The sequence below is a fragment of the Agrobacterium sp. rho-13.3 genome, assembly GCF_033957765.2.
In the GTDB taxonomy this organism is placed as follows: Bacteria; Pseudomonadota; Alphaproteobacteria; order Rhizobiales; family Rhizobiaceae; genus Agrobacterium.
Genome location: NZ_CP192774.1, coordinates 114,349 through 171,790 on the forward strand (window position 1 = coordinate 114,349; position 57,442 = coordinate 171,790).

Below are 57,442 nucleotides of genomic sequence, written 5' to 3' on the forward strand. Positions count from 1 at the left end.
GCGCAAAGCGCTCAACTTCTCCAATATGCAGGATGTGATCCGCACCGTGCGCGGCGCGGGATATTCCATGGAAGCGTGATAGCCAACAAGAGGCCACGTGATCATTAGCCTCCCCACCGTCGGGGAGGTGCCGGTAGGGCAAAGGGCGACGGATATTTCAGCGTCCGTATTCGCCGGGATTTACTTGCCCACAGCGCTGAATAAAGCCTTTTCAACCCGCGCTTGTTGACCCTGATATTTCATCAGCAAAAGATTAAATTTGACAATCAATCGCTAAAGCTATATCACTGCGATATCGATATTTTGCTTGCTGAGCTTTGGTTGCCGCGCGATTAGCACCGCGTTTTGAACTAACCCTTCCTTTCAAAAAAATCGCTATACTCGCACACAGGGCGTCAGTTCTGTGATCTATAACTTATGCTTTGAAAGGGTTCATTATGACCACAGGCACAGTAAAATGGTTTAACTCCACTAAGGGCTTCGGCTTCATTCAGCCTGACAACGGCGGCACAGACGCATTCGTACACATCTCCGCTGTAGAGCGTGCAGGTATGCGCGAAATCGTTGAAGGCCAGAAGCTGAGCTACGACCTTGAGCGCGACAACAAGTCGGGCAAAATGTCTGCTTGCAACCTTCAGGCTGCATAATTCGGAATCTGCTTTCCCTTGACCACGGATGTACTGGCACTGTTGAAAGCGTGAAACCAATCGAGGTCAGGCACATTGCCTGGCCTTTTTTTGTGCCGCTTGCCGGCCACCCCCTTGGGTCTCTGCGGACACTCTAGGCGACTGAATATACGCACCGGACTTGTCGAAAATCGTTCCGATTTTCAGGCCGATGCGATAGGAAGGGAATTCCAATGACTGATGCACATAGCAAGTCTCGCAAACAGGCCGAGATTGCGTTCGGCGCAACGCAAACTCAGTTTTTCGCGCGTGGTCATGCGGTTGATGAACTCAACTCCATCACGCAGGCCCGTGAAGAAAAGACCATTCGGCTGCGAGAAGCGCGTCTTGCGAAAGAATTGGAAGACAGCAAGAAGCCACCGGCAATCGCCCCACCAAAACGCGTCAAAAAATCCTGACTTCTGTCGGCGTGACGCATCAACTGGAATAGAGATTTGAGAAACGTTCGAAACATTAGAAACAATGAAGTCTCCGACCGTCGTGGCGCTGCTGCGGAAGCCAAGGCTGCTCTTCTTCAGGCTTTTCGTGCCGCAAAAGAAGCTGCCGAGCCGACCCGTGAAGCCAGACAGGCAGAGCAAGCTGCAATTGCGGAAGCTCGTGAAGCTCGCCGCCTTGAGCGCGAACAGCTGAAAATCGAAGAGCAGAAGCGCATCGAAGCCGAAGCCGCGCAGCGCGAGGCTGAACTCGAAGCCGCTGCCAACGCTGAAGCTGACGCACGCAAACTGGCTGACAAAAACCGCATCGCCCGCGTCCTTGAGGACGAAGCTGCCCGCAAGGCAGAGCGCGATCGCCGTTATGCCAACCGCAAAGCCCGTCAAGGCTAATGCATTGCCCCAAAATCGGCGTCGGTTTTGGGGAATGACAATGCGCAGGTTGAATATGGTATAGCGACCTCTGCGCGTCCGCGAGACGCGCGGCACTCTCGTCTGCTGCGCCACAAAAGATTTAACATGAGCTTGCGTGATCGGAAGCTCATGTCCTGGAGCATTTCCAGCAAAAATTCGAAGCAGTTTTGCGCCCGGATAATGCGTCAAAACAAATAGATAGAGTATTTTCGCGTTTCGGAGAAAGGCGGAAATACTCTAGGCGTGCACGAAAATGCCACCAACCTTCTCCCATTGTCCAATTCAAATCAGCACGACGGACTTGGCAAAGTCATGCGCTTTCGTCTGAAGGATCACAGCGTGCTCCGCGAAAAAATCGCAATAAAAAAGCGGATCAGAAGACCCGCTTTTCCAATCGATAATGTCGCTGGCATCAAGCCCTGCGGCGTTCGCTGACCGGCTGGTAAGCCATCTTGGCGTGGAACTTGCAATAGGGCGATGCTTCAGACGCGTCACAGCCACAGAAGTGGAAGTCGTCCTTCAAAGGGTCGCCAACTGGCCATTTGCACGTGCGCTCTGTCAGTTCCGTCAGCGTCAGGCGAAGCGAGGTTGGCAGTACGGCATTGCTGATGGCTGTCGGACGGTATTCCAAAACCTCTGCCGTGTTGACGTCCGCATCGTCCTGCAACGCGGTTGCGCCTGCTGTGCGGGCAACCGGACGGGCCGTTGCAACGCGGGCAGGATAGTTTGGTGCGCGTGGAGCAGGGGAGGCCGGACGTTTTGCGGCAGGACGTGCCGTTGCAACGGTTCCACCTGCTTTCGCTCTGCCCGGCAGGCTGAGGCGGTGAACCTTGCCGATGACCGCGTTGCGGCTGACGCCACCGAGTTGCGCGGCAATCTGGCTGGCGCTCAGCCCTTCGGACCACAATCTTTTGAGTTTTTCGACTCGTTCGTCTGTCCAGTTCATGCCGCATCTCCGCTCGTCGTACAGGCAGAATCGATCTACGATGCCGCGGAGCGAACCGCGCGCAGAGCATCTGCCAGATTTTAGGTGACTAGTTCCGCCGCTTGCAGTCTAGTAATTGAGAGTTAACCTAATCGTAGGCTGACTCCGTGACAAGAGTCGGGAGAATCATCTGGAATCGATTTCGCGGTTTTCCCCAACTTGCTTCAATCGTGAGTCTGAAAAGCAACAGTTGGTGGTTCAATAAAATCAATCCACCACAGCTTGAGAATGCCGGAAAATGAGGACGTTTGTTGACATCGTTCAATGAAGTGACAATAGTGCCTGCGAACAGAAGACGATACCCCAAGCCGCCGCGAGGCGGCATTTTTGATTTTCGGGCACGGGATAACCGATCAGCCCTATTGATAGCGCGTTTGCGCAAGGAGTGATGCAGCCATGGCTGACAACGCGCCCCACGCTGGGCCCCAAGCCGGACCCCAAACCGGACCATTGTTCGATACGTTTTCCAGAGCCCCTTTGCGTTTCGAGCGCGGCGAGGGCGTGTGGCTCATCACGGAAACCGGCGAACGATATCTGGATTTCGGTGCGGGCGTTGCTGTCACGTCTGTCGGCCACAGCCACCCGCATATGGTCGATGCCATCAAGACGCAGGCCGAAAAAGTCTGGCACCTGTCCAACCTGTATGAAGTTGCGGGGCAGGAAGTGCTGGCCCAACGCCTCACGGACGCCACCTTTGCCGATAAGGTCTTCTTCACCAATTCCGGTGCGGAAGCGCTGGAATGCGCGATCAAAACGGCGCGGCGTTATCATTATACCCACGGCCACCCGGAAAAATTCCGCATCATCACCTTTGAAGGTGCTTTCCATGGGCGCACACTTGCCACCATCGCGGCTGGCGGCCAGGCGAAATATCTGGAAGGTTTCGGCCCCAAGGTCGAAGGGTTCGATCAGGTGCCATTCGGTGATCTGGAAGCCTTGAAAGCAGCGATTACGCCGGAAACAGCAGCATTGCTCATCGAGCCCATTCAGGGTGAGGGCGGTATTCGCCCCGTCGAGCTGGAATTCCTGCGCGCCCTTCGGGCGCTGTGTGAAGAACACGGCCTGCTGCTGATTTTTGACGAGGTCCAGACGGGCGTTGGCCGTACCGGCAAGTTCTTTGCTTATGAATGGTCTGGCGTGGCGCCTGATATCATGGCCGTTGCCAAGGGCATCGGCGGTGGTTTCCCGTTCGGCGCCTGCCTTGCAACAGCGGAAGCCGCGTCCGGCATGACGGCTGGCGTGCATGGCACGACTTATGGCGGCAATCCTCTCGCCATGGCCTGCGGCAATGCGGTTCTGGATATTGTTCTGGCCGATGATTTTCTTCAGCACGTGCGTGATGTCACGCTGATTTTCCGTCAGGGACTGGCCTCGCTGAAGGACCGTTATCCAGACGTCATAGAAGACATTCGCGGCGAAGGTCTTTTGCTCGGTGTGAAGGCCAAGGTACCGTCCACCGATCTGTTGCTGGCCATGCGCGCCGAGCACCTGCTGGGTGTTCCGGCGGGCGACAACGTCATCCGTTTGCTGCCGCCTCTGGTGGTCACAGCGGAAGAGGCACGCGAGGGGCTGGCACGGCTTGAAAAGGCTGCGGAAGCACTCACAACGAAACTGGCGAAAAGCGCCTGAAGCACAATGGGTCGGGCTGGCGTCGTGGACGTCGCCTGCATCGATGGGACAGCATAAAATGGCATCAGCAAAGCATTTTCTCGATCTTTCGGCCGTCGGTTCGGAAGACCTGCGGGTCATTCTGGATGACGCAGCCAAGCGAAAGATCGCCACGAAAAACGGCACGGCGGACAAGCCGCTGGCCGGCAAAATGCTGGCGATGATCTTCGAGAAGCCATCCACCCGCACCCGCGTGTCTTTCGATGTCGGTATGCGCCAGCTGGGCGGCGAAACGCTGTTTCTGTCGGGCACGGAAATGCAGCTTGGCCGCGCCGAAACCATTGGCGATACGGCCAAGGTTCTGTCGCGTTACGTCGATGCCATCATGATCCGCACCACCGATCATTCACGCCTGCTGGAGCTGGCCGAACACGCCACCGTGCCTGTCATCAATGGTCTGACGGATGACACGCATCCCTGCCAGATCATGGCCGATATTCTGACGTTCGAAGAACATCGTGGCCCGGTGAAGGGCAAGACGATTGCTTGGACGGGCGATGGCAACAACGTGCTGCATTCGCTGGTCGAAGGCTCTGCCCGTTTCGGTTATCGCATGAACATGGCCGTGCCGATGGGTTCCGAGCCGCATGACAGGTTCCTGAACTGGGCGCGCAACAATGGCGGCGAAGTCATGCTGTACCATGATGCGGAACGCGCTGTTGACGGTGCCGATTGCATCGTCACCGACACATGGGTTTCCATGAATCAGGAACACAAGGCCCGCGGCCACAACATTTTCCAGCCTTATCAGGTCAATGCTGCCCTGATGCAGAAGGCGAAAGATGATGCGCTCTTCATGCATTGCCTGCCTGCCCACCGCGGCGAAGAGGTGACGGACGAAGTCATCGACGGGCCGCAGTCCGTGGTGTTCGATGAGGCGGAAAACCGCCTCCATGCGCAAAAGGCGATCATCGCATGGTGCATGGGCGTGATCTAATATGACTGATATGCCGGGCGCTTGAATTTCCGGCATGGCTTCCCATCTGTAGCCCAGTTCAATGCTGCCGGTGTTTAAACGGCGGCTTTTCATCAATTGTTCGTCGCAATTTGGTCCCGGACGCGGTTTCGCTTTCCGGGCCTCTGTGCGAGAACGGATATTATGCCTGTCGATCGATGCCCTCCGGCGGTCTCGATTGTCTTGCGCGGGTCGCGCAGGTTACGGGTGGCAAGGAGTTGGAAAATGGCAGACGTAACGGTAGATCTGGACGATCTCGATTTTGCAGGCGATGACAAGGTTGTTCCCTTTCAGGTGGAAGGGCTGGACGTGCGTGGCCGTGCCATTCAGGTCGGTCCGCTTTTGAATGGCATCCTTGAACGCCATGATTATCCGCCCGCTGTTGCCCGTCTCTTGGCAGAGGCGGTCGTTCTGACGGCACTCATCGGCACGTCGCTGAAATTTTCCGGCAAGCTGACCGTTCAGACCAGAGGCGACGGTCCTGTGGATCTGCTGGTCGCGGATTTTACCTCGCCTGAAAATATGCGCGCCTATGCCCGCTTCGATGAAGAGCGTTTGGCGGAGGCGATAACCGCTGGCCAAACCTCGCCAGAGCAATTGCTCGGCAGCGGAATTCTTGCCTTCACCATCGACCAGGGTGAGGGCATGCATCCCTATCAGGGCATCGTGCCTTTGGATGGCTCATCGCTTGAAGAGGTTGCGGGCGTCTATTTCCGCCAGTCGGAACAATTGCCGACCCGGGTGCGCCTCGGCGTCGCAGAGCTTTTCGACCGGGATGAAGACGGCAAGCCACGCCATCGCTGGCGAGCAGGCGGCGTCATTGCCCAGTTTTTGCCGCAGGCACCAGAACGCTTGCGCCAGCTCGATCTGCACGGCGGTGACGGTGACGAAAACACGTTCGATCACGTCCACGACGATGCATGGAACGAAGCCGTAGCCCTGATCGATACGGTCCACACCGACGAGCTGACCGATCCGCATGTGCCCGCCGAAAAACTGTTGTTTCGGCTGTTCCACGAGCAGGGCGTGCGCGTCTTTGAGCCGCAGATCATTCTGGACCGATGCAACTGCTCCCGCGACAAGATCAAGGGCGTCATCTCCGGCTTTTCCGCCGAAGAAATTCAAGAAAGCCAGGAGGACGGCATCATTTCCGTCACCTGTGAGTTCTGCTCGACGACCTATCGTTACCCAGTCGAGGAATTGGTGGTCGCGAACTGAAAATAGAAAAGGCGGGATTTAAACCCGCCTTTTTCAGTTCAGCACCCGCGCCAACCCTGGGCTGTCCAGAGAGAATGCCGGGATGGCGACGATGAACACCTCGCCGGTGTCCGCCTGCATTTCATAATGGCCGAACATGAGTCCGGAGGGCGTGTCCAGCGGGCAACCGGAGGAGTACTCATACGTATCGCCGGGCTTGAGATGCGGCTGTTCGCCAATCACCCCGGGGCCGGAAACCTCGTCCACCTGTCCGTTCTGATCGGTAATGTGCCAATACCGATTGACCAGCGTGATCGCCAGATCGGAGTTGTTGGAGATCACAACTGTGTAGCCCCAGACATAACGATTATCGTCCGGGTCGGACTGCTCTTCAAGATAATAGGGGTCAACAGTGACCTCAATATCTCGTGTCAGGGCACGATACATTCACACAGCCTTAAGTAATTGCTTCATCAGCATTCTACACTACACGCACACGGTATCGTCAAGAAACCGGCAGGCCATATTAGCTTGGCTTAACGCAACAGTCGCGCATTTCGTCTGTTAGGGATAACTTTAATGGTAAATTTCGATCCCGTATGTGTGATCGGAAACCAGGTGAGGAAAACGGCCCGGGCGAAACGCTCCGGGCCGTTTTTGTGGTGTTAGGCAGAAACCTTGTCCAAAGCCGCAGCGAAATCTTCCAGCAGATCATCCGTGTCTTCGATACCGCAGGAAAGGCGCAAGGTGCCGCCGGAAATACCCAGTTCTGCCCGTGCTTCGTCCGTCAGGTTCTTGTGCGTTGTCGTGCCCGGATGGGTAATCAGGCTCTTTGCGTCGCCGAGATTGTTGGAAATCTTCACGACCTCAAGGGCGTTCTGCAACTTGAAAGCCGCTTCTTTGCCACCCTTGAGTTCAAACGCCACGAGCGTTGAGCCGCCGGTCATCTGCTTGGCGATGATATCGGCCTGCGGGTGGTCGGCACGGCCCGGATAGATAACCTTTGCGATCTTGTTCTGGCCCGCAAGGAAATCAGCAATCTTGCCCGCATTTTCCGTCTGCTGGCGCACGCGCAGCGGCAGAGTTTCGATGCCCTTCAGCAGTGTCCATGCGTTGAACGGCGACATGGCAGGGCCGGTGTGGCGGAAATAGTCCTGCAAATGTTCTTCGATCCACTGCTTGTCGGAAAGCACCACGCCACCGAGGCAGCGGCCCTGACCGTCAATGTGCTTCGTTGCCGAATAGACGACGATATGCGCGCCAAGTTCCAGCGGCTTCTGGAAAAGTGGCGTGGCGAACACGTTGTCGACAACGACCTTCGCGCCGATCTGGTTGGCAAGCTTGGCAACGCCTGCAATGTCGATGACCTCAAGCGTCGGGTTCGTCGGGCTTTCGAGGAAAAACAGCTTGGTGTTGGGCTGGATCGCCTTTTCCCAGTTGGCCAGATCGCGGCCGTCGACCAGCGTGCATTCAATGCCGTATTTCGGCGCCAAAGTTTCCACCACCCAACGGCAGGAGCCGAACAAAGCGCGGGCGGCAACGATGTGGTCGCCTGCCTTCAACTGGCATAAAATGGCGGCGCTGACAGCGGCCATGCCCGATGCGGTTGCGCGTGCGTCTTCGGCACCTTCCAGAAGGCACATGCGCTTTTCAAACATGTCGTTGGTGGGGCTGGCGTAACGGGCATAGATGAAGCCCTCCGTCTCGCCCTTGAAGCGCGCCTCGGCAGCTTCGGAACTGTCATAGACGAAACCTTGCGTCAGATAGATCGCTTCGGATGTTTCACCATATGGAGAACGCAGTGTGCCGCCGTGGACGAGTTGGGTTGCGGGGCGCCATTTCTTGCTCATGTTTTCACCTTACAAACAAAAAAACCGGTCGCAAAAGCAGACCGGTTACAAGCACCCGGTCTTTTTAGCTACTTATTTAACGTGGCTGCAAGCCGACCGGCCAAATCACCACGGGATAAGATTGCCTTACTTCCGCTAATAGCTTGCGTCAATGCTTTTCTTTTGGTTTTGTCGCCCCAAAAGGAACGATGAAAACATGACGAGAACAACGGGCATATTGGCGGATGGCGCAATCCGGGGGCTGTTCAGTGCCAGTCAGCTGAAGAGCGAGCGTGCACTGGACGCCGATCAGGTCCAGCCCGCCAGTCTCGATTTGCGGCTGGGCGCAAAAGCCTACCGCGTTCGCGCCAGTTTCATGCCCGGCCCCTCCACCAAAGTCATCGATAAGCTCACCCGTTTCAGCCTGCACGAGATTGATCTGAGCAACGGTGCTGTGCTGGAAACCGGCTGTGTTTACATCGTGCCGCTGATGGAATCTCTGGCGCTGCCAGCGCAGATGTCCGCCTCTGCCAACCCAAAAAGCTCCACCGGTCGTCTCGACATCTTCACCCGCGTCATGACGGACCATGCTCAGGAATTCGACAAGATCGCCGCAGGCTATACCGGCCCGCTCTATCTCGAAATCAGCCCACGCACGTTTCCGGTTGTCGTGCGGCAAGGCTCGCGCCTGTCACAAATCCGTTTCCGCATTGGCCAGTCCGTGCTCAACGATACCGAACTCTTGACGCTTCACGAGACCGAAACGCTGGTCGCCAGCGAAACCCCGAATGTTTCCGGCATCGGCATCGCGCTGTCGATCGACCTTCAGGGTTTCGGGGAGCAGGGCCTGATCGGTTATCGCGGCAAACATCACACGGCGGTTGTTGATGTCGATCAAAAAGCCGCGCACGATATTCTCGATTTCTGGGAGCCGCTGTATTCCAGAGGCCGCGCCGAACTCATTCTCGACCCGGATGAATTCTACATCCTCGTCTCGCGTGAGGCCGTGCATGTTCCGCCGCTTTATGCAGCCGAAATGACTCCGTTCGATCCGCTCGTCGGCGAATTCCGCGTCCACTATGCCGGCTTCTTCGACCCCGGTTTCGGCCACGCCAGCGCCGGCGGCACCGGCAGCCGCGCCGTGCTGGAAGTCAGAAGCCACGAAGTGCCCTTCATTCTGGAACACGGCCAGATCGTCGGGCGTCTGGTTTACGAACACATGCTGACCAAACCCGAAGGCCTCTACGGCACCGGCCTCGGCTCCAACTATCAGGCGCAGGGCCTGAAACTCTCCAAGCACTTCCGCGCCGAGTAATGCGCTTTCGCGATGCTTGACAGCATCGCCGAACTATCAGAGTTTCAAGCCGTGCGGGTGTAGCTCAATGGTAGAGCAGTTGCTTCCCAAGCAAAATACGAGGGTTCGATTCCCTTCACCCGCTCCGTGGATCTTTCCAATAAGATCAATTACGTCCAGTCAGTGCTGACTTTTCAGTGTTTTTGCCTCGTGTCCGCCTAACGAGGTGCAACGGTATCTTGCGCCGTCACAAAATCATCTCGTCACCGGAAAGCAACTACACCCGCCATAGGGAGCGCTACGGTTGCGCGCTCCCAGTGTGATAATTACGCAGGCACATGGCAGACTTGGTCGATACCTACAATTTTGGTCGCGTTCGGACGTTTTCTAGCGATGACGTCACATGAATTGGTCGGCAAAATCTGGAAAACCGTGCCGCATGGATTCATAAAACGTCGCTCCATCACATGCCTTGATTAAGCAATTTGCCTCTGGTTAACCGCATCGGCGAGTTTGCGCGCGCGTTCAAGGCAAGAAGGCTGTTGATCGGCAAAACGCTCTGCGCCGATTTCCATGATGAGCGTTGTATCGGGCAGAAACGTCAATTCGGAGAAAATCTCTTCCCAGGGAATGTCACCCCAACCGATCGGCAGATGCAAATCGCCGATGCCGAGTGCCGTTGCCTCGGCGCGGTGATAGAACTGCTTCATGGTGTAAGGCAGGCCAAAACTGTCATGCACATGCAGATGCCCGGCGACGGGAGCCATGGCACGCAACTCTTCGCGGAAGTCGAGGCCTTTGAAGGTGGCTTCGATGTAAGCGTGGCTGAAATCGATCAACGCGGCCAGATTGTCGTGACCAACGGCCTTGACGGTTTCTGCGACTTCACGCGGTGTCTGGCGGTACTGGCCGGGTTCGGTGGTAAAGATATTTTCTAGGACGATGCGCGTGCCATAGCCCTTGGCGATCTCGGCCATCTCGAACAGAGCTTCACGCTCCATCAGGTCCAGATCCGCACCCGTCACGCCCTGGGTGAGTTGCGCGTGGCCGCAGTGATGAACGAGAACACTAGCACCGAGCCGATCGCAGAGTTCCAGCATCGCCCGGACGACCTTTTTCTGCAAATGCAGATGTTCGCGGTCCATGAAGTTCGAGACGATCTGCCCGTGCAGCGACAGTTTCCGGAAGTCGTATTGTTTGACGATATCCGCCACACGTTGTGTGCGGTCTTCGATGATGCGGCCACCGGATACGATTTCTTCGCCGTAAATGCCGATTTCACAGGCATCCGCACCGGTATCGGCAATGATCTTAAGGGAAGTATCCAATGTGGAAATGTCGCCGGGGCCAGTGGCATTGCAAAAGCCGACAGCAGAAATGATAGAGGTCATGGCAGGGTTTCCTAAGAACCAAAATTAAAGTGGAAAAGAGTTCAGACACCGTGCTCCAAGGTATGTTCGGCTGAAACGTTGGCGTGTTGCGAGGGCATAGCATCCAGTTCAATACGACGACCGGTTTGCTTGTCGAAAAAATGCAGATGCAGCGGCGGGAATTGGAGCGTGATCCGATCGCCGGACCGGACCGGGAAATCCTCGCCGATGGTGGCAGCGAAGATCTGGCCACGGACCTCTGCGTGCACAACCCGGCCGGAGCCCAGTTCTTCGACGAAATCCACGATGGCTGAAATACCATCGCCTTCGTGAGACACGGTGCAATGTTCGGGGCGGATACCGACGATCACCTCTTTGCCCTGCAAGCCGGTCACGGCCTGCGGTGGCAACGGGACAGACCAGTTGCCGAACATGACGGAAGCAGTCTGCGCATCCACACTGCCATCGAAAAGGTTCATGGCAGGTGACCCGATGAAGGAGGCAACGAAGGTGCTTGCGGGACGATTATAGATGTCCAGTGGTTGCCCGACCTGCTCCACGTTGCCCTTGTTCATCACCACCAGCCGGTCTGCCAGCGTCATGGCCTCGACCTGATCGTGGGTGACGAAGACGGAGGTGGCGGAAAGCCGCTGATGCAGCTTGCGAATTTCAGAGCGCATGGTCACGCGCAGCTTTGCATCCAGATTGGACAGGGGTTCGTCGAACAGAAAAACCTCCGGTTCGCGAATGATGGCGCGGCCCATGGCCACACGTTGGCGCTGCCCACCGGAGAGAGCGGCTGGTTTGCGGTCCAGATACTCGGAAAGACCAACGATCTTTGCCGTTTCTTCTATTCTGCGCTGACGCTCTGCCTTTGGCACACCCGCAACCTTCAGCGCATAACCGATATTGGCTGCAACTGTCATATGCGGATAAAGCGCGTAGTTCTGGAAAACCATCGCGCAACCGCGCTCACGCGGCTCCAGCCGGTTGACCACCTTTCCGGCGATGGCAATTTCGCCCGAGGTGATGTCTTCAAGACCCGCAATCATCCGCAACAGTGTGGATTTGCCGCAGCCGGAGGGGCCGAGGATGACGACGAACTCGCCGGTTGGGAAGATCAGGTCGACGCCATGCAGCGTCTGGGTCTTGCCGTAGGATTTTCGTACCTGGCGAATGTCAATCTGTGCCATGAGCGTGAAGCCTTCTATTGGAGTTGCCGATCATTTTTCGGTCGAAACGAGGCCGCGCACGAACCATCGCTGCAACAACCCGACGACCAGAAGCGGCGGCAACATGATGATGAGAGAACCGGCAAGCGTAACGTTCCAGTCCGGCGTGCCGTTCTCGGAGGGTAGGAGGGTCTGGAGCGACATCATCACCGTCTTGTAGGAAGGGTCGGTCACCATCAGAAGTGGCCAGAGATACTGGTTCCACCCATAGACGAACATGATGGTCGTCAGTGCCAGCATGTTGGTGCGCGACAGTGGCAGGATCATATCGAGGAAAAAACGCATCGGTCCCGAACCGTCCATACGCGCGGCTTCCGCGAGCTCGTCCGGCAACGTCATGAAAAACTGGCGGTATAGAAACGTGCCCGTGGCCGTGGCGATGAGCGGTAATGTGAGGCCCGCATAGGAGTTCAGCAGGTTCCACTCGATATTGATGTCGATGCCCGAAACCGCATTGATGATGAGCCGGAAGGGATGGAACATGTCCGCCGCAACCGCATAGGTCGGCACGACGCGCACCTCCAATGGTAGCATCAGCGTTATGAAAACCGTCCAGAAAAACACATGCCGCAACGGTGAACGGAAAAATACGATTGCGAAGGCAGTGAAAGCAGAAAGAGCCACCTTACCGACCGTGACCAGCGAGGCCATGATAAAGCTGTTGAGCATGGCTTTGCCAAGGTTGGCCCGCGTCCATGCCGCCTCAAGGTTCTGGACAATCTGGTTGCCCGGCAGGAAGCTGAAAGGAACGCTGTTGATCTGGTGAAATGACTGGCTGGCACCAGCAATGACGACGATAAACGGGCCAATAAGCAGAAGAAAGCCAATGACCATGATGCCGTAGGTCAAGGCGTCGGCGTAGGGTGTGCGCTGTATCATCGCCGTCTCACTTGTAATGCACACGCCGCTCTATGAAGCGGAACTGGATGAAGGTGAAAACCATGATGAGACCGATCAACATCATGCTCTGGGCTGAGGCGCCGGAGTAGTTGAGACCATGGAAAGCCTCGTCAACAATGCGGAACACCATGACCTCTGTTGCATGGTTGGGTCCGCCCCCGGTGGTATAGTGAACGATACCGAACGTGTCGGAGCCGACAAAGCCCTCCGTCATCATGGTCACGAGCAGGAAGAACAGTGTGGGGGCCAGCAGCGGCACCTGAATGTCGATGGCACGTCGGATAGGACCGGAACCATCCATCGCTGCGGCTTCCGTCAGGCTTCGCGGCACGGATTGCAACCCGGCCAGCAGAAAGATGAAGGTATAGCCCGCCCATTTCCAGATGAAGATGATAATGACCAGCGCCAGCGCATGGCCGCCATATTTGGCCGGGTTCCAGATGTCGGGATACATCGCGTTGAGCGAGGCTGCCAGCCCGCGTTCGGGCGAGAGAATAAAACGGAACGCCATGCCCGCAGCCGGACCGGCAATGGCGAATGGCAGGATATACAGGACGCGGAAAAACCCGGAACCCGGCAATTGCCGATCGACGGCGAGAGCCAGTACAAGGCCGATGAGGATTGCGAAAAACGGACCGACGATCGCAAATATCAGGCTGACCGTCACAGAATTCCAGTACAGCGGATCGGAGAAGGCTTCCTGAAAGTTGGCAAGCCCAACGAATTCGGCAGTGCCACCAAATGGCGGTTCCAGCGTGAACGCCCAGTTTACGACAGCCACCACAGGCCAGTAAAAAAATAGGGCAATCAGAGCGAGCTGCGGCAGTGCGAACAACAAGGGCAGCCATGTACTTTTAAAGACAGCGCGCTTTTCCATAAAACGTCCCGGACAGAATACTCAGAGGGAAGAGCCACCCGGAAATGTCGGATGGCTCTGTCGGGAAAGTGCGATTTTTAGTTCAGTGTCGCGCCGGCATATGTTTTTTCAAAGCGGCGTAGTCCGACATTCGAGCGCTCCACGGCCTTGTCGAGTTCCTGCTGAATATCGGCATTCTGCATGAAAATGGCTTCAAGCGCTGTGGAAAGTTCCTTGCGGATCTGCGTGAAGTTGCCCAGACGAATACCGCGCGTATTGTCGGTCGGCTCTGTCATGGAGAGGCTGGCGATGGCGATTTCGCGCCCCTTGTACGGCGCCTTGTCATAGAAACCGTTCTTCTTCATGCTGTCGAAACCGGTCTTGGTGACAGGGATGTAGCCTGTCACCGTGGACCACCACTCGACCATGTCGGGCTGTGCAATGAAGTTCAGAAATGCGGCCGCACCCTTGTATTCGGCGTCTGGACGACCAGCCATAACCCAAAGCGATGCGCCGCCAACGAGCGACTTGGTGCGCTCTGTGCCCTTGAAAACGGGCAGCATGGCGACATCCCACTTCACGCCTTCAGGCAAGGTCTTGCCAGCCGTACCATGATCGGCAATCGAGCTCATCGCCATCTGGCAGGTCTGTGATGTAAAGGACGGGACGGTATCCATTCCGAGCGTCTTCGTCTTGACGACGAACAGCTTCTCGTCCTGCATTTTCTTGAAGAATTTCAGTTCGTCGACAACCTTGGTCTTGTTGACGGAAACTTCAGCGCCCAATCCCTTGTAGCCATTGCCTTCGGTGGCGAACGGCTGATTGTGGATGGCGGAAAACTGTTCAATCAGCGGCCATGTATCGAAATTGAAAGCCAACGGGCATTCGAAACCCGCAGCTTTAAGCTTCTTTGCGGCCTCTGCAACATCTTCCCAGGTGTCTGGCTTGCCGGTAATGCCTGCCTTTTCAAAAGCGCTGACATTATAATAAAAAACGGCGGTCGAGGAGTTGAAGGGGAACGAGTTCAGCTCGCCTGCGGCAGTTGCGTAGTAATTTGCAATGCCGGGGAAATAATTGTTCCAGTCGATATTGTAGCCATTGTCGGCCATCAGTTTCTTTGCCGGAACAAAAGCCTTGGACAGCATCATGTCCAGCGTGCCTGCATCGTAGATCTGGGTGATGGTTGGCTGCTTTTTCGCACGATATGCGGCGATGGTGTTTTGCAATGTGGTGTCATAACCATTCTGCGACGTGCAGACGATTTCATAATCTGGCTGCGAGGCGTTGAACTTCGCACATGTTTCCTGCACACGCTCACCGAGATCCCCAGAGAGGCCGTACCAGAACTCGAATTTGGTTGTTTCTGCATGGGCTGCCGTGGTGCCGAGCGCGGCAGCAACGGCCAGACCGGCCACGAAAGAGGGCAGAGTGAAAGTTTTCATGATGTGAGCCTCGTTGAGAAGAAACGATGGCTTGATCGGAAAGGACGTTGGGTCCAGCGAGCAAAACCGACCGCTCAGCTAGCAACCCCGCATGACAGTTTGCACACGTTTTCTTGAATATTGGATGACTGCACCGGGTCACTGGCCTGTCCCACCGGAAGCTTTCACCTCCTGATCTCACGCTTGTTCTGCGTGATGCCGCGCGTCATTTTGCCCGATTGCGTCTCGTGGGTCACGCCATCTGCTCACGCAGGGCAATTTCGATCCCGTTGATGTAAACCCTTAACCCCAGCTCGAAATATTCTTCACGGTTCAGAAGAAAATCCCCCGCGAGCGCCCAGCCTATATTGGGGTATTGATCCTTCATGGCCCTCAGAACCTCCTCGACCTCAGCCCCGCCTCTCAAGCTGACATTTCGGCGGTCCTGCTCTTCGTGAAGAGCCATGTCGGTTGCGTGTGAGATCATGCCGATACATGTCATATAGGCGAGGTCACCCTGAAAACCGGACTCCCGCAGAACTGCGATGGATCGGTCGACGACGGCGCAGGCGGCTGGTGTCGTCAGGCCGACTTCACGCACGAATTCGACCGATCCCGGCATTGAAAGCGTAACCTTGCGATAGTTTCTTGCCAGCACACGAAGATGTTCTTGCCAACTGTCCGTCTCTGGCAGCACGATCTTCTGGGAGACGATGTCTGTGCACAGCAAAAGGAGCTCGTCCTTTGATCCGACGTGCCGATAAAGCGCGCTGACGGCAACGTTCAGTCTGCGCGCGATCGTATGCATCGAGATGCCGCGAAAACCGATGTCGAGCGCGGCCTCGACAATCTTTTCGAGGCTGATATTTCCAGGTCGGCCACGCCTTCGTTCAGACGTGGTCTCGTTTTTCTCATTCGCCAAGCGAGGTCCTCATCAATAGAGAAGGGCGCAATAGCACATCGCCTCCATCCCGGTCTCTCGGGCATGTTCTGCAAAATCAGCGTCATGTTGACCAGCGGTAAAAGTGTCAGGACCGCTCTGTGCACAATCTCCCTCTGCGGTAAAAGCCAGGGCTAGTCAAGCGCCGCTGGAGACAGAGCGTTTCCGGGTTCAATAGAACCGTTCTGCCGGGCATATGCGCTGGCAAAACGGTTCTATTGAACCCGGAAAAACGCTAGCGGGTCATCCACCGCGATAGGATGGCCGTGAGACATAGAAAAGCGCCGCATCTCAAATGGGCAGCGGTGTGTCCTGTATCTTGTCCGGCGTGTTGCCGGTCGTTTCGAAAACCGTGGGCTCGCTTGCCTGATATGTCCCGGTCTCGACCCCCAAAAGCCTGAGAACCTGGTCCCGTAGGTCTATGAAGTCCCGGCTCGACCGGTCCCGCCGGGCCGTTTCCGGAATATTGAGGATCGTGGCGATCCGGCCCGGATGGGGCTGCATGACAACGATGCGGTGGCCGAGATGGACGGCTTCATCGACATCATGTGTCACCAGGAGGGCGGTCGTCTTTTCATGCTTCACAATACGCTTGAGTTCGTCCTGCAACTTGAGGCGCGTCAGCGCGTCCAGCGCGCCAAGCGGCTCATCCAGCAGCAAAAAACGCGGACGATTGACGAGCGCGCGGGCGATGGCAACGCGTTGAGCCATGCCACCGGACAGTTGGGAAGGGTAGGCCCGCGCGAATTGCGTCAAGCCCACGAGGTCGAGATGTTCCCGTACCGCGTCGTGTTTTTGGGCGCGTGAAAGAGGACTACGGCGCAGGGCGGCGGCGATGTTCGCTTCGACGGTGAGCCAGGGCAGCAGCCGATGATCCTGAAAAACGATCGATCGGTCGAGACCCGGCCGCTGAACCCGCGCACCATCGACGAGCAGATCGCCCTTATAGTCGAGATCGAGGCCGAGGATCAGACGTAGCAAAGTGGATTTGCCGCAGCCGGATGCACCGACAATCGTGACGAACTCCCCCGATTGGATGGAAAGGTCTATTCCTTCCAGCACCTTCAGCGTGCGCCCGGCGACGGCGAAACTCTTGTCCAGACCACGGATTTCCAGTGCCGGGACTGCCAGCTGAAAAGCGGATGTGTAAGATATCTGGTTCATCGTGTTCGTTTCCTGAGTATCCATGTTTCCAGCCAGAGGGCGGAGCTGTTGTAGAAAAGGCCGATCCCGCCCAGCACGATGATCCCTAGAAACAGCAGGTCCATGTCAAACAACTGGCTCGCTTCGTTCAGGCGTCCGCCGATGCCGGGCGTCACGTTGAGAAACAGCTCAGAACCGAGTGTCGCGAGCCAGGCGTAGATCAATCCGGTATGAAGGCCGGTAAAGATTGCGGGCAAAGCACCGGGCAACGCGACCAGGCGGGCGAAATCGACCCGGCTGAACAGCAGTACATCTGACAGCTCCCGGTAGGCCGCAGGTATCTCCCGCACGCCGCGCCATGTGTTGATCACCATCGGCTGCGAGGTGGCGACCGCGATGAAGGCGATCTTTCCGGCATCTCCGCCGCCAAACCAAACGGAGAGGAGCGGCACCCAGGCGAACAGTGCGATCTGGCGGAATGCCATCAGCGTCGGGCCGACGATCCGCTCTGCGGTGCGCGAAAAGCCGAGCACCAGTCCCAGAAAAAGGCCAGCAGAGGCGCCGATGGCAAAACCGGTCAGGTTTCTGCGCAAGCTCTCGCCGACATCGAACACCAACGTGCCGGCAGTGAGTTCGGCGACCGCACGGCTGGCGACACTCGCCGGCGAGGGCAAGAAACGCGGATCGACCCATCCGAACCGCCACGCTGCCAGCCAGATGAGGAGAACGATGCTGAAGGCTGCACAAGGGCGCCAAGACTGTGTGACGCGTGAAAGGCGACGAAGCGGTAAGGTCTTAGCGTTCATTGGTGGCGTCCGTCTTCCACGGCTGCACGAACCGCTCCAGATATTCCAGAGATAGGTTGAGAAGCAGGCCGACTGCGGCGATGACGATCATGGCAACGATAACGATTTCAAGCTGGAAGAGCTGGCGTCCCCAGACCATCAGATAGCCTAGTCCCTCGAACGAGGCGAGCAGTTCGACAATCACGATGGTCTGCCAGGCGGCGGACAGTCCCTCGCGGATGCCGGTAAACAGCGAGGGCAGGGACGCTGGTAGAACGATGGTCATTACGCGTTGCAGCGGTGTGAAATCGAGAACGCGTCCCAGTTCCAGCAGTTTCGGCGAAACGTTGGTCAGGGCGCGCGTCGTCGCCAGAAGGACCGGTATGAAGGTCGACCATGCGATACTGACATATTTCAGTTCTTCATCGATACCGACAAACAGAACAAGAAGCGGCAACCAAGCGAGGATGTTCACTTGGGCGATGGCAGTGAATACCGGCCAAACGAACGCCCTCAGTCGGGGAAGGAGACCCAATACCGCCCCCATGGTCAGGCCCAAAAGTGCGCCAATGGAAAACCCTGCGGCCACACGCCAAAGGCTGCGAAGCGTATGGTCGACCAGCGATCCGTCGCTCCAGAGTTCGACAAAAGTTGCCCAAACCACATGAGGAGCGGGCAGGATTTGCTGGGGAAGCCAACCGAACCGCGATGAGCTTTCCCAGGCAAGCAGAAGGACAAGCGGCAGCGACAGGGCGTAAGCAAGATCCGTCAGCACAACCCGAACAGTCGTGGATCGTCGTTGCGAGGTCGGATCGGTGGCAACAGTCAATGTCATCTGTCGTCCTTTTGTGAAACAAACCGGTGCGTAGCCGTCGCGGCGCATGTCGGCTCAAGGTCGTTCATTCAGTTGCTCTGCTTTTTGTCGAGATCGCCGGTTGTTGCGATCTTGCCGTCTGCCTTGAAGCTCGACCAATAGGTTTCAAGCTTTAGGTCTTTGAGCGCCTGCTGGAGATATTTTGGCTCAAACCAGCCGTCCACATCGACATCGGTTTTGATCAGCCCGTAGTCTTTTGCGCGCGCAGCCTGCTCCTTGTAGCGGGCGACGACGAAATCATCGATCAATGGGTTCAGCCGGTTTGCCAACGTGTCGCCTTCGATGTCGGCCTCGAATGTCTCCTTGGGGAAACCGGAGAGCGACCAGGCATCGAAGACGTCATTTTTGTTGGCCGGGTCTGAGGATAAGGCCGCAGCCCTGACGAAGGTGTTGACCACGCGCTGCGTGATATCGGGGTGAGCCTGTTCGAAAGCGGTCGTCACCAGATAGGATGAATTTCGCCCCAGCGTCGGATCATCGCCCTTGGTGGTATATACGATCTTCACGTTCCCTTTTTGGGCCAACGCCAGATATTCCGGACCGCCAAACACCGCGTCGACATTACCGGATGTCAGGGCTGGAATTGCTGCGTTCCCATCGAGATTGATGAAGCGGAGATCCTTTTCCTTAAGGCCGTGGGTGGAGAGCACACGATCCGTCGCGAGCTGTAGGTTGGTTCCCTTGAACAGCGCGACCTTCTTGCCCTTCAGATCATCGATGGATTGGATGGAGCTGTCTGCCGGTACGGCCAGATAAAGCGGGTCGTGACGGCCGGTCGCGAAGATGAACTTGTGGTCGAGACCGCGTGAGCGTCCGACGATGGCCGGCAAATCGCCGAGGAGAAAAAAGTCGAGCCGACTGGCGGCAATCGCTTCATTGATGGCTGGACCCGCGCCGCGAAAGAAGGTCCACTCGATCTTGACATCCTTGTCGGTCGCGAATTCATTTTCAATGAACGCGCGGGCACGGGCATAGGCTATCGCATCGCCATACGAATATTGCCGATTGTCGAGGCCCGCACCGGGATAACCGAAGCGGATGGTCACATCCGCAGCAAAGGCCGAGGAACCGATAAGGGCGGCAAGGGCCGCGATCATAAGACGTTTCATGTTGTTTCCCTGATAAGACGTTTAACGTTATTTCCGTATCCGGCGCTCAGGCGACTTTCGCCGAAGGTTTGGCGCCCTTGACATGCGCGATGCTTCTGCGCGCCTCGACGCTGACCGGAATATCGCCATCAACCGATCCTTGCGTCGGATGCCGGAATGGTCTGGTGGATGGAGACTGGATTGTTCATGAAAATATCCCGGTCGTTTTGGACACTTACAGGACGTAAAATATCCAAAGTGACATATGGTAGAATTTAAAATATTGCCTCTAAAGGTCGCGTCTCTATCGAACGAAATATTCATGAGAATTTATAGAGAAAATATTCTAAATCTGCGAGATTTCATGAAAAATATCGGCTATTGAGTCGCTGATTTGTTTAATTACTATTTGAGTTTCTAATTTATAATGATCGAATATGGAAGATATACTTTATATGCCAAGCAACATCCCGTCGTGGAGTTGCTTTTTTTCATTCCATTCCTTGTTCGGTTTGCCGGTCGGCGCATCGCTATCGGGTACAGATATTCTGCCCGGCCACGCTGCAAAGCGGGCTCTGGTCAATCGGACTGATAAACCGGTTTTCCGGCAAAATACGTCGCCAGCACCTTGGTTTCCGCGATGTCTCTGGGATCGATCGAGAATATATCGCGATCGAGGATGATAAAATCTGCTGCTTTGCCGGTCTCAATGGATCCGGTACTCTCACCAAAGCCTATGCTTTCAGCGGCGTTGATCGTGTATAGCGGAAGAGCTTCTTCGAGGGTGATCGACTGCTCCGGCCTGAAAACGCCGGGGTTTGCCCGCCAAGGATCTTCCCGCGTGATGAGCGCCGACAGTCCTGGCCAGGGATTTGGAGAGGGTGCGACCGCTGGCCAATCGGAACCAATGGTCACGGCTGCACCGGAATTGATGATATCTCTGACAGGCCAGCCACGATGGCTACGCTCTTCGCCGAGCAACTGTATACTCCCGTTTAAGATAGGGCCCGGGAACCACATTGGCGGGCAAAGATCAGCCAGTACATTTAAGGACGAGAGCCGCTTGATGTCGTCACTGTCGATATAGGTGAGGTGGGCAATTGAATGCTGCGGTCCATCGAAACCGTTGGCGGCGCGCACCTGTTCTATCGCATCAAGCGTGTGCGTAATGGCTAGATCGCCAATGGCGTGAATCTTGACGGAAATACCCTGCGCATCCAGCGGCAAAATCAGGTTCCGTAATTCTTCGACAGAATAGAACGGTGCGGCAGACTGCGCACGTCCTCCATTGACCGAGCGATAGGGAGCTTTAAATGCAGCGGTCATCGATACCGCAACGCCATCCATGAAATATTTTACAAAATCGACATTCACGTATTGTGATGCATAGTCTTGCCGGCGGTCAATGACAGATGGCCCTGTGCCATCACGTTCAGAGGGTACGGGAGTATGGGTTGAAATGAACGTCGCTACCCGGACGGTCAGTTCTCCACGTCGGTCGGCATCGCGGAAACCCTGCATGGTCTGGGCCGACGTTACCGCATGGGCCAACCCTGTGATCCCGCAGGAATTGAACACATTCCCGGCATGGCGGATAACCGCGTCAACCTCGCCCGCCGACAAGCTGGGCATCGCTTCAAAAATCAAAGAGCTTGCGGTTTCCAGAAGGAGACCAACAGGATCCCCGTTCTCGTCCAGTACGATGCCGCCATGATCTGGGACTTTGGTATTCCTGTCGATCCCTGCCGCGCGCATCGCGGCGGTATTGACGAAAAGGGTGTGAAAGCTGATATCCCGAAGAACGGTTGGCCGGTGGCCCGTTGCTTCATCCAGGCGTTTCAGGGCATCGGGATGCGAGAGTATGGGTAGCAGCTTGCGTCCCTCCCAACCGCCACCCTTCAGCCATTGTCCATCGGGAAGAACGGCAGCCGCTGCGCGCACCCGTTCAATGATTTGGTCGAAATCATCGCGTGGGGAAAGGGCCAGTTCGAACAAAGCTGCACGCGCGCCTTCAAATGCATGGCAATGACCGTCAATCAATCCCGGCAACACGATGCGTCCGGCAAAATCGACAACTTTGGTTGCGTCATCGATAAGGGGTGTCATTTCGGCCAGAGACCCCGTGGCCATAAACTGACCATGTCGGATTGCCAGAGCTTCGACCCAGGGCTTTTTCGGATCAAGGGTGTAGATCCGGGCATTTTGGATCACGAGCTCAGCCGCTACCGGGTGTGACGACATGCAATTTCCTTTTTTTTAAAGAGGTCGAAGCGGTGCCGCGCTGATATCGCGCGCCGCCATCGCCTAAAATATCGCGGTTGTTGTTCTCAAAATTAAGTTCGTTCCGGTGGAGCGGCAGAAAACCCGTGCCCAGCGCCTATCGTCATATTAACAACGCTCTTGTTGCTGGAAGAAGGCGTTTTGGATAGGCTCAACCCGATGGGTGGCTTTCAAAGACACATCCTTAGCCAGCCTCAGTTCAACTGCCGTTTCCTTCCTTTCTGGGTTCGGTGGTATTTAGAGAATGCCGTTCTTGACATCGTCATGTGAATGCTATTCACTAATTTCGTCAAGTCAAAAATGAATTTAAACTATAAATTTAGTGTCCTATTTTTTTAGCGAAGGCGGCGGGGGGACGCGTCTACGACCGAAGAACGATGCGGTTTCATTGTGTATTGGCTCGGATGGATATTATCGGACGTCGCCATCAGCCACAGGCACGCCGCACTGTCCTGGGAGGCTCCGATTTAGCGTGATGGCCGCCTTGGAGCACGAGGGTCTAGCGCCAAGGGCGTGCGCCGCAGATGATGAGGGTATCCAACCGACACAGCTATTCCGTTGCCACCGCAACCACTCGGGTAAACGCGGGCTATGATCAGCTCACCATAAGCGAAGAGGAAAAAATGTCCGTCACAGCCGGTTTTAAACAACGCTGCGTGCGAACTGGAAAAACAATTTGGCGCACGCTCAGGGTTAGACTCGGTCTGGCTATCGGGTGTTCATCGCCCGTTGCCTCCTTCGCCGACCCCGTATTCGACAATCCCCAAAACCGATATGACCCCGGCCCCCCGCGCGATCTTTCGCCAATCGGCGTAAAAAGCCGCTTCGTTGTCTTGGGCAGCGGCCTGCCTCTTCCTTTGCCACATCGCCGTGGACCTGCTTCGGCGGTGCTTGTGAACGACCGGGCATATTTCTTCGATGCCGGGGCGGGAATCTGGGCTGGCATTGCCAACGCGGCCTCTGTTCACGGCGGTGAGGTTTCAAAGGCTTTGGACCGTCAGAGGCTGTCGCCGCTGTTTCTCACCCACCTTCACCCCGATCACACCGTCGGTATACCGGAGTTCCTGTTCCTGAGTTGGTTCCTTGGCCGCGCCACTCCGATTGACATCTATGGTCCGCCGGGGACAGAGCGCCGCGTCGATAAGATCATTGAGGCCTGGCAAGATACGATTGACGCCGAACTCACGTCAGGGCCGTTCCACGCGCCAGAAAATGGCTGGAAAGCCAACGGGATCGATGTGGCGGTTGGGAACCGAGGGGTCGTCTTTAAAGATGAGAACGTCACCGTCGAAGCGTTTTGGCATAAGCACACCAATCTGGACTATAATTACGCCTACCGGGTCACGACTCCGGATCGGGTGATCGTGATTGGCGGCGATGGCGGTGACGATGACAATCTCATCGAGGCCGCAAAAGATGCGGACATTTTTGTAATGGAACTGCAAACGGAAAAAGACCTTGCCAATACCCCCTGGGGAGGCGAGTCCCTCGAAGAAAAGAGGGATTATATCGGGTCTTTCCATATCTTCCCCGACCAACTGGCAAGGGTTGCCAAAGCGGCAAATGTAAAAACGCTGGTCCTCTATCATCTGGGCAATTATTCCCGTCCATTTGACGGTGAAGCTTTGCTGAAAGAGATGAGAAAAGTCTACGACGGCAAAATTTACCAATCCCGTGACGGGGATGTATTCTGACGAAGGCCAGCACTCGCGGGTTCGATTGCGCTGTCGCCGGTGATCGACTTGATGACCGATATCATGTCTTCGTTCGAAACCAGCCGAACGATTGGGATGGTGGCCGTTGAAGCCTTGCGCAGCCCGAGCTGTATGATCGAAGGCTCTAGAGTCGCGATCAACCCCGCCAGTTGACACCGATCAATGTGCGGTTGATCCTGAACGAATTCCGCCTCATGGCCTGCTGCTTGAAGACGCTTAGGCGGCTCGCGTCACAGCTGTGCCTTGAGTGTTGCGTATGCCATTTCGATGGCGTTCAGGTCTGACGAATGGAGCGGTCAGGCCAACCATTGGAAGGATCAGGCAGGGATTTGGCAGCATCAGGCATTCGGTCCCGCGGGAGACGGCCTATATTGGCGCCAGTCAAAGGAGACCTCTATGGATACCAACTCCCCCAACAGCTTCAACGCGACCTCGACCACCGACGACGTGCTCGACGGCATCGACCTTTCGGGCAAGCGCGTTTTTGTCACCGGTGTTTCGGCCGGGCTCGGCGTTGAGACCGCACGCGTGCTCGTCGCCCATGGCGCGCATGTCGTCGGCACCGCACGTGATCTCGACAAGGCGCGCCGTGCCACAAGCGGCGTCAAGGGACCGGGTAAGCTCGATATTTTTGAATGCGACCTCGCCTCTTTGGCCAGTGTGCGCGCTTGTGCCGACGCACTGAATGCGAAGGGCGACACGTTCGATGTGGTCATCGCCAATGCTGGCGTTATGGCTGTGCCTGAGAAGCGCGAGACCGTCGACGGCTTCGAGTTGCAGTTCGGCACGAACCATCTCGGCCATTTCGTGCTGGTCAACCGCATCGCGGCGTTGATCAAGGATGGCGGTCGGCTGGTCAACCTCTCTTCGAGAGGTCACCAGGGTTCGGACGTCAATCTTGACGACCCCGATTTCGAGCGCACCGAATATACCCCGTTCGGCGCCTATGGCCGCTCCAAGACCGCCAACATCCTGTTTGCGGTGGAGTTCGATCGTCGGCATCGGGGCCGCGGCGTGCGCGCCACCGCTTTGCATCCCGGCGTCATACAAACCGAGCTGGCCCGGCATATCAGCGCCGAAGATTTGAACAGGCAGGCCGAGATCGTCAAAGCCTCGATGCCCAAGGGACAGACCTTGACGTCAAAGAGCATCCCGCAGGGCGCTGCGACATCGGTTTGGGCTGGCTTCGTCGCCAGCAAGGACGAGGTGGGTGGGCGCTATTGCGAGGACTGCCATGTCGCCGAGCTTTTCGCGGGCGAGGGCGTCAGCAATGGTGTGAAGGCCTATGCGATCGACCCGGACAATGCGAAAGCGCTCTGGCTAAAGAGCGAGGAAATGGTCGGCGAGACGTTCTGATCGTCTTGCGGACGGCAATCGGGCAGAACGGCGTGGGGTGGTCAAGCTTGTCGGCTGACATCCCGCCCGTCGCTTCTCTGACCAGTCTTCCGCCAGCGAATATTGGCCGTCATTATTGAAGGATGGACATAGTATTCTCAGCGGAATGATGATCTGCGCAATGGCCTTTTATCGCTGAGAAGCCATATTTCATTTCCGCACCACCGGCCTGTGCGGTGTTTTGTTCCACACAAAAGGTTTACAGCGAAGCTCATAGACAGCGCGCCATGCGGCGGCGGAAAGCATGAGCCAATAGAGTGGGGTGGCCAGCCATCGCCTGCCGATGAGGCCGCGTTCGTGCGGGATCATGGCGCGGGTGCCCATCAGCAGGAAAATTGTGTAGCTGGCGAGGATGTTCAGCGTGTCGACCGCAAACAGGGCGAGTTGTGATGGCGGCAACGTGGCTGTTCCGTCCGTCCAGATCGTTTTTCCCATCGCCAGAACATAGACGATAAACAGCGGGTGGGTCAGGGATGACAGCAGCATACCGCCGATCAATAAATGGAAAACAAGATAGGCCCGCCAACCCATTTCTCGTGCAACCCGAATGGGCGAGCGCATCATGACAAGCCAGCTTTGCAGCCAGCCTTTGAACCACCGGGTTCGCTGGTTCATCCACACGGAAATCTCGGTCGGGGCATCCTCCAGGGTCTGATAGCTGATGACATCCGACGAATAGCCGAGCCGGTAAAGCCGCATCCCGAGATCGGCATCCTCCGTCACGTTATAGGGATCCCAGGCGCCGACCTTGCGTAAAATCGAAGCGCGGAAATGGTTGGATGTGCCGCCCAGCGGCAAGGGCATATTCATGCGGGCAAGCATGGGCAACATGCGCCTGAACAGGGCGGAATATTCCAGCGAGAAGGACGAGGTGATCCATGAGACGTTGGCATTGCTGATGATCAGCGGTGCCTGCAAGCAGGCCAGATGGTCAGGCGCGGAGCGAAAGCGCGCATGTGCCTCGCGCAACTGTTTGGGGTGGGGGCGATCCTCAGCGTCGTAAACCGCAATGAATTCACCGCGCGCACCAGCGAGTGTGTAACTCAAAGCCTTCGGTTTTGTTCGTGGCAGGGATGGCGGCACCTCGACGATTTCGACATGAGTTCCGGGATTGAGACGCCGGATCGCTTCAATGGTGGCTGTGTCGTCGGCTTCGCAGACGAGCTTGATATCCAGCAAGGATTTTGGCCAGTCCAGGCGATCAAGCGCGTTGACAAGCTGCTCGACGATCGCCTCTTCCCGGTAAAGCGCAACGAGAATCGTATAGACCGGCAGATTTTCCTCCGGGGCTTGCGCCAGCAAGACCAGCGTTTGACGCGCCGGTTTGGACCGCAGGGGCACCAGCCGGAACAGAACTGCCGCCGTGTAAAGCGACGCGGTCAGGATGTGCAGAAGCTGAAAGGTCAACGGAGGAGAAAGCAGCATCGAGCCGCACAGAATGGTTGCACCGACGCCCAGCACAAAGCCTTGTTTTCCATGCAAGGTGATGCGGGCCGAATGGTGCGGTGTTGCATCGAAAAGCGCGTTTATGGTCTGGCGGGTGCGTCTTTCCGATCCGGCCTCCCACACCGCTTTTCGCAGCGCAGAGGGTGTCGTCACGACCAGATCGGCGCAAATTCCCGGTCTGCTGTCCAATGCGTTTTTCAACCGTTCGATGCTGCTGACATCCGGTACGATGGCGATAAGCGGTTTGCTGTCATCCGGCGACAGGCGAACCATTCTGGTGTCCAGAAGCTGGACATCCAACGAAGGTGTATCCACCACGATGGTCGCGTTGAGTTCCGGCACGAAGGCCAGCCGCAGAAACCTTGCAAAAGCGCCGAAATAGGCATCTTCCGTGACCAGTCCGCTGGCCAGCAATTCGGCTTCGAACGTCGAGCCGTTGCGTGATGCGTGCGCGGTAAAACTATCGATATAGGGCTTTCCCAAGCCAAGTGTTTTGAGAAAAGCGACATCATTGCCTTCCGCCGGATTGCTGCTGAGGAACGCGAATGGATCATCTTCCAGAGGATTGAACGCAACAATTTCGTCCTGCACAAGCATCGCGTTTTGCGATTCTTGTGTATACTCGTCAAAACGCGACATACACATACTCATTCACCAAAACGGTGATACCACATCAATGCCCTGCGCCGGATCATACACATGCGCCCTCTAGTTGCATCCCTGAAAATAACTAGTATTCTTGCTGCGGTTGCTTTTTTTGCCGCTGTTCCGGTCAGCGCGGATGCCTTGGGGCAGGGTGGTCGTCTGCCAGTGCTGTTCGATGCGCAGGAACGATTGCCCGGCGCAGATTTGTCGACCCTCTCGCGTATCCGCATTGTGATGTCGGTGGATTTTCCGCCGTTCAACTTTACCGATCAGGATGGAAGGCTGGTGGGTTTCCACGTCGATCTTGCCCGCGAGATTTGTGCGCAACTGAAGATCGAAAGCAAATGCCAGGTGCAGGCGCTGCCTTTTGACGAGCTGGAAGCGGCTGTGGAAATGGGCGAGGGCGAGGCGGTCATGTCCGGCGTTGCGTCCAGCGCGGATCTGCGCAAAAGCTTCAGCTTCACCCGGCCTTATCTGCTTTTGCCCGCCCGGTTTGCCGTCAATAAATCGGTCAAGCTGAACGGACAATCGGCGGCCAGTGCGCTTGCCGCCAAAAAGGTGGGTGTTGTCACCAACTCCCGCCACGAAGCCATGCTCAAGGCATTTTTCCCCGCAGTCGCGGTCAACGGTTTCGGTGGTTATGAGCCGATGTACGAAGCGCTGAAAACCGGCAAAATCGATGCCGTCTTTGCCGATGGGCTGCGCTTGCCGTTCTGGGTCGCGGGCACGGCATCAGCCAATTGCTGCGTCATGTTCGACGGTCCTTACATGTCGGACAAATTTTTAGGCGAGGGGCTGTCGATCATGACGGTCGACCCGGAAAACAAGCTGGTTCCGGCCTTCGATCAGGCGCTGGCAGCGCTGTCCCGCAACGGGCGGCTGGAGGAAATCTACCGCCGTTATTTCCCGTATGGATTGTTCTAGAACACGCTACTGGCTGGCCCAGATAATCCGGGCCACCCATTCCACATCGGCCAGATCGAAGCTGCGATTGGGGTGTTCGGGGTTGAGCGAAAAAAGCTCGATGGTTTTTGCCGTCTGCCGCGCCAGCACCTTGGCCATCACTTCGCCCTCACGGCTTTTGACCACCACGCGGTCGCCGCGCCGCACCTGTGCGCCGGGTTCCACAATCAGTACATCACCGTCGCGGTACAGCGGCATCATGCTGTCGCCCTGGACTTCCAGCGCGTAGCAACCCGCCTTGTGGCCGGGCGAGGCGGGAAAATCCACCACATCCCAGCCTTGGCCAGCCGGAAAGCCGCCATCGTCGAAGAAACCGCCAGAGCCAGCCTGCGCAAAACCGAGCAGGGGAATGCCGCCTGTCTGGGGCGGGAAATTGCCTTCGGGCAGGCCACTCTTGCCGGCATGGCTCAAAGCGTAACCGAAGAACTGGTCGATTGTCGCGCCGGTTGCCTCCAGCACTTTGGAAATGGATTCCGTTGAAGGCCAGCGCTGGCGCCCATCCGGCCCCAGCCGCTTGGATTTGTTGAACGAGGTCGGATCCAGGCCCGCTTTCCGCGCCAAGCCGGACGGCGTCAGCTGGTTGCGGTCGGCAAGCGTGTCGATTGCACTCCAGATATTATCATGTGAAAGCATGGTTGCGCGCCCGGGTGGAGCTGCGTCGTCACGCGGCTCTTCAATACCTGCTTTAAATTAGACAAACAGATGAAAGGAGTAAAGCGAAAAAGGAATAAAATCCTTGCTCCTCTGCGCTTTACGCCACCAGCGCCGACATGTTGATTTTGGAAAGCTGAATGACCGCCTGCGTGCGGCTGTCCACTTTCAGCTTCAGCAGGATTGCCGAGACATGTGCCTTGATCGTGGCTTCGGAAACACTCAGCTCATAGGCAATCTGCTTGTTGAGCAGACCTTCCCCCAACATGCCCAGCACGCGGCTTTGCTGCGGCGTCAGCGTGCGCAAACGGTTGATGAGGTCAGCCATGTTAGGGTCGTGATCCTGCCCGCTCTGACAGGATGCGGGTATCCACACGTCACCTTCCAGCACGGCGCGCATTCCGGCGCGAATATCCTCGATGCCCGAGGATTTGGAGATGAAACCGGATGCGCCGAGTTCTATGGCCCGGCGCATGGTGGCGGGATCATCCGTGGCGGACACGATGACGATAGGCAGGCTGGAAAACTCGGCCCTCAGTGCCATCAGCCCGGAAAAACCGCTGACACCCGGCATGGCAAGGTCCAGCAGCATCAAATCCGCATCCGGTTGATTTTCAACGGCTTTCCGCGCCGCGTCGAAATCGCCCGCCTCGATGATCGTGTTGTCGCCGTCCAGCCCGGTCACCGCCTGGCGCAATGCGCCACGGAACAGCGGATGGTCATCTGCAATGATAATCGTAAGTTGTGACATGCCGCGCCCCCTCCCAAGAGCATTTCATGTAAAACTTATCTTTGGCGCAGTTTCACCCGGCGTCAAGCCTTCACATTTCGGCGGATACGCAAAAATCTGTGTGCAGTAATGGACAATCGATGCCATTTGCGGCAAACCGCCCAAAGTGTAAGGAGACGCCGCATGAGTGAAACGCCCCCAACCAGTTCCAAAACGCTCATTTACAAGATCGTGCCGAACGCCCTGTGGCGAGAGGCAAAGGAAGCGGGTGTTTTCAAGGGCGCAGCCATCGACCTTACGGATGGTTATATCCATTTCTCCACCGCCGCCCAGGCAAAGGAAACCGCGCAAAAACACTTTGCCGGTCAGGATGATCTTCTGCTGCTGGCCGTTGATGGCGCGGCCTTGGGTGATAAGCTCGTTTTTGAAACCTCACGCGGCGGCGCCCTGTTTCCGCATCTGTACGCAGACCTGCCGTTGAGCGCCGTTTTGTGGGAAACGCCGCTGACGCTTGATGATGATGGTGCCCACCAGTTTCCGGAGATTGCATGATGAGCGGAATTTTTTCCTCGATTGGCCGTCGCGGCCTGTTTCTGATCGATCCGGAAGTGGCGCACGGCATGTCGATCACCGCGCTGCGCAGTGGCTTTATGCCCACCTGCCATGTGCCGCATGACCCACGCTTGCAGCAAACCGTGGCGGGCCTCGTGTTCCCCAATCCACTCGGCATGGCAGCGGGTTATGACAAGAATGCGGAAGTGCCGGGACAGCTTTTGAAACTCGGCTTCGGTTTTACCGAAATCGGCACGGTCACGCCGCTTGCACAATCGGGCAACCCAAAGCCGCGCATTTTCCGCCTTGTGGAAAACGAAGCCGTCATCAACCGCCTCGGTTTCAACAATGAAGGCCATGCGGCAGCACTCGCCCGGCTTATCGCCGCTGGCCTGCGCGGCCTCGTCGGCGTCAATATCGGTGCGAACAAGGACAGCGCAGACCGCATCGGGGATTATGTGAAAGGCATCGAAACCTTCGCCTCGGTCGCCTCCTATTTCACCGCCAATATTTCCTCGCCCAACACACCGGGCCTGCGCGATTTGCAGGCGCGGGAAAGCCTGTCTGCACTTCTCAAAGCCGTGCTGGAAAAACGCGATGCCGAAGCGCAAAAGCTCAACCGCCCCATTCCGGTTTTCCTGAAAATCGCGCCTGATCTGACCGAAGAAGGGCTGGACGATATCGCCGCCGAAGCCCTGTCGCACGATCTCGATGGTCTGATCGTCTCCAACACCACGCTCTCGCGTGATGGCCTGCGCCCCGGCCAGAACAATGGCGAGATGGGCGGCCTTTCCGGCAAACCGCTGTTTGATCTGTCCACCACGGTTCTTGCCAAAATGCGCAAACGCGTCGGCCCGAACCTGCCCATCATCGGCGTTGGCGGCGTATCCTCTGCCGAAACCGCGCTGGCAAAAATCCGCGCAGGGGCCGATCTCGTGCAGCTTTATTCCTGCATGGTCTATGAAGGTCCAGGCCTGCCGGGCACAATCGTGCGCGGGCTTTCGAGCCTCATGGCACGGGATGGCGTGGCGAATATTCGCGAGTTGCGCGATAGCGCGGTGGAAAAGTGGGCGGAGCGGACGATTTAAGACGCGGCCTTTCCCTCTACACTTCCGTCATGCCGGGCTTGACCCGGTATCCAGCGGTGCCGCGTCTGCGGCAGGAAAGAGTCTTTAGCGATCAAGGACTTGATCGCACTGGACCCCGGATCAAGTCCGGGGTGACGGAGTGTCACGCACACAACACCATCGCCCAATAAGGCCGGTTCTTCGCGCTCGCATCATACGCCACGGCAACACCAAGCCCACCATAATTGCCCAGCATGTTCTCCAGATGGTGCGGAGAGCCGATCCAGGCTTTCACCACACGCTCGACCGTATCCTGTCCGGCGGCCACGTTCTCGGCGGCAGGCAGCGGCACGTTGCCGTCTTTCATGCGAATGAGAAAGCTGTCCGTCAGGCCAATCAGATGCGCCATCTTCTGGGCCTTCACCATACGGCTGGCCTGATAGATTGCCGCCTGTTGCGCAGCACTATTGGCAGACAGGGTGGATAGACCTTTGGAGCGGCGAAGCTCGTTGACCATGGGAAGCGAAGCGGCCGTTTCGTCGCGCGCACCGGAGGCAACGCCCTTGTTGGTGGGCATGGAAACGCAGGCGGAAAGCGCCGTGCCTGCGGAAACCAGCACGAAACCGCGACGTGAAAGCGTGAATAAAGACTGTTCGGTCATATCAGCGACGATAGCTCAGAAGGCGGAGAATAATGAAAACGGGAATAACGATGATCGCACCCGCCAACAGATAATCGCCAATGCTGCCCAGCGCACGGAAGCCCGAATACCACAGGTCCAGCACGAAATTACGAACACCATAAATGATGCCCCACGGCGTCAGGCCGAAAACTGCCATCACAAAACCGACGATCAGCGATACGACAAGCAACTTTACGATCGTGCGCGCCACGCTGTCACCCAGCACCTTATCAACCTCACCAGCCATCGGCATTATCTCCTTGTTCAATGCCAGACATATGAAGCACACGTCTTCTATGCAAGCTTTTCAGCCTCGCCATGAAATAGGACTTGAGTTTTTTTGTGGCCTGATAAAAGAGAGCCAACCTCTTTTCAGGAAACCGCGCATGGCCACCAACCAGTTTTCTTCCGGCGATGTCATTGCAGACCGCCGTGCCGATTATGCGCGTATGTTGGCGGAAAGCGGCGATCACGCCGCCGCCGCAGAGCTGATCGAGCAGGCGCTGGAGCTCGCTCCCCATTGGGCGGCAGGCTGGTCTCGGCTGGGGGAATACAGCGAAAAAGCGGGTCAGACGGCAAACGCCATCGCGGCTTACGAGAAAGTGGCAGAGCTGGACGCGGAAGGTATTTTCGCCGCACCCCTCAAACTCGCCGTGCTGGGTGCCGCCAAAACCCCGGAACAGCCACCAAGCCGTTATGTCGAAGGCCTGTTCGATGATTATGCAGACCGTTTCGAAACCTCGCTGGTGGAAAAGCTGGATTACAGCGTGCCGCAAAAGCTGGCCGCGCTGATTGAAACGGCAAAACCCGCCAACGACAAATTCCGCTGCATCGTCGATATCGGCTGCGGCACCGGCTTGCTGGGTTCAGAGGTGCACGCATGGGCGCAGCGTCTGGAAGGTTTTGATATTTCCACCAACATGCTGGCGAAGGCTGAGGGCAAGGGCATTTATGATCACCTCGCTCAAGCCGATCTTTCGCTGGAGGCTGACGCTTCGGGCCTGTTCAACGCGGACCTGCCGCATCACCGTGCCGATCTGGTCGCCGCAGCCGATGTGATGATGTATCTGGGCAGTCTGGAAACGGTCATGCCGCTGGTTCTGGGGCTGCTGGCACCGGGTGGCACCTTCGCGTTTTCGGTGGAAGATGCGGGCGATGAGGCCGGCTTCGTTTTGATGCCATCGCTGCGATACGCCCATTCGGAAACCTATGTTCGCACCCTTCTGACATCCTTTGGCTTGGAAACCCTGGAAACCCAGAAAACCACCATTCGCAAGGATGCCGGAAAACCCCTGTCCGGCATTCTGTTTCTTGCCGGAAAACCGGCCTGATCTTTTCGTTTCTTGCCTTTTTATCGATAGGTCAGCCTTGCTTACTTATCGATATTGAAATGCCTTCTGTTGCAGCGCAAAATAGACCCCGTCGAGCCGACTTGAGGCACGGCACTTTCAACGATATTGGGTCAATCTCTTCGGGGTCGCGGCATGGCATTCACAAGAAGCGTCTATGGCATGTGGAGTGCCGATCCGGCAAAACACGCGCCGCTGGAAGATATTCAGGGCATCGTCACCGGCAGCATCGTCTCGGCGCTCGGTTTTTACCTGCTGGCCAAGGTGGGTTTGCTCACCGGCGGCACGGCGGGCGTGGCGTTTCTTCTGCACTACGCCTTTGGCATCAGCTTCGGCCTGCTGTTTTTTCTCGTCAATCTGCCGTTTTATTACCTGTCCTTCCGTCGTTTGGGGCTGGCTTTCTCGCTCAAGACCTTCATCGCCATCGGCCTTGTTTCGGTGCTGACGGAGCTGGAAACCCGCTGGATGGTGATAGAAAGCATCAATCCACTCTGGGCGTCGCTGCTTGGCGGGCTGCTGCTGGGTTACGGGCTTCTGGCATTGTATCGCCACCGCGCCAGCCTTGGCGGCATCGGCATTCTGGCCATCTATATTCAGGATCGTTTCGGCATCCGCGCCGGTCTCATCCAGCTTGCCTTCGACAGCTGCGTCATGATCGCCGCTTTCGCCGTCATCAACCCGGAAACGGTGATCTATTCGATTGTCGGTGCTTTCGTGCTGAACATCTTCCTCACCATAAACCACCGCTCGGATCGCTATATCGTCGTGCGATGATCTCTTGAATTTTCGCCCGTTGCAGCGCAAAGACAAGGCAATAGGGGATTTGGGGAACGATCATGAGCGACGTTGCAGGGCGCAAGCTGCCGAAACTGTGGGCATCGACGCCATCACGCCATTCCGTGCTGGAAGATGCGCAGGGCGTGGTTGCGGGCAGCATGTTGATTTCGCTGGGTATCACGCTGTTTTCCTCTGCCGGTCTTTTGACCGGCGGCACGCCCGGCCTTTCCTTCCTCGTGCATTACTCCACGGATTTGAGTTTCGGCCTCATTTTCTTTCTCATAAACCTGCCGTTCTATTATCTGGCATTCCGCCGTTTCGGCCTCGCCTTCACCGTTAAAACCTTCTGCGCCATTGCGCTGACGGCAACGCTGTCCGAATACATGCCGCAGCTCTTCGCCTTCCAGAGCATCAACCCCATCGCCGCGGCCATGTTCGGCGGCTTGACCGTGGCCGCTGGCATGTTGGCCCTGTTTCGTCACCGCGCCAGCCTTGGCGGCTTCGGCATTCTGGCGCTTTATTTGCAGGACAGGTTGGGCTGGCGCGCAGGCTTCGTGCAACTGGGCTTTGATGGTATGGTGCTCATCGGCTCCTTCTTCATCGCAACGCCTCCCGTCATCGTCTGCTCCATCCTCGGCGCGCTCATCATGAACCTCACGCTTGCGATCAATCACCGCAACGATCGTTATATCGCGATCTGATCTGGCACAATGTTCCGTCATCCCGGACGTGATCCGGGATCCAGTCAGCCCAAGTCCTTGGGCTGAAAGGACTTTTCTCGACGCGCAAACGCGCGTCGGCTGGATTCCGGCTCAAGGCCGGAATACGGAGGAGAGGTCGCACTTACCTCTTATACCACCCTTCTTTTTCGAAAGATTTTCACTACCTTAGAGGTGTGAAACATACAGAGCCTCCCATTACCGGCACCCAGGTCGGCACTCTGCCCCTTCCATTCCAGAGATGGTTTGCTGAAAAAGGGTGGAGCCCGCGCGCCCATCAGCTGGAGCTTTCGGCCCGCGCCAGCGGCGGTGAAAACATGCTGCTGATTGCACCGACCGGGGCAGGCAAAACGCTCGGCGGTTTCATGGCCTCACTTACAGACCTTGCGCAGCGCGGCAAGGTGCCACCCGGCTCCGCCTTCGTCGGCGTACACACGCTCTACATCTCGCCGCTCAAAGCTCTGGCCGTGGATATCGAGCGCAATCTCATGAAGCCGGTGACCGATATGGGCCTGCCGATTTCCGTGGAGACCCGCACGGGAGACACGCCGCAAAACAAACGCCAGCGCCAGAAGCTGAAACCGCCGGATATTCTGCTGACCACGCCGGAGCAGGTCTCGCTTCTGCTGGCCAACAAGGAAGCCGAACGCTTCTTCAAAGACCTGAAATATGTGGTGCTGGATGAGTTGCACTCGCTCGTCACATCCAAACGCGGCCATCTGTTATCCTTAGCGCTGGCCCGCATTCGCAAACACGCCCCCGCCATGCGCACCATCGGCCTGTCCGCCACGGTGGCTGATCCCATGGATTTGCAGCGCTACCTCGCGCCACAGATGGAGGGCGAACCGCCCGCGGGTCTCATCACCGTGGATGGCGGGGCAAAGCCTGATATCGCAATTCTGGAAACGGAAGAGCGTATTCCATGGTCCGGCCATTCGGCGCGCTACGCCATGCAGGATCTCTACCCGGCGCTGAAACAGCACAAAACGACGCTGATCTTCGTCAACACCCGCTCCCAGGCCGAACGCATCTTTCAGGAACTCTGGACCATCAACGACGACAATCTGCCGATTGCCCTGCATCACGGTTCGCTGGATGCGGGCCAGCGCCGCCGCGTCGAAGCGGCCATGGCGGACAACAAATTGCGTGCCGTCGTCGCCACCTCCACGCTCGATCTCGGTATCGACTGGGGCGATGTCGATCTGGTCGTGCATGTCGGTGCGCCAAAAGGCGCAAGTCGTCTGGCCCAGCGCATTGGCCGGGCCAATCACCGCATGGATGAACCGTCAAAAGCCATCCTCGTGCCCGCCAACCGCTTCGAGGTCATGGAGTGCCGCGCCGCGCTGGATGCGAATTATGTCGGCGCGCAGGACACTCCGCCGATCGCCGAAGGCGCTTTGGATGTTCTGGCCCAACACGTCCTGGGCATGGCCTGCGCCGAACCCTTCGATGCCGATGAGCTTTACCGTGAAGTCACCAGCGCCTCGCCCTATGCGAACCTTCCGCGCCAGACGTTTGACCGCGTGGTGGATTTCACCGCCACCGGCGGTTACGCGTTGCGCACCTATGAACGTTACGCCCGTATCCGCCAGATGGCAGACGGTCGCTGGCGCGTGTCCAACCCGCAGGTGGCGCAACAATACCGCCTCAACCTCGGCACCATCGTCGAAGCGGCGGAACTCAACGTCCGCATGGTCAAGCGCAACGCCAAAGGCACGGTGGGTCGTGGCGGCATGTCCTTGGGCAAGGTGGAGGAGCATTTCCTCGAACAATTGGTCCAAGGCGATACATTCCTCTTCGCCGGTAAAGTGCTGCGCTTCGAAGGCATCCGTGAGAACGAATGCCTCGTCAGCCAGGCCTTTTCCATGGACCCGAAAATCCCGTCCTATGCGGGCGGCAAGTTCCCGCTCTCCACCTATCTGGCCGACCAGGTTCGCTCCATGCTGGCCGATCCGGCCCGCTGGAACGCGCTGCCGGATCAGGTGCGCGATTGGCTGGCCATCCAGAAAGAAAAGTCGATCATCCCCAAACGCGATGAGTTGCTGGTCGAGACATTCCCGTTCCGCAAACGTTTCTTCATGGTCATGTACCCGTTCGAAGGGCGGCTGGCGCACCAGACGCTCGGCATGTTGCTGACCCGTCGTTTGGAGCGGGCAGGGGCAAAACCCATGGGTTTCGTCGCCACGGATTATTCGCTGGCCATCTGGGCCATCGAGGATATCGGCCTGCGTCTGCAATCGGGCCGCCTGTCCCTTTCAGACCTTCTGGATGAGGACATGCTGGGCGATGATCTGGAAGCGTGGCTGGACGAATCTTTCATGCTGAAACGCACCTTTCGCAATTGCGCTGTCATCGCCGGCCTCATAGAGCGCCGCCATCCGGGTAAGGAAAAATCCGGGCGGCAGGTCACGGTGTCGGCTGATCTTATTTATGACGTCCTTCGCAGCCATGAGCCGGACCATATTCTGCTGGAAGCCACCCGCCGCGATGCGGCATCGGGACTTTTGGACATTGGCCGTCTTGGCGATATGCTAAGGCGAATCAAGGGTCACACCACCCATTGCGCGCTGGAACATGTCTCGCCGCTGGCCGTGCCGGTCATGCTGGAAATCGGCCGCGAAACGGTGGTGGGTCAAGCGCAGGATGATGTGCTGGCCGAAGCCGCCGATGAGCTGATCGCCGATGCGATGTCGTGATAAAGAAAGAAAATGCAAACGTGTTGAGCCGTCTTGCCTTGAGCGACAAATTTTCAAACGGCTTTGAATGCCTCGGCTCGGAAACCGTCATAAACGGTGTCGCGGGCTGGTGTGATCCGTTGGGCGGGCTTTATCTGCCCGATCTGTCCCTGCTCGTCGTGTCGGACTTACATCTGGAAAAAGGCGCTGCCTTCGCCCGGCGCGGGCACCTGTTGCCACCTTATGACACGATAGCCACGCTCAAAATCCTCTCCTCCCTCATCACCCGCTACGACCCCAAAATCGTCGTCAGCCTCGGCGATAATTTCCATGATCGGGTCGGCTCCAAACACCTGTCATTGCCCTTGCGCGATATCATCAAGGAGATGGCTGCGGGCCGCGAATGGATATGGATCAACGGCAACCACGATCCGGACGGAACCGTCGATCTGCCGGGCTCGTCCACGGATGAGATGTTTTACGGCAAGCTCATCTTCCGGCATGAGCCAAAAACCGGTGCCGCCCCCGGCGAGATCGCCGGACACCTCCACCCCGCCGCCACGGTGCGCCGCCGCGAAAAAACCGTCCGCCGTCCCTGCTTCGCCACAGATGGCACCCGCCTGTTGATGCCCGCCTTCGGCGTGTTAAGCGGCGGTCTGGATTTGCGCCACAAGGCCATGCACGGCCTGTTTGATCACGCCGCACTCGTAGCGCATATGATGGGGCGGGATCGGATTTACTCGGTACGGTTCACCAATCTGCTGGGGTGAGCTTGTTTGGAGAGGATATTCCACACTCCGTCATCCTCGGGCTTGCCACGGCCCAGTGCCGCCAACCTCTCCTCCGTCACCCCGGACCTGATCCGGGGTCCAGTCGCCTTGCGTCTGCAAGGCGAGAGAACCCTCTCCGTGCGTTCCGTCGGCAAAGGGTCTCTCGCCGCGCAGACGCGCGGCACTGGATCCCGGATCGGGTCCGGGATGACGGAGGTTGGAGTGGTCGCCGGAGTGAAATGGATAGCTAATATGATAAATTATTTAATGAAATCAATATTTTATAATAATAACCACCGAAGTAATAATAAATTTTCGCACTTTTCTCCACACGCCCAAAACTGCGCGCACAATGGTGCTGTTCCGCCCTCGGATACACCGCAAGGCGTTGCGGCGAGGCGGGATCGGTGCTGGTGGTGAAGGGGTTACGCAAACCTTCACCGCCGGGGCCGGACAGCAAATCCCCCCGGCGGCAACGGGAGGAGGATGACGCCGGTTGCGGACCGGCTGGCGTTGTCTTCCCGATGCCCGACAGGCTTAACCGCCGCCGGGTGTACCGACAGCTCATCGTCTTGTGGTCGAACGCGACCATCGGGATGGAAGCGAAAGTCAGGCGGTACACAGGAACACGCTGCATCTGCCCCGCACCGTAGCGATACGGCGCGGACGGATCGCGAGGACGATCCGCAGCCGTTGGTGCAGCGGGACGTCTTTGCGAAAAACGGATCGATCCTCCCGCCCCTTGATTATCGGCGCGGGAGCAAATCGAAGGCAGATGGGGCCGAACTGGCAGGCGGTGTTCTGGAAACAGGATATTGCCACCCGGATGGGAAGGGTTGGACCTTGATCATGTCCGACCGGTTCTCCGGCAAGGTTTCCCCTTCGCCCTCCGGGATTGCCAGCCATGGCAAGTGGATTGCTGTCCGGCAACAACAGCCGAGCGGGGCGCTGAGAGGTGCCATTCTTGAACTACCCCAACGAGGCAACTTTCTGCGCCCCGTCCGACATACCATGGCCGATCAGGCGGTGGACACTGAATGAAGATCACACCACGAGCAGATGCTGCCGCGTGAACGGCGAAGCTTGGGTACGAGTTGGCCGGGATTTTTGAGGATTGGATTTGCGGTTGAGTGCGTTGCCGGATGCTTCGAGGGCGCTGCGCGCCACCTCAGCGTGAGGTTGGTGGGTGTGGCGAGGATTGCAACGGTGACAGGCAGAGCTAACGGCGGGGAGTGCAACGTAACGGCAACGGGTGCGACAGTAGTAACCCTCATCCTGAGGCGGGAGCGAAGCGACCCTCGAAGGACGGGGGTTACGGGCAGAGTGGGCAGCCGGATGCTTCGAGGCTTTGCCCTTCGGACAAAGCGCCTCAGCATGAGGGCGGAGGGTGTGGCGAGGAGTGCAACGGTGACAGGCGGAGCAAGTGGCAACAAGTGCAACAGAATCGGGCAGAGTGCCACTCACCCCAACCCCTGCCGCCATCCGCTCACAACCTAATCCCGCCGGAACAAGATGCTAGCACCCCAACCCGTCACCACTGCCAGCAGCACACAAAGAAAGCCATAAACAACCGGGGTCTGATGCGCGGCATCGGTGATGGCCTGTTCCATGCCGGTTTTCACCACGCGCAGACGGAGTTCCTTCTGCGCAATCGGCGTCCCGCTTTTGAACAGATAGGCGCGGGCCGTGTGCACGCCGTTCGGCACATTGGCGGGCAGGCGCAGCGTGGCCCAGAACAGGCCGGTCCGCTCCAGCCGCACGCCGGTCGTGTCGTTGCGATAGATGCCGCTCGACAGTTTCAGGCGGCGATAGGCGTCCTGGAAATCATAGACATTGTCAGGCACGCCGGAAAATACGGCACTTTTCAGGGGCAGATGCTCCACCCCGAGACCCATGGCTTTCAAGGTGCCGGGTGTGGCGATATCGTCGATGTTGCGGGTGCTGGCCATGGAGTAGGATTCCGGCAGCGGCGCAAAGGTAATCGCGCTCGTGTTGATCCAGATGCCCGCCACCCGGCTTTTTTTGCGCACGGTGGAATAATCGTTAGGCCCTTCCAGCGTCACCACAATATCATACTGCCCGATGGCCAGCAGCAATTGGTCGGCGTTGTTCAGCGCCCCGAACATGGTGAAATCCGCGCCGCGAAAATCAGACGCGATGGAGATTTCCGTGGTGGATGCGCCGATCTCGATGTTTTCCTGCAAGGCGCGGGGCTTGCCCGAGGCGTCGGGCGAGATGGCCAGCGGTGGCGTTTGCGCGAAGGCTGTACCGCACAAGACGCTCAAAACGGTTGCGAACAGAGCTGCGCGGATCAATAGCCCAGCCCCCCCACCGCAACGGAGAACAGGTCTTCCGGTCGCACCACCAGCGCAATCGCCAATCGCACGCCAACCGCCAGAACCAGCAGCGCCAGCAGCGCACGCAATTGTTCACCGCGCAGCTTTTGTCCCACCCGCACGCCATATTGTGCGCCGACGACACCCGCCAGCATCAGAATGAAAGCCAGCACGATATCGACGGAAAAGTTCGTCGCGGCCTGAACGATGGTTGTATAGGCGGTGACGAAAATGATCTGGAACAGCGAGGTGCCGACAACAACGTTGGTCGGAATACGCAGCAGATAAATCATCGCCGGAACCATGATGAAGCCGCCGCCCACACCCATGATGGAGGTCAAAACGCCAATGCCGAAACCCAGCACGATGATGGGAATGACGCTGAGATAAAGCTTCGATTTTTTGAACCGCATTTTCAGCGGCAGGCGGTGCACCCAGTTGTGGTGGCCGGGGCGGCGCAGGGTCACCGTCTCGTTGCGGGCGCTGCGGCGAATGGCCGAAACGCTCTCCTTCAGCATCAAAACGCCCACGGTGGTCAGCAGGACCACATAAAGCAGCGAGATGATCAGGTCGAGCTGGCCGATGCTGCGCAAGAGCGTAAACAGCCACACGCCAAGGGTTGCGCCACACAAACCGCCGATCAGCAGAATGCCCCCCAGCTTCATATCCAGTGTACCGCGCCGGAAATGGGTGATGGAGCCGGAAACGGAGGAGGCAACCACTTGGTTGGCGCCCGTGGCCACGGCCACGACGGGCGGAATGTTGTAAAAAATCAAAAGCGGCGTGATGAGAAAACCGCCACCCACGCCGAACATGCCCGACAGAAAGCCCACAGCCGCGCCCATGCCGAGAATGATGAAAATATTCACCGAAAGTTCTGCGATGGGCAGATAGACAGTCACAGGCGGACCTCGGATATGGTTCCGTGCAAAACGGCAAAAACCGCCGTCAGGCGGGGCTTGCCACGAAGGGGCGATCTCTGTCTGGAAGGCGAAGGCAAAGAGGGCCTTGCGACCTTTCATTGGTCATGCCCTTGGTGGGCATGGCTGTCAATTATTCAACGGCAAATACGTTGATAATTTGGAAAGATGGAAGGAAGACGAGAGGTTTTTCGCCTTTCTCCGAAACGCGAAAAACCTCTCTCCATTTGTTTTAACGCATTATCCGGACGCAAAACCGCTTCGCACTTTTGGCTCGGAAATGCTCCAAATTACTTGTTGCGCGCCAGCAACGCCGTCACCAGCTCGTCGGTAATGCGGCCATCCGGGTTCTGGCCAATGGACTTTTGAAAATCCTTGATGGCTGTCACCGTGTTGCGACCCAGCTTGCCGTCCGGCTCACCCGCTTTGAAGCCATTATTGTTGAGAATGGCCTGAATGTTGCGGATTGCCTTCTGCATGTCCACGGACGACGTCTTGATCTCCTCGCCACCCACCCATTCGGCTGGCGGGTTCACGGAATTCGCCTCATCGTTCAGCGGCGTCACCTTCCAGGCTTCAACCTTGGCCTTGGCGCTGGCAAGCTGCTCGGGCTTCATCGCCTTGGCAACGTCGTCACGCTTCTGGCCAGCATCGGCATCGCCATCCCGCGCTGCAATTGCAAACCACTTGTAGGATTCTTCAAGGCTTTGCGCCACGCCGCTGCCGCGCGCGTAAAGAATGGCAAGATTGAACTGGCTGTCACGGACACCAAGGTTTGACGCCTTGATGAACCAGTCACCAGCGGCTTTGAAATCCGGCGCGCCCGCAGCATCGGAGGCCAGAAGAACGGCCAGATTGTGCATGGCACCCGCATTGCCCTGATCTGCGGCCAGCTGATAATAACGCTTGGCTTCGGTCAGGTTGCGCTCAACGCCGTTCGCCTTTTCATACATGTTGCCAAGGCGATACTGGGCCGGTGCCAGGCCACGGTCAGCCGAAAGCTTGTACCACTTCGCGGCCTCGGCCCGGTCGGCAGCAACGCCGCGACCATCCGTGTAACGTGCGCCGATTTCAAACAGTGCCAGCCTGTCACCCTTGGCTGCGGCTTCACCCAGCGAGGCTGGTGTCATGCCCGCAGGCACAGCAATTGTTTCCGCCGTCCGCAACGTATCCTGCTGGATCACGGCATTCGGGGTCAAAGGTTGCAACTGTTCGGCAACATCGTTGCCGTGAGGAACGGTGGGAAGCCTCAAAGCAGGCGGATCTTGTGGCAAGGGTGCGCCACCGATGGCGCGTGCGTCGATCAAGCGTTCCTGCTTGTCGGCATCCACCTGCATACGGTCGGCGGCGGCCTGTGCCTTCTCGTCGATCGTCAGTTCGGCAGGCTCGGTCACAGCTGGCTGCACGCTGGCCGGTTGTGCATCGGCAGGTGCAGACATCGGCGCAGCTGTCGGTTCGGCTGGCGCTGGTTCAACGGCAATCGCGGCTGGTGTCGTTTCGCTGCCAACCAAGGACTTGATCGCAGGCATCGCCATCATGGCCAGAAGAATGGCGCCGATACCCAAAAGCAGCGGGCGGCGGTAACGGGACAGCGCGGAGCCTTCCTTTTCAGCCGCACCCTTGCGCGGCTGGCGGGCGGCAAAGCTCTTGTCCGGCACGCTTTCCTGCGCGGCAGCCTGTGCAGCGCGGCGGGCGGCGGCAATGAAATCGGCGCGGTTGTCGCTGTCATTCGATCCTGCACGGGCCGCAGCCGTCTGGCTGGCGCGCACCCGCTCCAGAATTTTCTTGATGTCAGGCGCGCCGGAACCCGGCTCCAGCAATTCGTTTTCAACATCCGCCTGCAACGTGTCGACGGGGTCCAGCGCGGGCGCAGGGTCGATCTGCGTGCGTGCGGTCACGTCGGTTTTTGGCGCCTCTTCGGTTTTAGCAGCGCTGGATTTGAAGCGGCGCGTCAGGCCGGAAAGAAGACCACGTTTTTCCTCCACGGGCGCCTTTGCGGCAGCCGGTGGCACCAGTGTCTCGGTCGCGAGTTCATTGTCGAATTCGCGGGCAGCCTCGTTATCGAACAAGGGCTTGGTGCCATTGGCAATCAGGCCTTCATCGGGAAAGGTCGCAGCGGGCATACGCACGCCGTCATATTCTGCCCAGTCGTGGTCGGCATTGGTGGGCGCAGGCTGCAAAGAGGCAGGGCGCGGGGCGCTGCGATTGTCCAGATTGTCGAGACGACCGGCAATCTGCACCAGCGTTTCATGCAGCGCTTCAAAGGTGCGGTGCGTGCGCTCTTCGGTGTTGCGGCTCAACCCTTCCAGCTTGCGCAGATCGTTGGCAAGCTCGGTCAGAATAACCATGTCGGCCGGGCTGGCGGTCTGCGAAAGATTGTTGCGCGTATGCGCTTCCAGAACGGCTTCCGCCGCCTGCCGTGCCGCTTCGATAATATATTCGTCGCTGGACGCCATGTAGTCTTCAATGGCGGACATGCGCTGGTCGAGTTCCGGCGACATGCCATTGGTATCAACGCGGGCAGGCGCCTTTGTTTCATCCAGCTTGGTGGCAATATCGCTGAGGCGATCTTCCAGACGCTTGAAGGCGACATCGTAGGATGCGACCTTGGCAGGCGCAGGCTTCGCCTCGATCTGCTCGATCCGGCGGGCGATTTTTTCCAGACGCTCGGCCATCTTGTCGTTGACGGCACCGGTATCAAGCTCATCGATCTTGCGCGAAATGTCGGTCAGAAACGATGTCAGTTCCGGCTGGCTGGACGGGCGCTGCGAACGCTCCAGCAGCAGCGAAAGCTGGTCCAGACGCTCACCCAGCTTTGCGGCGCTGCGCTCTGCGGACAGTTCTTCGATCCGGCTCGTCAGCGCGTCGAGGCGTGTACCCAATGCCTCGGACGGCTGCTCTTTTCTGGTGGCAGCGTCTGTCAGTACGCCGATTTGCGAGGACAGCGTGTCTAGCCTGTTTTCCAATCGCTCGGTCAACGCGACGTCCAGTGCGGGGGCAGGGCGGTTTCCAGCAGCGGCAATCGCCCGGCTGATTTCGTCCAAACGCTGGTCGAGACCGGAAAAATGCTCGGTCAGTACGCCGTCATTCGGCTGAATGTGTTTGCCCAGATGTTCGACCGCACTGGCAATGGTCAGCAGCTTTTCTTCCAGCGCACGCACCGGCGCGCTGCTGCTCATGGAGCCAAGCTGGGTTTTGATGTCGTCCAGACGGTAGGCGAGGGCGACGATTTCTTCCTGAAGCGGTGCCGTGTCGAAACCGCGCAACGTGTCTTCTACGTTGTCCCAACGGCTTTCCATGCGGTGCATACTGTCTTCACGGGCAACCTGATCCATCAGCACGCGCAGTTCTTCAAACTCGCTGCGCAGTGCCTCGACATCCGGCGATGTGCTGGCGCCCATGCGGTCGATGCTGGCGGCCAGCCGTGCGACGTCTTCGCGAATATCCTCGGCAAAATCCTGATTTTCGGCAAAGGAACGAATGTTGCGCAGTTCGGAACGCACGCCCTGCATTTCGCGGGCAACACCTTCAGAAATCTCGTGTTTCAGCTCTTGGCGCAGGCTGACCAGTGCTTCTGCCACTTCGCGCAGCGCCGCGTCGCCCTGGTTGGCGTTTTGGGTCGGTGCGGGGGCTGCACGCTCAAACCGGGCCGTCGGGCGGGGGCGGGATGCGGGAATGGCAGTGGAGGCGCGGTAATCGCGCTCGGCATAACGGCGTTCGCTTTCACGCTCAGCCACCATGTTGGCGCGCGGCGCTTCCGCCTGCTGGCGTTCCCAACGGGCATCAAGTGCCTGCTGGCGCTGGCGAATTTCGTTGACGGGGTCGAAACGCGGCTTGAGCGACGGTCTGGCTGTGCGGTTTTGAACGGGCGAACGGTCAGCCGACGATGGATCGTCATAAGCGCTGCGTGGAGCTTGTGCGCCAAGCAGATCTTCGATCCGGGCCTCAAGCCCTTCAATGGTGCGGTTAAGCGCATCCAGAGATGATCTGTCGTTATGCTGCTGGGAATTCGATCGCAATCCGTTCATCTTCCTGCTCGCTTCGTTGCCCGGTTGGTTTTCCTGCAAAGCCGCCTGAAAGGCTTGTAGGAGATAGGTCTTTTTTTAAATTCGCCTGACGGGAAACGCTTCGGCTTTCGAAGCAGTCCCCTTGAACTGAACAATTGCCGAAATATGGTAAAGAAATAGTTAATTAGCAGTTACTGTTTTAACCTTTTCTTCATCTAGGTAAACGGAAGTGGCTTTAATTCTAATGACACCAAGTTGACATAAGCTTGTAAGGCGCCGCGAAAATTCTCACCAAAGTCATTTGACGTTTACGCGCACGTCAAATATTGTCGTCTTATGTTTGAGGCCGGAGCAATCCGGTGAACGATGCGGAGGAACATCGGTAATGCCTGTTTACAAGGCCCCTGTTAAAGACACGCTTTTCATTCTCAATGATGTGCTCGGTTTGGAGCGCTACAATAATCTTCCCGGTTTTGAGGATGCCACCCCGGATATGATCGAAGCGATCACCGGCGAGGCGGCAAAGCTGGCGGAAGAACAGCTTTTCCCGCTCAACCTGTCCGGCGATCAGCAGGGCTGCACCCGCGCCGAAGACGGGTCCGTCTCCGTGCCGGAAGGTTTCAAGCAGGCTTATGACGCCTATTGTCAGGGCGGCTGGACCGGCCTTGCGGTGCCCACGGAATATGGCGGGCAGGGGCTTCCCTATACGCTGCACGCGGCCATTGGCGAATATATGTCGTCGGCCAACCTGTCGCTGATGATGTATCCGGGCCTGACCCAAGGCGCGATTGCCGCCATCCTCGTGCATGGATCGGACGCGCAGAAAGAGACCTATCTGCCCAAGATGATCGAAGGAACATGGTCCGGTACCATGAACCTGACCGAGCCGCATTGCGGCACCGACCTTGGCCTGTTGCGCACCAAAGCCGTGCCGCAGGGTGATGGCTCTTATAAAATCACCGGCCAGAAAATTTTCATTTCGGCTGGCGAACATTCCATGACGGACAATATCGTTCATCTGGTTCTCGCCCGCATCGAAGGCGCACCAGAAGGCACCAAGGGCATCTCGCTGTTCATCGTGCCGAAATTCCTCGTCAATGAGGATGGCTCGGTCGGTTCGCGCAACGGTGCGGTCTGCGGTGCCATCGAACACAAGATGGGCATTCACGGCAATTCCACCTGCGTCATGAATTACGATGACGCGACCGGCTATCTCATCGGCGCGGAAAACAAGGGCCTCTCGGCCATGTTCGTGATGATGAACGAAGCCCGCCTTGGCGTTGGCCTGCAAGGCCTGTCGATTGGTGAAATCGCCTATCAGAATGCCGTCGAATATGCCCGCGAGCGTATTCAGGGCCGCTCTCTTTCCGGCGTTAAGGCGCCCGAGAAGAAGGCCGACCCGATCATCGTCCACCCGGACGTGCGCCGCACATTGCTGACCATCCGCGCCTATAATGAAGCCAGCCGCGCCTTCCTGCTCTGGACCGCGCTGCAATCGGACATCGCCCACCGCTCGACGGACGAGAAAGACCGTCAGGCCGCAGACGACCTGCTTGGCCTGGTCACGCCTATTCTCAAGGGCGTGCTGACCGACAAAGGCTTCGACCATGCTGTCATGGCGCAGCAGGTTTTTGGTGGCCACGGTTACATCGAAGAACATGGCATGAGCCAATATGTTCGCGATGCCCGCATCACCATGATTTATGAAGGCGCCAACGGCATTCAGGCGCTTGATCTGGTGGGCCGCAAGCTCGGCCTCAATGGCGGCCGCGCCGTGATGGCACTGTTCAAGGAAATCGGTGATTTCTGCGAGGAAAATCGCGCCGACGAAGCGCTGGTGGTCTACACCAAGGGTCTCAAGAAGGGCTTGAACGACCTGCAAGCCGCAACCATGTGGTTTATGCAGCACGCCATGGCCAAGCCCGACAATGCCGGTGCCGGTTCGACCGACTACATGCACCTCTTCGGCCTCGTCGTTCTGGGTTACATGCACGCCCGCATGGCAAAAGCCGCGCAAGTGGCATTGTCTTCGGGTGGTTCGTCGGATGAGCAATATCTCAAGACCAAGCTCGTCACCGCCAAGTTCTTCATGGAGCGTATTCTGCCAGAAACCGCCCTGCGCAAGACCCGCATCGAGGCCGGCAGCGACACGATGATGGAACTGGCCGCTGAGGCATTTTGAGAATAACGGCATTCACGTGCCGACAGGGAGATGAGACATGACTGACGTTTATATTTACGACCACGTCCGCACCCCACGCGGGCGCGGCAAGAAGGATGGCAGCTTACACGAAGTGCCATCCGTTCGCCTTGCCGCCAAGACGCTGGAAGCCATCCGCGACCGCAACGGGCTTGATACCGCAACCGTCGATGACATCATCATGGGCTGCGTCGATCCTGTCATGGATGCGGGCGCGGTCATCGCCAAGGGTGCTGCTTTTGAGGCCGGTTATTCCAACAAGGCGCCGGGTATGCAGATTTCGCGCTTCTGCGCCTCTGGTCTGGACGCCATCAACTTCGCAGCCGGAAAGGTCGCAGCAGGCTCGGACGAGATCGTCATTGCGGGCGGCGTGGAAAGCATGTCACGTGTTGGCATGGGCATGTCCGGCGGTGCCTGGTACATGGACCCGTCCGTCAGCTTCCCGGCCTTTTTCATGCCGCAGGGCGTGTCCGCCGATCTCATTGCCACCAAATATGGTTTTAGCCGTGATGACGTGGATGCTTACGCCGTGGAAAGCCAGAGGCGGGCCGCCCACGCATGGGAAAACGGCTACTTCAAAAACTCCGTCGTTCCGGTGAAAGACCAGAACGGCATTGTGATCCTCGACCGCGATGAGCATATGCGCCCCGGCACGGATATGCAGGCGCTGGCCTCGCTCAACGCGTCCTTCCAGATGCCCGGCGAGATGGGCGGGTTTGAAGCCGTTGGCATCATGGCCCATCCGGAAGTGGAGCGCATCAACTACGTCCACCACGCGGGCAACTCATCCGGCATCGTCGATGGTGCCGCTGCCGTTCTGGTCGGCTCGAAAGCAGGCGGCGAGAGCATGGGCCTGAAACCCCGCGCCCGCATCCGCTCCTTCGCCAATATCGGCTCCGATCCGGCGCTGATGCTGACCGGCCCCGTGGACGTCACCGAAAAGCTGCTGGCGAAAACCGGCATGTCGATTGCCGATATCGACCTCTTCGAACTCAACGAAGCCTTCGCCGCCGTCGTGCTGCGTTACCTTCAGGCCTTCGACATCAGCCACGACAAGATGAACGTCAACGGCGGCGCGATTGCCATGGGCCACCCGTTGGGTGCCACCGGCGCGATGATCCTCGGCACGGTTCTGGATGAACTCGAACGCCGCGATCTCAACACCGCGCTGGTTACGCTGTGCATCGGTGCAGGCATGGGTACGGCAACGGTTATCGAGCGGGTTTAGTAAACGGCCATGACGAGGGAGATGTACGAACGACCCAAGAATGAAATCGAGCAGCAAATGGCTCGACACAATCTAGAAAAAGACATGGCGCAAGACTACGAGGCATCGACTCGCGTTCTCTCAAAAGACGATGTTCAAGGTCTCAAAGCGCAAAGTCTTGGTTTAATTGTGTTTATCGTTCTCATGTTCGTTTGTTTCGGTCTCGCCGTCTGGCTGTACTGACCTAAAAAGAATTCGGGGAAGAGGAATCCCAATATGAGCACTTACACCAATTTCACCGTCGAAACAGACGCAGACGGCATTGCCCTCGTCACCTGGGATATGCCGGAAAAATCCATGAACGTCTTCACGCAGGATGTGATGGACGAGTTGAACGCCATCATCGATGCCACTGTGGCAGATACTGCCGTGAAGGGCGTGGTTTTCACGTCGGGCAAGTCGTCCTTTTCCGGCGGTGCAGACCTGTCGATGATCAAATCGATGTTCTCCTTCTACACTGATGAGAAGGCAAACAACCCCGATCAGGCAGCACAGAAGCTGTTTGAACTGGTGGGCCGCATGACCGGCCTGTTCCGCAAGCTGGAAACCAACGGCAAGCCTTGGGTATCTGCCATCAACGGCACCTGCATGGGCGGTGCGTTCGAGCTGTCGCTCGCCTGCCATGGCCGCGTGGCGTCCAACGCCAAGAGCGTCAAGATCGCCCTGCCGGAAATCAAGGTCGGTATTTTCCCCGGTGCCGGTGGCACGCAGCGCGTGTCGCGCCTGACCGATGCGCAATCCGCACTCCAGATGATGACAACAGGCCAATCGCTGACGGCCAGCCGCGCCAAGGCCATGAACCTCGTGCACCAGGTGGTAGAGCCGGATCAGCTGATCCCCGCCGCCAAGCAAATGATCAAGGACGGTTTGAAACCCGTCGCGCCATGGGATGAAAAGGGCTTCAAAGCCCCCGGCGGCGGTATCTGGACGCCTGCTGCCGCGCAACTCTGGCCCGCTGCCCCGGCCATTCTGCGCCGCGAAAGCGCGGGCAATTATCCCGCCGCTCTTGCCATTCTCAAATGCGTCTACGAAGGCCTGCAATTGCCTTTCGACACGGCTTTGAAGGTCGAGCAGCGCTATTTCACGGAAATCCTTCGCTCGAAGGAAGCCTTCGCGATGATCCGTTCGCTGTTCATCTCCATGCAGGAACTGGGCAAGGGTGCCCGCCGTCCGGCCGGTCAGCCGAAGAGCGACCTGAAACATGTCGGCGTCGTCGGCGCTGGCTTCATGGGTGCATCCATCGCTTATGTGACCGCCGTTGCCGGCCTCGACGTCACCCTGATTGACCGTGATGACGAAGCCGCCGCCAAGGGTAAGGCCACCTGCGAAGGTCTGGTGAAGGACAGCGTCGGCAAAGGCCGCATGACCCAGGAAGAGGGTGCCGCCATCCTCGCCCGCATCACGCCAAGCGCCGATTACGCCTCGCTCAAAACCGCAAACCTTGTCATCGAAGCGGTGTTCGAAGACCGCGATGTGAAAAAGGCCGTCATCGAGGCCGTGGAGGCGGTGCTTCCCGAGGGCGCGATTTTCGCTTCCAACACCTCCACCCTGCCCATCACCGGCCTTGCGAAAAACGCCAAGCGCCCTGCGGATTTCATCGGCATCCACTTCTTTTCGCCGGTCGAAAAAATGATGCTGACCGAAGTTATTCTCGGCAAGGAAACCGGAGACAAGGCGCTGGCTGTTGCGCTGGATTACGTCGCGAAAATCAAGAAGACGCCTATTGTCGTCAACGACACGCGCGGCTTCTTCGTCAATCGCTGCGTGCTGCGCTACATGGCTGAAAGCTATGACATGCTCATCGAAGGCGTGCCCGCCGCCATGATCGAAAATGCGGCGAAATTCGCTGGTATGCCGGTTGGCCCGCTGGCGCTCAACGATGAAGTCGCTATCGACCTGTCCTACAAAATCCTCAAGGCCACGGTTGCCGATCTTGGCGAAAAGGCTGTCGATCCGCGTCATATGGAGCTGGTCAGAAAGCTGGTGGAAGGCGAGGGTCGTTTTGGCCGCAAAAACGCCAAGGGCTTTTACGATTACCCACCAAAGCCCGCGAAAAAGTCTCTCTGGCCGGGCCTCAAAGACCTCTACACGCAGAAGAAACCAGAAGATGTGGACATGGACGTGCTCAAACAGCGCTTCCTCGTCACCATCGCGCTGGAAGCGGCCCGCACGGTTGAGGAAGGCATCGTGACCGATCCGCGCGAAGCAGATGTCGGCTCCATCCTTGGCTTCGGTTTTGCGCCATACACGGGCGGCGCGCTGTCTTATATCGACGGTATGGGCGTGAAGACCTTCGTGGCACTGGCAGAAAAGCTGTCGGAAACCTACGGTCCACACTTCAAGCCCACGCCACTGCTGAAAGACATGGCCGCCAAGGGCGACACTTTCTATAGCCGGTTTGATCCCTACAAAACTGCCGCCCAGGCCGCTTGAAAGATCAGTTAAACGACAACAGGCCCTTCGGGGCCTGTTTCATGAAAGAAACATGCCAACAAAGCACACCTATGTATTCATGGTCGTTGCTTTCCCAATGCCGGATGGTCGGAGGATTTATTTGCACGGCGTATGTGCGACCGTAAAAATCACGCATAACAAAAACATAAATCCTTGGGTGTCGTTTCACCAAAGCAATCAAAAATCTTTTTTACATCAAATAATTTCGGATCGCCCGTTAACCGTCTCAATATCAATCTTCGTTACTTGACATTATTTAGTATCCTAAGTCTGGTTTTTTATTTTATATCCGCTCTAGAGCACGCCTTGACCCCAAAGGATTTCCCATGAAACGCGTTATTCTCGCCGCTGCCATCGCCCTTGCACCGTTTTTTGCTCAGGCGGAAACACTCAAATTTCCAAGCGACGCGCCTATTGCCTCGGTAAAAATTCCGGATGACTGGGAGCCGAAGGAGACGGTTTCCGGCATCGAAGCCACATCACCGGATGCGGCCATTTATTTCTCGATCGATGTTGCCACCGACAAGAACATGGACAAGGTCATCGACGACGCCATCAAATTCCTCACCGACAACGGTGTAACGATCGATGCGAAGACGAAATCCGATTCCGGCGATGTCGACATCAACGGCATGACATTCGGCAGCATCGAGTTTGACGGCAAGGATGCCGATGGTCCTGTGGAGGTCTCCCTCGGCTTTGCATCCCCGTCTGAAGGCAAAATGCTGGTCGTGACCTACTGGGGTACCAAAGAAACACAGGATGCCCACAACAAGGAACTGGTCGGTATTTTGAAGTCGCTCAAGCCAGCGAAATAACACATCACTTCTGATAGGCTTTTAGCGTACCTCGAAGGCCCGTTTGCCGTGCATGCGGGCCTTTTATCTTGCGTCCAATTCGGCACCGAACTCGTACGTGATCGAAATGACAAGTCGGTCGCAGCAACGATGAAACGAAACACTGCATCCTTTTCCCTCTTCCCGCGTTTTCAAAACATCCGCCATCATCCCGCCCATTCCCGGCGGCAAAACGCGTGTACGAGAGGACAATTGAATGCAGGCATCTGTACGCTCCCACGGCTTCGCCAAACCGTCAGACTTGGAAAACGAACTTTCTGAACTGGAGGATGATGTGAAGAAAACGGTCAAAACACCTGTCGCCCGCGCCAAAGCCGCTGCCACCAAGGCGACGACTGTAAAGGCGCCTGCAAAAACAACCGTGGACCCTGCGTTGCGCAAGGAAGTGGATGATCTTCGCAAGCAGGTCGAGACCATTCGCAAACAGGTGGAGAAGCTGCAAGCAGCCCAAATTCGCAAGCCGCAGTCCCAACCACAGGCACAGCGCCCATCAAAGGCATCAAGCCAGCACGCCGATATGGCAAACTGGCTTCCTGTCATCCGTTCCGTCGCCATCACTTCGCTGGCAGGCCGCATCTTCGCATCCTCGCCCATCATGGCCCTGCTGGTCGCTGCCGTTCCATTCGCGCTGGGGCTTTCTGCTGGGTCGAAGAATTAAGGCATCTCTGAAATCGCCGCGCCGCTGCCATGTACCGCTCTACCCATCTGATGTGGAACACGGGACGCAGCGGCAGCAACCGTCATCTACGCTTGTGTGCGGGATTATTGTGCAAGGAACCAGTTGGGTGACCCGCCCGAAAAATATACCGAAAAACTGGATGATTGCGCAATGATCCGCACCCGATCAACATCGGTTGCGCGCTCTCAAACAACGGTCGGAAAGTCATCCACAGGCAGCGCCAAAAAACTGTCAAAAAAGTTGTCACAGGCGCTTGCCATGTTCGAACAAGATGTTATAACCCCGCTCACTTCCGGGGGAAACAACTTCCCCGGCGCTTGTAAAAGCAAGGGTTCGTCCAGAGCCTGTAGTGCCCGAATAGCTCAGTTGGTAGAGCAGCGGATTGAAAATCCGCGTGTCGGTGGTTCAAATCCGCCTTCGGGCACCATTTTTCCCAAGTCTCATGAAAATCGGTGCAGCTTTGTTTGTCGAACTGATCGTGCGTGGCACGGAAGTTTACCGAACGTCAGAACCATGCCCATTAATCAGCAGGCGACACCACAGGTCGACCCGGAGACGTCGACCTCACTCCAGTGTTCAGAGACTTTGGCGGCTGTTGGGGTCTTGTTCGGCGCGGTCGCGGTAGAGGGCGGCCCGGCCTAGGAGCATGAGGGAGACCGGGGTGGTGACGGTCATGAAGATGCCGATGAAGATTTCGTGGAAGACGGGGCGTTCGCCCGATACCCAGAAATAGATGATCGACGCCATGACGATGCCGCCCGTGCCCCAGCTTGTGCCCAGCGTGGGGGCGTGGAGGCGCTCGTAGAAGCTTTGCAGCTTGGCAAAGCCGATTGTGCCGACCAGCGCAAGAGATGACCCCAGCAGCACGAAGAAGGCGACGAGGATGGCGGCCCAGAGGGGAAATTCGGCGGCGTTGCTCATTCGATAACCTCTCCGCGCATCATGAATTTGGAAAGCGCAACCGTTGAAACGAAGCCTAGAATGGCAATCAACAGTGAGGCCGTGAAATAGATGTCGTTGCCGGTGCGCAGGCCGAAGGTGAGGACCAGCAGCATGGCGTTGACGTAAAGCGTATCGACACCCAGCACGCGGTCTTGCGCGCGCGGGCCGATGGCGATGCGATAGACGGCAATCGCCATGGCGATGGCCAAAAAAAACTGGGCGATTGAAAACGACCAGAAAAGGATAACCGAACTCATTCGAATATCTCCATCAGCATTTTTTCATATCGGTTCTTGATAAGGCGCGTCCAACTGGCTTCGTTCACATTGTCCAGAACGTGAATGAGCAGGGTGCCTTGCGAGGAGTTGTATTCCAGCCATGCACTGCCGGGCGTTGCTGTTAAAATCACGGCCAGAACGGCAAGGCCCATCGGGTCGCGGATATCAAGCGGGATGGTCAGGAAGCCCGACTGGATTTTTCGGTCACGCCGGAACAGGATGATGGAGGCAACGGCGATGTTGGAGCGAATGATGTCGTAAAGCACGATGGCGATGAGCTTTATCAGCAGATGCCAGTTGCGAATGCGCGGCTTTGGCGGTCGCAATGAAGCCATGGCCCAGGAGGCAAATATCGCTACCGCTGTTCCAAGCAGCAGATGTCCGGGCGAAAAGCTGTTGATCGTCATCCAGAAGAGGATGAGCGACACCGTCAGCAGCGGATAGGGCAGGATACGGCCAATCATGGATTTCCCCCCTGTCCATTGTCAGAACGCGGCGCTGACATAACACCCTGAATATAGCTGGCGGGTAGATCAAGGATACGGGCCGTTTCCTGCATGTAGCGCATCACGGGCCCGGCAGCTATTGTCATGGCCAATGTCAACGACAAGAGCAGCAATATTGGCGCGATTTCGATGACGAGAACGCGCGGCACGGTGCCTTCGAGAGAACCCCAGAAGGTGCGAATGCCGGCGCGGGTCATGGAAATCAGCGAGGCAAGGCCGGAGAAAACGATCAGGAAAACGATCCACCATGAGAGGGTGGAAATGCTGTCATTCGCGCCAAGGCCGGAAGGGTTGAGAATGGCCGAGAGCATCGAGAACTTGGCGATGAAGCCAGAGAGGGGCGGTAAGCCGGCCAGCAGAATGCCGCAGGCGGCAAAGCATGTACCAATCACCGCCATCGTGCCGGGCATGGTGACGCCGACCTCATCCTCTTCCTCATCTTCCTCGCCCTCACCATATGCTTCCATCGTCACGGCGAGAACGTTGGCGCCGGCATCCTGGCCGCGCTCCACAAGCTCGATCAGCATGAAAAAGGCGCTGATCGTCAGCGTGGAACTGACGAGGTAATACAATGCGCCCGCGGCGACCGTGGGATTGCCGGTGCCCATGGCGGCAAGAAGTGTTCCGGATGACACGAGGACCGAGAAACCGGCAAGGCGGCCCAGCGCCTGCGAGGCAAGAACGCCTATGGTGCCGAAGACGATGGTGGCGATGCCACCGACCAGAAGTGCATCATGCCCGAAACCGGCAGATTCGCCTGCCGTCTGGCCGAACAGCAGGAAGGTCAAACGTGCGATGACGTAGATACCGACCTTACTCATAATCGCGAAGATGGCGGCAACCGGCGCGGATGCAGCGGTGTAGGCCGAAGGCAGCCAGAAATTCAGCGGCCACATACCTGCCTTGACCAGAAACGCGACGCCCAGCACGGCGGCACCCGTTTCCAGCAACATGCGTTGATCGGGGTTGAGACCTGCGATGCGTTGCGCCAGATCGCCCATGTTGAGCGTGCCGGTGACACCATAGATGAGGCTGACACCGATGAGGAAAAACAGCGCGGCAACGAGGTTGATGGCGATGTAATGCAGTCCTGCCTTCACACGCAGTTGACCGGAGCCATGCAGCAGCAGGCCATAGGACGCAGCGAGCATGACCTCGAAGAACACGAAGAGGTTAAACAGATCGCCCGTCAGAAACGCGCCGTTTACGCCCATCAGCATCAGATGGAACAGCGAGTGAAAATGCGCACCGGATCTGTGCCACTTCGCCAGCGAATAGATGAGCGAGGGTATGGCCAGCAAAGCGACCAGCAGAACCATCAGCCCGGAAAGGCGGTCTGCGACCAGAACGATGCCGAAGGGGGCAGGCCAGTTGCCGAGAAGATAAACGCCGGTGGAAATGACGGCGGCGACTTCCGTGTTGACCGTGGAGTTCACCTCCAGAAACAGCGCTATGGCCACAGCCAGCAGAATGAAGGAGGAAACGACGCTGACAACGGCCTTGGCGGCACGTTTGCGCTCGTCGATGAACAGCAGGATAGCGCCGGTGATCAGCGGCACCAGAATGGGCGCGACGATGAGATGGGATGGGAAGAAATTCATTTCGTTTCCCTCCCGTCAACATGGTCTGTGCCGGTAAGGCCGCGTGCGGCCAGCAGCACGACGAGGAAGAGCGCTGTCGTTGCAAATCCGATAACGATGGCCGTCAAAACCAGAGCCTGTGGCACAGGGTCGGTGAGGGTGGAGGTACTGACCCCATCCAGCAACAATGGCGGTGCATTGGTCTTTATGCCTCCAACGCCGAAAATGAACAGATTGACCGCATAGGACAAAAGCGACAGGCCAATGATGACCTGATAGGTGCGTGGTCGCAGGATCAGCCAGACGCCCGATCCCGTCATCACACCGATGCCGATGGCAAGAATGAGTTCCATTACGCGTCCTCCGCTTTTGCGGCGTCGGGCGTACGTATCTTGTAGTTACGCAGCGATTGGTGCGCCAATGCTATCAGAATAAGAACGGTTGCGCCGACGACGAGCGAAAAGACGCCAAGGTCGAACAGCAGCGCCGACGCTGTCGGCATTTTTCCAATGTAGGGGATTTCCGTATATTGGAAATAGGACGTCAGGAACGGGTAGCCGAAATACCACGATCCCATGCCCGTCGTTGCCGACATCAACAGGCCAAAGCCCATCCAGCGCAGCGGCAGAATGCGGATGCGGTCTTCCGCCCAGCGCGTGCCGCCTGCGAGATATTGCAGCAGGAACGCCACCGCCATGGTGATGCCTGCGGAGAAACCACCGCCCGGCAGATCATGGCCGCGCATGAACAGGAAGATCGAGAAGGTCACGATGACCGGGAACATCCACTGCATGATGACGGATGGCACCAGCAGATAATCGCGCACGGTGTCGCCCTTGGTGCGTTCCGGGCTGTCGGCATCGAAGGCGTTCTGGATGCGCTGTTGTTCTGGCAGGCCGATGCTTTCATGAGCGGGACGGAAACGGCGCAGC

At 57.5% G+C, this 57,442-nt stretch carries 52 protein-coding genes, 2 tRNA genes and 1 riboswitch (2 of these 55 running past the window's edge); of the genes, 26 read left to right on the top strand and 28 right to left on the bottom strand.

The window, feature by feature from the left end; translation table 11 throughout:
• The 4 genes from phoB to RMR16_RS00570 form a co-directional block, all read left to right on the top strand.
• On the top strand, positions 1–79 hold the end of the coding sequence (phoB, locus tag RMR16_RS00555) for a phosphate regulon transcriptional regulator PhoB (protein WP_320201288.1). The gene continues 605 nt to the left of window position 1, outside the view; only the last 79 of its 684 coding nucleotides appear in the window; the start codon falls outside the window, past its left edge; the stop codon is at positions 77–79.
• A 358-nt stretch (positions 80–437) separates the two neighbouring features.
• Positions 438–647 carry a cold-shock protein gene (locus RMR16_RS00560; RefSeq protein ID WP_045229895.1) on the top strand — a complete coding sequence of 70 codons (210 nt, stop codon included), beginning with the start codon at positions 438–440 and terminating at the stop codon, positions 645–647.
• Positions 648–859: 212 nt separating this feature from the next.
• Positions 860–1,084 carry a hypothetical protein gene (locus tag RMR16_RS00565; protein WP_320201289.1) on the top strand — a complete coding sequence of 75 codons (225 nt, stop codon included), beginning with the start codon at positions 860–862 and terminating at the stop codon, positions 1,082–1,084.
• A 36-nt stretch (positions 1,085–1,120) separates the two neighbouring features.
• Positions 1,121–1,510 carry a DUF6481 family protein gene (locus tag RMR16_RS00570; RefSeq protein WP_320201290.1) on the top strand — a complete coding sequence of 130 codons (390 nt, stop codon included), beginning with the start codon at positions 1,121–1,123 and terminating at the stop codon, positions 1,508–1,510.
• Positions 1,511–1,943: 433 nt separating this feature from the next.
• On the opposite strand, the gene RMR16_RS00575 is transcribed toward RMR16_RS00570, so the two are convergent.
• The gene (locus RMR16_RS00575; protein ID WP_320201291.1) at positions 1,944–2,477 is read right to left on the bottom strand and encodes a GcrA family cell cycle regulator; all 534 of its coding nucleotides are present in this window, start codon (positions 2,475–2,477) and stop codon (positions 1,944–1,946) included.
• 435 nt (positions 2,478–2,912) lie between these two features.
• On the opposite strand from RMR16_RS00575, the gene RMR16_RS00580 reads away from it, so the two are divergent.
• The 3 genes from RMR16_RS00580 to RMR16_RS00590 all read left to right on the top strand — a co-directional run bounded on the left by RMR16_RS00580 (position 2,913) and on the right by RMR16_RS00590 (position 6,357).
• On the top strand, positions 2,913–4,145 hold the full coding sequence (locus tag RMR16_RS00580) for an aspartate aminotransferase family protein (RefSeq protein ID WP_320201292.1): 1,233 nt from the start codon (positions 2,913–2,915) through the stop codon (positions 4,143–4,145).
• A gap of 58 nt (positions 4,146–4,203) precedes the next feature.
• Positions 4,204–5,121 (top strand): ornithine carbamoyltransferase, encoded by a 918-nt coding sequence (argF, locus tag RMR16_RS00585; protein ID WP_320201293.1) that lies wholly within the window; start codon positions 4,204–4,206, stop codon positions 5,119–5,121.
• Positions 5,122–5,364: 243 nt separating this feature from the next.
• Complete coding sequence (locus RMR16_RS00590; RefSeq protein ID WP_320201294.1) at positions 5,365–6,357, top strand: Hsp33 family molecular chaperone; 993 nt, start codon at positions 5,365–5,367, stop codon at positions 6,355–6,357.
• 33 nt (positions 6,358–6,390) lie between these two features.
• On the opposite strand, the gene apaG is transcribed toward RMR16_RS00590, so the two are convergent.
• Both apaG and RMR16_RS00600 read right to left on the bottom strand, forming a co-directional pair.
• Positions 6,391–6,783, bottom strand: coding sequence for a Co2+/Mg2+ efflux protein ApaG (gene apaG / locus RMR16_RS00595; protein ID WP_320201295.1), 393 nt, complete (start codon positions 6,781–6,783; stop codon positions 6,391–6,393).
• A 218-nt stretch (positions 6,784–7,001) separates the two neighbouring features.
• Entirely contained in the window at positions 7,002–8,186 is a 1,185-nt protein-coding gene (locus tag RMR16_RS00600; protein ID WP_320201296.1) for an O-succinylhomoserine sulfhydrylase, read from the bottom strand.
• 43 nt (positions 8,187–8,229) lie between these two features.
• Positions 8,230–8,308: riboswitch (SAM riboswitch) on the bottom strand.
• Positions 8,309–8,382: 74 nt separating this feature from the next.
• Here RMR16_RS00600 and RMR16_RS00605 point away from each other — a divergent pair.
• Together RMR16_RS00605 and RMR16_RS00610 are read left to right on the top strand one after the other, a co-directional pair.
• Positions 8,383–9,480: a 2'-deoxycytidine 5'-triphosphate deaminase gene (locus RMR16_RS00605; protein ID WP_320201297.1), complete on the top strand. Its 1,098-nt coding sequence runs from the start codon at positions 8,383–8,385 to the stop codon at positions 9,478–9,480.
• 53 nt (positions 9,481–9,533) lie between these two features.
• Positions 9,534–9,604 (top strand) — tRNA-Gly (locus RMR16_RS00610).
• Positions 9,605–9,935: 331 nt separating this feature from the next.
• On the opposite strand, the gene RMR16_RS00615 is transcribed toward RMR16_RS00610, so the two are convergent.
• The 11 genes from RMR16_RS00615 to RMR16_RS00665 all read right to left on the bottom strand — a co-directional run bounded on the left by RMR16_RS00615 (position 9,936) and on the right by RMR16_RS00665 (position 22,309).
• Positions 9,936–10,850, bottom strand: a complete 915-nt coding sequence (locus RMR16_RS00615) for a sugar phosphate isomerase/epimerase family protein (RefSeq protein WP_320201298.1) — start codon at positions 10,848–10,850, stop codon at positions 9,936–9,938.
• A 41-nt stretch (positions 10,851–10,891) separates the two neighbouring features.
• On the bottom strand, positions 10,892–12,022 hold the full coding sequence (locus RMR16_RS00620) for a sn-glycerol-3-phosphate import ATP-binding protein UgpC (RefSeq protein ID WP_320201299.1): 1,131 nt from the start codon (positions 12,020–12,022) through the stop codon (positions 10,892–10,894).
• 30 nt (positions 12,023–12,052) lie between these two features.
• Positions 12,053–12,940, bottom strand: a complete 888-nt coding sequence (ugpE, locus tag RMR16_RS00625) for a sn-glycerol-3-phosphate ABC transporter permease UgpE (protein WP_320201300.1) — start codon at positions 12,938–12,940, stop codon at positions 12,053–12,055.
• A 7-nt stretch (positions 12,941–12,947) separates the two neighbouring features.
• A complete protein-coding gene (locus RMR16_RS00630) occupies positions 12,948–13,838 on the bottom strand; it encodes a carbohydrate ABC transporter permease (protein ID WP_320201301.1) in 891 nt (296 codons plus the stop codon).
• 77 nt (positions 13,839–13,915) lie between these two features.
• The gene (locus tag RMR16_RS00635; RefSeq protein WP_320201302.1) at positions 13,916–15,259 is read right to left on the bottom strand and encodes an extracellular solute-binding protein; all 1,344 of its coding nucleotides are present in this window, start codon (positions 15,257–15,259) and stop codon (positions 13,916–13,918) included.
• 232 nt (positions 15,260–15,491) lie between these two features.
• On the bottom strand, positions 15,492–16,160 hold the full coding sequence (locus tag RMR16_RS00640) for a TetR/AcrR family transcriptional regulator (RefSeq protein ID WP_320201303.1): 669 nt from the start codon (positions 16,158–16,160) through the stop codon (positions 15,492–15,494).
• A gap of 309 nt (positions 16,161–16,469) precedes the next feature.
• Positions 16,470–17,342 carry an ABC transporter ATP-binding protein gene (locus RMR16_RS00645; protein ID WP_320201304.1) on the bottom strand — a complete coding sequence of 291 codons (873 nt, stop codon included), beginning with the start codon at positions 17,340–17,342 and terminating at the stop codon, positions 16,470–16,472.
• A complete protein-coding gene (locus RMR16_RS00650) occupies positions 17,339–18,127 on the bottom strand; it encodes an ABC transporter permease (protein ID WP_320201305.1) in 789 nt (262 codons plus the stop codon). Before RMR16_RS00650 ends, RMR16_RS00645 begins: the two co-directional genes overlap by 4 nt.
• Positions 18,117–18,941, bottom strand: coding sequence for an ABC transporter permease (locus RMR16_RS00655; protein ID WP_320201306.1), 825 nt, complete (start codon positions 18,939–18,941; stop codon positions 18,117–18,119). Before RMR16_RS00655 ends, RMR16_RS00650 begins: the two co-directional genes overlap by 11 nt.
• A gap of 68 nt (positions 18,942–19,009) precedes the next feature.
• Entirely contained in the window at positions 19,010–20,089 is a 1,080-nt protein-coding gene (locus RMR16_RS00660; RefSeq protein WP_320201307.1) for an ABC transporter substrate-binding protein, read from the bottom strand.
• Positions 20,090–20,647: 558 nt separating this feature from the next.
• Positions 20,648–22,309 (bottom strand): amidohydrolase, encoded by a 1,662-nt coding sequence (locus RMR16_RS00665; RefSeq protein ID WP_320201308.1) that lies wholly within the window; start codon positions 22,307–22,309, stop codon positions 20,648–20,650.
• Between the two features lie 662 nt (positions 22,310–22,971).
• Here RMR16_RS00665 and RMR16_RS00670 point away from each other — a divergent pair.
• On the top strand, positions 22,972–24,042 hold the full coding sequence (locus RMR16_RS00670; RefSeq protein WP_320201309.1) for an MBL fold metallo-hydrolase: 1,071 nt from the start codon (positions 22,972–22,974) through the stop codon (positions 24,040–24,042).
• 417 nt (positions 24,043–24,459) lie between these two features.
• The gene (locus RMR16_RS00675) at positions 24,460–25,419 is read left to right on the top strand and encodes an SDR family NAD(P)-dependent oxidoreductase (protein WP_320201310.1); all 960 of its coding nucleotides are present in this window, start codon (positions 24,460–24,462) and stop codon (positions 25,417–25,419) included.
• Positions 25,420–25,608: 189 nt separating this feature from the next.
• Here the strand turns inward: RMR16_RS00675 and RMR16_RS00680 are convergent, their stop codons facing one another.
• Positions 25,609–27,543 carry a glycosyltransferase family 2 protein gene (locus RMR16_RS00680; RefSeq protein ID WP_320201311.1) on the bottom strand — a complete coding sequence of 645 codons (1,935 nt, stop codon included), beginning with the start codon at positions 27,541–27,543 and terminating at the stop codon, positions 25,609–25,611.
• A 165-nt stretch (positions 27,544–27,708) separates the two neighbouring features.
• On the opposite strand from RMR16_RS00680, the gene RMR16_RS00685 reads away from it, so the two are divergent.
• Positions 27,709–28,473: a transporter substrate-binding domain-containing protein gene (locus RMR16_RS00685; protein WP_320201330.1), complete on the top strand. Its 765-nt coding sequence runs from the start codon at positions 27,709–27,711 to the stop codon at positions 28,471–28,473.
• A gap of 6 nt (positions 28,474–28,479) precedes the next feature.
• On the opposite strand, the gene RMR16_RS00690 is transcribed toward RMR16_RS00685, so the two are convergent.
• On the bottom strand, positions 28,480–29,145 hold the full coding sequence (locus RMR16_RS00690) for a S24 family peptidase (protein ID WP_320201312.1): 666 nt from the start codon (positions 29,143–29,145) through the stop codon (positions 28,480–28,482).
• Positions 29,146–29,263: 118 nt separating this feature from the next.
• Entirely contained in the window at positions 29,264–29,914 is a 651-nt protein-coding gene (locus tag RMR16_RS00695) for a response regulator transcription factor (RefSeq protein ID WP_320201313.1), read from the bottom strand.
• Positions 29,915–30,076: 162 nt separating this feature from the next.
• On the opposite strand from RMR16_RS00695, the gene RMR16_RS00700 reads away from it, so the two are divergent.
• On the top strand, positions 30,077–30,445 hold the full coding sequence (locus tag RMR16_RS00700; protein WP_320201314.1) for a DUF952 domain-containing protein: 369 nt from the start codon (positions 30,077–30,079) through the stop codon (positions 30,443–30,445).
• Positions 30,445–31,533 (top strand): quinone-dependent dihydroorotate dehydrogenase, encoded by a 1,089-nt coding sequence (locus RMR16_RS00705; protein WP_320201315.1) that lies wholly within the window; start codon positions 30,445–30,447, stop codon positions 31,531–31,533. Before RMR16_RS00700 ends, RMR16_RS00705 begins: the two co-directional genes overlap by 1 nt.
• Positions 31,534–31,675: 142 nt before the next feature.
• On the opposite strand, the gene RMR16_RS00710 is transcribed toward RMR16_RS00705, so the two are convergent.
• Together RMR16_RS00710 and RMR16_RS00715 are read right to left on the bottom strand one after the other, a co-directional pair.
• Positions 31,676–32,173, bottom strand: a complete 498-nt coding sequence (locus RMR16_RS00710; protein ID WP_320201316.1) for a CAP domain-containing protein — start codon at positions 32,171–32,173, stop codon at positions 31,676–31,678.
• Position 32,174: 1 nt separating this feature from the next.
• Complete coding sequence (locus RMR16_RS00715) at positions 32,175–32,441, bottom strand: DUF6460 domain-containing protein (RefSeq protein ID WP_320201317.1); 267 nt, start codon at positions 32,439–32,441, stop codon at positions 32,175–32,177.
• Between the two features lie 139 nt (positions 32,442–32,580).
• On the opposite strand from RMR16_RS00715, the gene RMR16_RS00720 reads away from it, so the two are divergent.
• The 6 genes from RMR16_RS00720 to RMR16_RS00745 all read left to right on the top strand — a co-directional run bounded on the left by RMR16_RS00720 (position 32,581) and on the right by RMR16_RS00745 (position 39,525).
• On the top strand, positions 32,581–33,525 hold the full coding sequence (locus tag RMR16_RS00720; protein ID WP_320201318.1) for a class I SAM-dependent DNA methyltransferase: 945 nt from the start codon (positions 32,581–32,583) through the stop codon (positions 33,523–33,525).
• A 180-nt stretch (positions 33,526–33,705) separates the two neighbouring features.
• Positions 33,706–34,317 (top strand): YitT family protein, encoded by a 612-nt coding sequence (locus RMR16_RS00725; protein WP_320201331.1) that lies wholly within the window; start codon positions 33,706–33,708, stop codon positions 34,315–34,317.
• Positions 34,318–34,379: 62 nt separating this feature from the next.
• A complete protein-coding gene (locus RMR16_RS00730) occupies positions 34,380–35,021 on the top strand; it encodes a YitT family protein (protein WP_320201319.1) in 642 nt (213 codons plus the stop codon).
• Positions 35,022–35,215: 194 nt separating this feature from the next.
• Positions 35,216–37,735, top strand: a complete 2,520-nt coding sequence (locus tag RMR16_RS00735) for a ligase-associated DNA damage response DEXH box helicase (RefSeq protein ID WP_320201320.1) — start codon at positions 35,216–35,218, stop codon at positions 37,733–37,735.
• A gap of 20 nt (positions 37,736–37,755) precedes the next feature.
• On the top strand, positions 37,756–38,484 hold the full coding sequence (gene pdeM / locus RMR16_RS00740; protein ID WP_320201332.1) for a ligase-associated DNA damage response endonuclease PdeM: 729 nt from the start codon (positions 37,756–37,758) through the stop codon (positions 38,482–38,484).
• Positions 38,485–38,970: 486 nt separating this feature from the next.
• The gene (locus RMR16_RS00745) at positions 38,971–39,525 is read left to right on the top strand and encodes a hypothetical protein (RefSeq protein ID WP_432353980.1); all 555 of its coding nucleotides are present in this window, start codon (positions 38,971–38,973) and stop codon (positions 39,523–39,525) included.
• 452 nt (positions 39,526–39,977) lie between these two features.
• Here RMR16_RS00745 and RMR16_RS00750 read toward each other — a convergent pair whose 3' ends face one another.
• The 3 genes from RMR16_RS00750 to RMR16_RS00760 all read right to left on the bottom strand — a co-directional run bounded on the left by RMR16_RS00750 (position 39,978) and on the right by RMR16_RS00760 (position 45,768).
• On the bottom strand, positions 39,978–40,799 hold the full coding sequence (locus RMR16_RS00750) for a TIGR02186 family protein (RefSeq protein WP_413786025.1): 822 nt from the start codon (positions 40,797–40,799) through the stop codon (positions 39,978–39,980).
• The gene (locus RMR16_RS00755; protein WP_320200996.1) at positions 40,796–41,722 is read right to left on the bottom strand and encodes a sulfite exporter TauE/SafE family protein; all 927 of its coding nucleotides are present in this window, start codon (positions 41,720–41,722) and stop codon (positions 40,796–40,798) included. The genes RMR16_RS00750 and RMR16_RS00755 overlap by 4 nt, the downstream gene beginning before the upstream one ends.
• 308 nt (positions 41,723–42,030) lie before the next feature.
• Positions 42,031–45,768: a peptidoglycan-binding protein gene (locus tag RMR16_RS00760; protein ID WP_320200980.1), complete on the bottom strand. Its 3,738-nt coding sequence runs from the start codon at positions 45,766–45,768 to the stop codon at positions 42,031–42,033.
• Positions 45,769–46,132: 364 nt separating this feature from the next.
• Here RMR16_RS00760 and RMR16_RS00765 point away from each other — a divergent pair, with 364 nt between their 5' ends.
• From RMR16_RS00765 to RMR16_RS00790, 6 genes are all read left to right on the top strand, one after another.
• Complete coding sequence (locus tag RMR16_RS00765; protein ID WP_320200979.1) at positions 46,133–47,929, top strand: acyl-CoA dehydrogenase C-terminal domain-containing protein; 1,797 nt, start codon at positions 46,133–46,135, stop codon at positions 47,927–47,929.
• 37 nt (positions 47,930–47,966) lie between these two features.
• Positions 47,967–49,175, top strand: coding sequence for an acetyl-CoA C-acetyltransferase (locus RMR16_RS00770; RefSeq protein WP_320200978.1), 1,209 nt, complete (start codon positions 47,967–47,969; stop codon positions 49,173–49,175).
• Positions 49,176–49,430: 255 nt separating this feature from the next.
• Positions 49,431–51,647: an FAD-dependent oxidoreductase gene (locus RMR16_RS00775; RefSeq protein WP_320200976.1), complete on the top strand. Its 2,217-nt coding sequence runs from the start codon at positions 49,431–49,433 to the stop codon at positions 51,645–51,647.
• Positions 51,648–51,994: 347 nt separating this feature from the next.
• Entirely contained in the window at positions 51,995–52,486 is a 492-nt protein-coding gene (locus tag RMR16_RS00780) for a histidine kinase (RefSeq protein WP_320200975.1), read from the top strand.
• A gap of 235 nt (positions 52,487–52,721) precedes the next feature.
• A complete protein-coding gene (locus RMR16_RS00785) occupies positions 52,722–53,183 on the top strand; it encodes a hypothetical protein (protein ID WP_320200974.1) in 462 nt (153 codons plus the stop codon).
• Positions 53,184–53,555: 372 nt separating this feature from the next.
• A tRNA-Phe gene (locus tag RMR16_RS00790) sits at positions 53,556–53,631 on the top strand.
• Between the two features lie 149 nt (positions 53,632–53,780).
• On the opposite strand, the gene mnhG is transcribed toward RMR16_RS00790, so the two are convergent.
• The 6 genes in view from mnhG to RMR16_RS00820 are tightly spaced (each overlapping or abutting the next) and all read right to left on the bottom strand, a layout consistent with a single transcriptional unit that may run on beyond the window.
• Entirely contained in the window at positions 53,781–54,125 is a 345-nt protein-coding gene (gene mnhG / locus RMR16_RS00795) for a monovalent cation/H(+) antiporter subunit G (RefSeq protein WP_320200973.1), read from the bottom strand.
• A complete protein-coding gene (locus tag RMR16_RS00800) occupies positions 54,122–54,403 on the bottom strand; it encodes a K+/H+ antiporter subunit F (RefSeq protein WP_320200972.1) in 282 nt (93 codons plus the stop codon). The genes mnhG and RMR16_RS00800 overlap by 4 nt, the downstream gene beginning before the upstream one ends.
• Positions 54,400–54,888, bottom strand: a complete 489-nt coding sequence (locus RMR16_RS00805; protein ID WP_320200971.1) for a Na+/H+ antiporter subunit E — start codon at positions 54,886–54,888, stop codon at positions 54,400–54,402. The genes RMR16_RS00800 and RMR16_RS00805 overlap by 4 nt, the downstream gene beginning before the upstream one ends.
• Positions 54,885–56,531, bottom strand: a complete 1,647-nt coding sequence (locus RMR16_RS00810; RefSeq protein WP_320200970.1) for a monovalent cation/H+ antiporter subunit D — start codon at positions 56,529–56,531, stop codon at positions 54,885–54,887. Before RMR16_RS00810 ends, RMR16_RS00805 begins: the two co-directional genes overlap by 4 nt.
• Entirely contained in the window at positions 56,528–56,863 is a 336-nt protein-coding gene (locus RMR16_RS00815) for a Na+/H+ antiporter subunit C (RefSeq protein ID WP_320200969.1), read from the bottom strand. Before RMR16_RS00815 ends, RMR16_RS00810 begins: the two co-directional genes overlap by 4 nt.
• Positions 56,863–57,442 carry the final stretch of a monovalent cation/H+ antiporter subunit A gene (locus RMR16_RS00820; protein WP_320200968.1) on the bottom strand. 2,339 nt of this gene lie beyond the right edge of the window, so the window shows 580 of its 2,919 coding nt (coding positions 2,340–2,919); its start codon lies beyond the right edge, outside the window; the stop codon is at positions 56,863–56,865. The genes RMR16_RS00815 and RMR16_RS00820 overlap by 1 nt, the downstream gene beginning before the upstream one ends.

Bases quoted from the DNA above. Each gene is read 5' to 3' on its own strand.
- RMR16_RS00775 (WP_320200976.1), top strand. From the start codon at position 49,431: ATGAGCACTTACACCAATTTCACCGTCGAAACAGACGCAGACGGCATT.
- RMR16_RS00705 (WP_320201315.1), top strand. From the start codon at position 30,445: ATGAGCGGAATTTTTTCCTCGATTGGCCGTCGCGGCCTGTTTCTGATC.
- RMR16_RS00560 (WP_045229895.1), top strand. From the start codon at position 438: ATGACCACAGGCACAGTAAAATGGTTTAACTCCACTAAGGGCTTCGGC.
- RMR16_RS00765 (WP_320200979.1), top strand. From the start codon at position 46,133: ATGCCTGTTTACAAGGCCCCTGTTAAAGACACGCTTTTCATTCTCAAT.
- RMR16_RS00700 (WP_320201314.1), top strand. From the start codon at position 30,077: ATGAGTGAAACGCCCCCAACCAGTTCCAAAACGCTCATTTACAAGATC.
- RMR16_RS00675 (WP_320201310.1), top strand. From the start codon at position 24,460: ATGGATACCAACTCCCCCAACAGCTTCAACGCGACCTCGACCACCGAC.
- RMR16_RS00670 (WP_320201309.1), top strand. From the start codon at position 22,972: ATGTCCGTCACAGCCGGTTTTAAACAACGCTGCGTGCGAACTGGAAAA.
- RMR16_RS00715 (WP_320201317.1), bottom strand. From the start codon at position 32,441: ATGGCTGGTGAGGTTGATAAGGTGCTGGGTGACAGCGTGGCGCGCACG.
- RMR16_RS00710 (WP_320201316.1), bottom strand. From the start codon at position 32,173: ATGACCGAACAGTCTTTATTCACGCTTTCACGTCGCGGTTTCGTGCTG.
- RMR16_RS00770 (WP_320200978.1), top strand. From the start codon at position 47,967: ATGACTGACGTTTATATTTACGACCACGTCCGCACCCCACGCGGGCGC.
- RMR16_RS00565 (WP_320201289.1), top strand. From the start codon at position 860: ATGACTGATGCACATAGCAAGTCTCGCAAACAGGCCGAGATTGCGTTC.
- RMR16_RS00690 (WP_320201312.1), bottom strand. From the start codon at position 29,145: ATGCTTTCACATGATAATATCTGGAGTGCAATCGACACGCTTGCCGAC.
- RMR16_RS00805 (WP_320200971.1), bottom strand. From the start codon at position 54,888: ATGATTGGCCGTATCCTGCCCTATCCGCTGCTGACGGTGTCGCTCATC.
- RMR16_RS00695 (WP_320201313.1), bottom strand. From the start codon at position 29,914: ATGTCACAACTTACGATTATCATTGCAGATGACCATCCGCTGTTCCGT.
- RMR16_RS00590 (WP_320201294.1), top strand. From the start codon at position 5,365: ATGGCAGACGTAACGGTAGATCTGGACGATCTCGATTTTGCAGGCGAT.
- RMR16_RS00660 (WP_320201307.1), bottom strand. From the start codon at position 20,089: ATGAAACGTCTTATGATCGCGGCCCTTGCCGCCCTTATCGGTTCCTCG.
- RMR16_RS00645 (WP_320201304.1), bottom strand. From the start codon at position 17,342: ATGAACCAGATATCTTACACATCCGCTTTTCAGCTGGCAGTCCCGGCA.
- RMR16_RS00725 (WP_320201331.1), top strand. From the start codon at position 33,706: ATGTGGAGTGCCGATCCGGCAAAACACGCGCCGCTGGAAGATATTCAG.
- RMR16_RS00720 (WP_320201318.1), top strand. From the start codon at position 32,581: ATGGCCACCAACCAGTTTTCTTCCGGCGATGTCATTGCAGACCGCCGT.
- RMR16_RS00815 (WP_320200969.1), bottom strand. From the start codon at position 56,863: ATGGAACTCATTCTTGCCATCGGCATCGGTGTGATGACGGGATCGGGC.
- RMR16_RS00785 (WP_320200974.1), top strand. From the start codon at position 52,722: ATGCAGGCATCTGTACGCTCCCACGGCTTCGCCAAACCGTCAGACTTG.
- RMR16_RS00665 (WP_320201308.1), bottom strand. From the start codon at position 22,309: ATGTCGTCACACCCGGTAGCGGCTGAGCTCGTGATCCAAAATGCCCGG.
- RMR16_RS00730 (WP_320201319.1), top strand. From the start codon at position 34,380: ATGAGCGACGTTGCAGGGCGCAAGCTGCCGAAACTGTGGGCATCGACG.
- RMR16_RS00600 (WP_320201296.1), bottom strand. From the start codon at position 8,186: ATGAGCAAGAAATGGCGCCCCGCAACCCAACTCGTCCACGGCGGCACA.
- RMR16_RS00680 (WP_320201311.1), bottom strand. From the start codon at position 27,543: ATGTCGCGTTTTGACGAGTATACACAAGAATCGCAAAACGCGATGCTT.
- RMR16_RS00605 (WP_320201297.1), top strand. From the start codon at position 8,383: ATGACGAGAACAACGGGCATATTGGCGGATGGCGCAATCCGGGGGCTG.
- ugpE (WP_320201300.1), bottom strand. From the start codon at position 12,940: ATGATACAGCGCACACCCTACGCCGACGCCTTGACCTACGGCATCATG.
- RMR16_RS00760 (WP_320200980.1), bottom strand. From the start codon at position 45,768: ATGAACGGATTGCGATCGAATTCCCAGCAGCATAACGACAGATCATCT.
- RMR16_RS00810 (WP_320200970.1), bottom strand. From the start codon at position 56,531: ATGAATTTCTTCCCATCCCATCTCATCGTCGCGCCCATTCTGGTGCCG.
- argF (WP_320201293.1), top strand. From the start codon at position 4,204: ATGGCATCAGCAAAGCATTTTCTCGATCTTTCGGCCGTCGGTTCGGAA.
- RMR16_RS00630 (WP_320201301.1), bottom strand. From the start codon at position 13,838: ATGGAAAAGCGCGCTGTCTTTAAAAGTACATGGCTGCCCTTGTTGTTC.
- RMR16_RS00800 (WP_320200972.1), bottom strand. From the start codon at position 54,403: ATGAGTTCGGTTATCCTTTTCTGGTCGTTTTCAATCGCCCAGTTTTTT.
- RMR16_RS00575 (WP_320201291.1), bottom strand. From the start codon at position 2,477: ATGAACTGGACAGACGAACGAGTCGAAAAACTCAAAAGATTGTGGTCC.
- apaG (WP_320201295.1), bottom strand. From the start codon at position 6,783: ATGTATCGTGCCCTGACACGAGATATTGAGGTCACTGTTGACCCCTAT.
- RMR16_RS00635 (WP_320201302.1), bottom strand. From the start codon at position 15,259: ATGAAAACTTTCACTCTGCCCTCTTTCGTGGCCGGTCTGGCCGTTGCT.
- RMR16_RS00745 (WP_432353980.1), top strand. From the start codon at position 38,971: ATGACGCCGGTTGCGGACCGGCTGGCGTTGTCTTCCCGATGCCCGACA.
- mnhG (WP_320200973.1), bottom strand. From the start codon at position 54,125: ATGAGCAACGCCGCCGAATTTCCCCTCTGGGCCGCCATCCTCGTCGCC.
- RMR16_RS00650 (WP_320201305.1), bottom strand. From the start codon at position 18,127: ATGAACGCTAAGACCTTACCGCTTCGTCGCCTTTCACGCGTCACACAG.
- RMR16_RS00620 (WP_320201299.1), bottom strand. From the start codon at position 12,022: ATGGCACAGATTGACATTCGCCAGGTACGAAAATCCTACGGCAAGACC.
- RMR16_RS00615 (WP_320201298.1), bottom strand. From the start codon at position 10,850: ATGACCTCTATCATTTCTGCTGTCGGCTTTTGCAATGCCACTGGCCCC.
- RMR16_RS00655 (WP_320201306.1), bottom strand. From the start codon at position 18,941: ATGACATTGACTGTTGCCACCGATCCGACCTCGCAACGACGATCCACG.
- RMR16_RS00580 (WP_320201292.1), top strand. From the start codon at position 2,913: ATGGCTGACAACGCGCCCCACGCTGGGCCCCAAGCCGGACCCCAAACC.
- RMR16_RS00780 (WP_320200975.1), top strand. From the start codon at position 51,995: ATGAAACGCGTTATTCTCGCCGCTGCCATCGCCCTTGCACCGTTTTTT.